The sequence below is a fragment of the Saccharopolyspora sp. NPDC050642 genome (assembly GCF_040654735.1).
Lineage (GTDB): Bacteria > Actinomycetota > Actinomycetes > Mycobacteriales > Pseudonocardiaceae > Saccharopolyspora > Saccharopolyspora elongata.
Genome location: NZ_JBFAIN010000030.1, coordinates 54,366 through 102,133, shown reverse-complemented (window position 1 = coordinate 102,133; position 47,768 = coordinate 54,366). Strand labels below are relative to the sequence as shown.

Here is a 47,768-nt window from a genome sequence, read left to right as displayed (position 1 = left end):
TCGGCGTCACCGAGGACTACCTCATGGCGCACGTCGACTGGTCGGCCCTGATCGTCGTGGGCGAACCCGCGGTGAGCTCGCCGATCAGCCGGGGCCCCCAGATGAAGCTCGAGCCACGGCGCGCCAGCCAGGGCAGTCCCAGGAAGTACACGCCGGGCTCAGGGGACACGCCGCGACGGTGCTTCGGCTTGCCATTCTCGTCGAACGCGTCGACCTGCAGCCAGCCGTAGTCGACGGCGAAGCCGGTCGCCCAGACGATCGACTGGACTCCGGCGGCGGCGAGATCGAGCTCGAGGATCGGGTCGGTCACGCAGGCGGGATCCGGCCCCAGCGTGCGGGCGTCCGGTTCCTCCGGGAGGTCGAGACCGTTGCGCGCGACATACGCGTCGGCTTCGTCGAGCAGCGCGAGGTAGTTCGCGTCCCCCTTGGCGATGTTGGCCGCGAGGTCCGGCGCGAAGCGGAGGATCCCGTCGTCGAACGAGCTGGTCATGCCGACGAGGTCGATCCCGAGTCCGGCGAGGGCGCGGAAGTCCACCGTGTGCCCGCCGCGGGCTCCGCTGACCGCGATGGTGACGTGTTCGGCCCCCGACGGCGGAGTCTCGGCGTCCCACTTGCCGAGCACGCCGAGCCACCAGCAGAAGTCGCGTCCGCGGTACTGGCGCGGAGGGCGGTCGTGGGGACCGACCGACAGGTACACGGGCCGCCCCGACCGGCGGAGCTCTTCGGCGATCTGCACTCCCGACGAACCGGCTCCGACCACCAGCACGGCGCCGGCGGGCAACTGCTCCGGATTCCGGTAGGAACTGGAGTGGATCTGCAGGGGGCCGGCTTCTCGGGGCACGATCGGTGGGATCACGGGCCGCTGGAACGGTCCGGTCGCCGCGACGACGAAGCGGGCGTCGATGGTTCCGTCCGAGGTCTCCACGCGAAAACCGGGCCGTCCCTCGAGCCTCCGGACGGACGTGACCTCGACCCCGGTCCGGATCGGCGCGGCGATCTTCTCCGCGTACGCCTCGAAGTAGGCCGCGACCTGGTCCTTGGAAGCGAAAGCGCCGGGCGCCAGGTCGACGAACTCCAGGCCGGGGAAGCGGTCGTGCCACGCGGGCCCGTTCGCGACCAGCGAGTCCCACCGCTCCGAACGCCAGCGCTCGGCGATGCGGTCGCGTTCCAGCACGAGGTGCTGCACACCGCAGTCACTCAGGTGTTCGCTCATCGCCAGGCCGGCCTGGCCCCCGCCCACGACGAGGGCCTCCACCTCTTGGATCGACATCCAGACCTCCACTCCGGACCGGCGGGCGGACCGCGCCGGTCCGCCTCCATGCCTCTGTGCGTCTCAACCGGATCCTCGCCGCCGGACACTTCCCGTGTCCAACAGATGTTTTTGGTACACGAGATCTGATTTTCCGATCCTTGGCAGCCCGTCCCGTGGATCGATATTTTCGATTCACTGGTACTGAAACATCTACTGGACAGAAAGTGGGAGGCGAGGTCAGGCTGTGGCAACGGCGCCGCCGATCCGTCCGACAACCGCCGCCGGGAAAGGCCACGAAGTGACTGTTCATCGCCGCATCCGCCCGTTCAACACGCGCGACACCTACCCCGAGCAGAACCTCGACAACGACCTCTGCCAGGCCGTCGTCGCCAACGGCACCGTCTACGTCCGCGGCCAGATCGGGCAGGACCTCGACACCAGCGAGTCCGTCGGGATCGGCGACGCCGCCGCGCAGGCCGAGCAGGCGATGGCGAACATCAAGATGCTGCTCGAAGAAGCAGGCAGCCGGATGGAGCACCTGGTCAAGCTCACCATCTACCTGATCGACCCGCGCTACCGCGAGGCCGTCTACCGCACCGTCGGGCGCTGGACCAAGGGTGTGCACCCGATCTCGACCGGCCTCGTGGTGTCCGCGCTCGCCCGGCCCGAGTGGCTGTGCGAGATCGACGCCATCGCCGTGATCCCGGAGGAGGAGAAGTGACCCTTTCGATCGTCGCCCGCGACACTTCCGGCGGCACCGTGCGATTCGGTGTCGCGGCCACCTCATCCAGCCCTGCCGTCGTCGCCCGCGTCGCGCACCTGCGCCCGGGCCTCGGCGCCGCGGCCTCGCAGAACATCACCGACCCGCGGCTCGGCGGCCACCTGCTCGACGGGCTCGCCGAGCACGGCGACGCCGAGCGGGCGCTCGCCGGGGTCACCGCCGCCGCGGACAACATCGAGTACCGGCAGCTCACCGTGCTCGGCCCGACCGGCCCTGGCTTCGCCTACAGCGGGTCCCGGACGCTGGGCAAGCACGGTGCCGTCGCCGCCGACGGTGTCGTGGCGGCGGGCAACATGCTGGCCGGCAATCACATCCCGCAGGCCATCGTGGACGCGTTCACCTCCGCCACCGGCGAGCTGGAGCAGCGGCTCGTCACCGCGTTGCAGGCCGGTCTCGCCGCCGGCGGCGAGGAGGGCCCGGTCCACTCCGCCGGCGTCGTCGTGGTGTCCGATGTGGACTGGCCGGTCACCGACCTCCGCGTGGACTGGGCGGACGACCCCGTCGACCGGCTCGCCGAGTTGCTCGACGTGTGGCTCCCGCAGCGCGACGACTACGTCACCCGCGGGCTCAACCCCGCCTCGGCCCCGTCCTACGGCGTGCCGGGAGACGAGTGATGACGGCACTGAAGAACGCGGCCCGCACCGAGGTCGACCGGCACGCTGATGAGCTGATCCGCCTGTCGGAACGACTGCACGCCGACCCCGAGACGGCGTGGGAGGAGCACCGCGCCGCCGCGGCGGTGCCGGAGCTGCTCGACCGCGCCGGGTTCGCCGTCACGTCGAGCTACCTCGGCCTGGACACGGCGTTCCACGCGAGCTTCGGCACCGGCCCAACGCGGATCGCGCTGTGCGCCGAGTACGACGCGCTGCCCGGCCTCGGCCACGCGTGCGGCCACAACCTCATCGCGGCCAGTTCCATCGGCGCCGCACTGGGGCTGGCCGCGGTCGCCGACGACGCCGGGGTGACGGTCGAGGTCTACGGCACCCCGGCCGAGGAGGGCGGCGGCGGGAAGATCGAGCTGCTCGACCGCGGCGCTTTCGCGGGCGTGGACCTCGCGATGATGGTGCACCCGGCACCCGTCGACGTCGCCGAGGCCCGGCCGTTCGCCGTCAGCCACTCGAAGATCTCCTACACCGGCAAGTCCGCGCACGCCGCCGCCTACCCCGAGGCCGGGATCAACGCCGCCGACGCGTTCACCGTCGCCCAAGTCGCCATCGGCCTGCTCCGCCAGCAAATCCCCGCCTCGGCGCGGGTGCACGGCATCGTGACGAACGCCGGCGACGCACCGAATGCGATCCCGGAGCACGCCACCGGCCGTTGGTACGTGCGTGCCGAGACGCTCGCGGAACTGGCCGAGCTGGAGCCGCGTGTGTTCCGCGCGTTCGAAGCCGGCGCGCTGGCCACCGGCTGCGAGCTGACCGTGGAACCGGAAAGCAAGCCGTACGCCGAGTTCCGCGCCGACGAGGCCGCACTGGCGGCCTATCGTGCCAACGCGCTCGAGCTCGGCCGCGAGTTCGCTCCGGACGGCACGGCGTCCCGCATGAACCGCGCCTCCACCGACATGGGCAACGTCTCGCAGGTCGTGCCCGCCATCCACCCCTACATCGGCATCGGGTCCCTGCCGGCGATCAACCACCAGCGCGAGTTCGCCGCGCACTGCGTCGGCGGCACCGCGCAACGAGCCCTGCTCGACGGCGCGATCGCACTGGCGTGGACCGGAGTGGACCGAGCCGTGGCGACGTGACCGCCCGCTCCTCGGCCCGCATCCGCAGCACGCTCACGTTCTGAATCCGCACCTTTCCGGGAAGGACGACGATGTCCCACGCCCCGACGCGCACCGAGCACGACATGCTGGGCGAGATCAGCGTGCCCGCGGACGCCTACTACGGCGCCCACACCGCACGCGCCCTCGTCAACTTCCCCATCACGCGGGAGACCCTCGCCGACCGCCCGCACCTGATCGTGGCGCTGGCTGCGGTCAAGCAGGCCGCGGCCACCGCCAACGCGGAGGCAGGAGCCCTCGACCGCACCAGGGCCGACGCCATCGCGAAGGCCTGCGCCGAGATCCGGAACGGCGGGCTGCACGACCAGTTCGTCGTCGACCTGATTCAAGGCGGCGCCGGGACCTCGACGAACATGAACGCCAACGAGGTCATCGCCAACCGGGCCCTGGAACTGCTCGGCCACGACCGCGGAGATCACTCCGCGCTCCACCCGCTCGATCACGTCAACCTGGGCCAGAGCACCAACGACGTCTATCCGACGGCTGTCAAGCTCGCGCTCGACAGCCACCTCGCCGAGCTGCTCGCGGCGCTCGCTGGGCTGCGGGAAGCGTTCTCCGCCAAGGCGGTCGAGTTCGCCGACATCCTCAAGATGGGCCGCACCCAGCTGCAGGACGCGGTCCCGATGACGCTCGGCCAGGAATTCGGCGCGTTCGCCGCCACGCTCGGCGAGGACGAGCAGCGCCTCGCCGAGGCCCGGCTGTTGCTGCACGAGCTCAACCTCGGCGGCACGGCGATCGGCACCGGGCTCAACGCCCGCCCCGGCTACCGCGAGCTCGCCGTGGCGCACCTGCGCGAGCTGACCGGTATCCCGACGCTCGTCTCCGCCCCCGACCTCATCGAGGCCACCCAGGACGTCGGCGTGTTCGTCCAGCTGTCCGGCGTCCTGAAACGGGTCGCGGTCAAGCTCTCGAAGATCTGCAACGACCTGCGACTGCTCTCGTCCGGACCACAGGCCGGGCTCGGCGAGATCACCCTGCCCGCCCGGCAGGCCGGTTCCTCGATCATGCCCGGCAAGGTCAACCCGGTCATCCCCGAGGTCGTCAACCAGGTCGCATTCGAGATCGTCGGCAACGACGTCACGATCACCCTTGCCGCGGAAGGCGGACAACTGCAGCTCAACGCCTTCGAGCCGATCATCGCGCGGGCCCTGACCGCCGGCCTCGACCACTTCACCGCCGCGATCGGCGTGCTCACCGAGCACTGCGTACGCGGCATCACCGCCCGCCGTGAGCACCTGGCGGGCATCGTCGCCACCTCCGCAGGCCTGGTGACCGCGCTGAGCCCCGCGCTCGGCTACGAAACCGCGTGCACCATCGCGCTGGAGGCGCACCGCACCGGCCGGCCCGCGCTGGAACTGGTGCGGGAGCGGCATCTGCTGACCGACGAGCAACTCGGCGCGCTGACCACACCACAGGCCCTCACCGGCGGACCCGTCGGCTGACCGTCCCCCCGGGCTGCGGTGAAGTCGCCGTTTCAGCCTCGTCAGGCTCGCGTTTCGGGCCAGCTCAGCGCCTCTGCATAGATCCTCTCGATGCATTGCTTTGGTTATTACCTCTTGTTAGATGCCACGGACCGCTCCTAGCGTCATCACGAAATCCGGTCCAAGGAGGCCGCCCATGACCACACGTGAATCCGCTCCGGCCAGGGAGCTCACCGAGACGATCGCCGATCCCGCGACGCTGCGCCGGAGCGTCGCCGCGGGCGCGGTCGGCGTCTTCGTGCACTGGTTCGACTGGGCCGCGTACGCCTATCTCGCGAGCACCATCGCCTCGGTCTTCTTCCCCGACGGCAACGCCACCGCCGGCCTCCTCGCCGTGTTCGGGGTCTTCGCGGTGTCCTTCGGCATCCGCCCCGTCGGAGCGCTGGTGTTCGGGCCGCTCGGAGACCGGATCGGCCGCAAGCGCACGCTGTCGATCGTCATCTTCATGATGTCCGGCGCCACGCTCGCCATCGGCCTGCTGCCGGACTACTCGAAGATCGGGATCGCGGCCCCGCTGCTGCTGGTCTTCCTGCGGCTGCTGCAGGGCTTCGCCGCGGGCGGCGAGTTCGGCAGCGCCGCGAGCTTCCTCGCCGAGTTCGCGCCTCGCCGCCGCCGCGGATTCGGCGTCAGCTGGCTCGAAGTCGGCTCGCTGCTGGGCTTCCTCGCCGGATCGTTCGTGTTCCTCCTGCTGTCGGTCGGCCTCTCGGACGCGCAGCTCACCTCGTGGGGCTGGCGCATCCCGTTCCTCATCGCCGCGCCGCTGGGCATCGTCGGATTCGTCGTCCGCAACAAGATCGAGGACACCCCCGAGTACCGCACCCTCGAAGCGACCGACAACGTGCCCCGCAGCCCCGTGCGGGAACTCTTCCGCAACAACAAGAAGCAGCTGTTCCAGGCCGCCGGCCTGATGACGATGATGCACGTGCCGTTCTACGCCGTGCTCACCTACCTGGTCACCTACGAGACCGACTACCTGGGCCACTCCGCCGGCAACGCCGCGCTCCTGTCCACGGTCATCTCCCTCGTCGGGCTGGTCCTCGTCCCGGCGTTCGGCCGCCTGTCCGACCACGTCGGCAGGCGACCGATCCTGATCGGCGCGGGCATCGCGCTGTTCGTCCTCGCGACCCCGGCCTACCTGCTGATGCGCACGGGCCTCGCCGGAACGTGGATCGGCGGGCTCGCGCTCGGCGTCGTGCTCTCCGCGATCCTGGGCACGTACGCGGTGTGGTCCGCCGAGATCTTCCCGACCCGCACCCGCCAGGGCGGCCTGTCCATCGCGTACAACCTCACCGCCGCCCTGTTCGCCGGCACCGTGCCCTACCTGATGACGGTCCTGATCTCGGCCACCGGCAGCACGCTGGTGCCCGGCCCGTACCTCATGGTCGCCGCCGTGATCGGGCTGATCGCGGCCTTCTCCATGCGCGAAACCGCGGGGAATCCGCTGCTGCAGGAAGAGGACCTCGCCGGGGAGCACACCGAAGCCTGAACCAGAGTCCCGAGGAGGCGGAACCCGACCGTCCGACGTCCGGCCGACACATCACGGAGAACCGGCTGCACCTGCTCAGGTGCAGCCGGTTCTTCATGATCAGCCCAGCAGGCGCTGCCAGGTCCGCTGGTCCAGCACACCCGTGGCCGCCAGGCCGCTGGACGCCTGGAACTCCCGCACCACCGCGACCATCCGGTCGCCGAAACGCGCATCCGCCGCCACGTACCGGCCGCGAGACGTCAGCAAGACCTGCGCCGCCCGCACCGCATCACCACCGGCGCCCTGGCCCAGCACCGGCGTCAGACCGGCCCAGGCCGAACCGCCGAACAAACCCGGCTCCGGCAGCCGCGTCGCGTAGCAGGACACGCCCGCCGCGCCGCCGGCCGCGACGATCCCACCTGCTGCGGCCTGCGTCTGCGGGCCGAACACGCCGTCCACCGGCACCGAAACCCCTTGCGCCCGCAGCAGGAGCTGCAACGCCGTCACCGACGGGCCCGCCGCCTCCGGACGCAGCAGCGGCCACACCGCTGGCTGCACCACGGCCCGGCCCGCGGCCGCGCCGACGGCCTCGCGCAGCTCCGGCAACCGTCCGTACAGGACATCGCCCGGGCATTCGGTGGCCATGAAGTCGCGGTGCCCGTAGATCTCGCCGGGCTCGATGCCGTACTGCGACACCATGTACGTGCACAACAGCACCAGCGAATCCCACAGGTCTTCCGGCACGTCGGTGTCGATGTAGGTGCCCTCGTTCTCGATGCCCAGCGACACCGGGTTCTCCGCGCCCGCGTGCGCACCCTGCACGTGCTGATCGCCGGCGGTCAGCACCTCCAGGCTCCGGTGGCGGCCCTCCATCAGCCAGCCGCCGCGGGAGTTGGTGAAGTTCTGCCCGGTGTCCTTCCACCCGTTGGAATCCATGTGGAAGTCCTGGATCTGCCGGGCCAGCGCGAACGCCGCCTCCTGCGAGGTGTCGTCGACGTTGGGGGAGGCGGTGTGGTGCACGACGATCTTGACCGGCCTGCTGTCGAGCACGTCCACCGGCGAACTGGGCTCCCGCGCCTGCCAATCCGCCGTCGACGCGATCTCCGGTGCGGCCGACCGCCGCGACCCGCCGGCGGCCACCGCCGGCAACCCGCACACACCGACCGCCGTCGCCGCCAGCCCACCGGCTAACAGCACCCGACGGGCCATCCGAACATCGCGCAACGCCATAGCCACTCCCCAAACCGGACGAACATCATGATCAGGGCCGAGCCCGGAGCCCCGAACGGTACGCAGCGGTAACCGGAGCGGGGAATTCTTGGCGACAACCCGCCAACAACCGGTCAAGAAGCCACCACGCCGCCGACGGATGACAAGATCACCCGCGTCGAACGCGTCACAACCGAACCGCCGCCGCGTCCCTGTCTGTGACCCACGAACACCGCGGACAAACGGGAGTGCGCAAGATGGACCGGTTCGTCACGTTCCTGCGCCGCCAGCTCGAAATCGACCTCGAGCTGCTGCGCGTGGCCAGGCAAGACGCCGAAACCGGCGCCGTCCACGCCTGCCTGATCACCCCCATCCGGGGATTCCGGGAATGCGAGCTGAAGTCCCGCCTGCTTTCCGCCCACCACCACTGCGGCACCGGCGGCGGCCCCTGCGACGAACTGGGGGAGAGCTACCCGCCCGAGGACGAACGCGGCTGCCCCACCCGGGCGCTCCTCGGCCTGCCCTACGCCGACCGCCCCGGCTACATCGCCCGCTGGCGCCCCTGAACCCGCCGGTCCAGGGGCGCCGGGAGGCGCGGCGTCAGGGAATCGGGGGTCTGGACCCGGAAACAGGGCGGGCACGGTCGTCTTACCGAGGGGGACCGCCGGGATACGGGAGAAACCTGCCAAGTGGTCGGGTAGTGCCTGGTCAGGCGTCGTTATCCGCGAGGGCGCGGTAGAGCGAGGCGACTGAGGGATGTTGGCCGGTGTTCTTGCCGGTCTTGATGGTCAGCTTCTTCACGATGTCGGGCATCGGGGTGCCCTTGTCGCGGAGCGCGCGGGCGAACAGCACGTCGTCCTCGTCGATCACCTTCGGCCGTCCGCCGTGGTTTCCACGCGCGGCGGCGGCCTGCTGGCCTTCGAGGGTCTTTTCGCCCGGCCTTGCGCTCCCCGCTGGTGGGCACGATCGTGCCGTCGACGTCGAGGTAGGCGATCGGACCCAGTAGGTCTCGTCCCCGACCCGTCCACAACTGCGGGCGCACCGCGTTGATCGCCTCCATCAACGCCACCACGTCATCCTCGGCGAACCGACGGCAGAAGTCCCCCGCCGTGGTCGGATCCGGGATCAGGTCCGCGCCCAGCGCGTTCATGTAGGCGGTGTCATGCCGCAGCTGCTGGATGTCCTCCAGCCGGGTGCCACCGCAGGCCACGATGTAGGCGAGGTTCAACACGTGATCGGACTCATGGTAGGGCAGGTGCACCTTCAACAACGCCAGACTGTCGTTGATCCGCTCGGCCAAACCGAGCTTGGTCACCAGCCGGTGCACCGCCGCGATCCCGCCGAAGCACGTGGCGTCGACGTTCCCGCCGATCTCGTAGCTCACCGTGCCCGAGTGCAGCATCGGCTTGGGCTGCGCGCGACAGTGTCCCGCACGTGCATGCCGGGCCGCCACCTTGCGCCGTCGGCGTGCCGCGTTCCGCCGACTCTGCTCGTGCGGTATCTTCTTCACCACGAAGGCCTTTCCTCTTGGGCTGCGTTGGAGTCGCAAACCCAAGCAGGATAAGGCCTTTGCCTTATCTCAGGCCGGATCTACCCACCCGACACGCTTGATGAAGGGCCAGGCTACAGCAGCAGAGGCGATCCTCTCGCCAGCAACGAGAGATTCAGGCAATCCGCGAAGGCACTTTCGGGTAGACCGAGAGATCCCCCCTTCTTCTCCTTGAGTCCGCCGCATAGCTTTTCACCGCAACCGCCCCGAGCGTGCGGGAAATCATCTAGATCGACGGCGGAATCCACAGTGGAGATCGTTTCTGCCGGTCTCGGACACCGCGCCGCGGGCGGGAACGTGCAGATACGCGCCGGAGAAGAGGAGAACGACCGTGGCTGACGTAGTGGAATCAACCGACTCGTTGGAAGACTTACGCCCGCTACCGCACCCTCGAATCAAGCGCCAGGGTCAGGTCGAACAACCTCCCGAGTTGACTCCGGCATCGTTGATGCAGTTAACTACGGGTTTCTGGAGTTTCAAGAGCTTCGCCGCCGCCGTCGAGCTGGAGCTGTTCACCAAGCTCTCCAACCTCGGCTCGGCCACAGTCGAAGCAGCGTCCGAGGCCCTCGGAATGCCCGATCGGCCCACTGATCTGCTGCTGGCCGCGTGTGCGTCCCTGGGGCTGTTGGAGAAGACCGGGAACGAATACCGCAACGCGCCGGTCGCGGAGGAGTTCCTCGTGGTGGGCCGTCCTTACTACTTCGGCGGCTTCGTCCGGTTCTGCGATCAGCGCGAGTACCCCGCCTGGCACCGGGTAGTTCAAGCGCTGCGCACGAACCGACCCACCACTTGGGACCCGGAGACCCAGGATTCGCCGTTCGCGGCCGAAGATCCGGTGATGATGGCCCTGTTCTGGGAGGCCATGTATTCCATCTCCACGTTCACCGCCCGAGCACTGGGCGACTCCTACGACTTCGCTGCGCACAACAGGCTGCTGGACGTCGGGGGCGGGCAGGGAGCGTTTCCGATCGAGCTGTGCCGTCGCTACCCGCACCTGTCGGCCACCGTATTCGATCTTCCACACGTGTGCGACCTCGCCGAGGACAAGATCGCGGAAGCGGGCCTGGGCAACGTGCTCGATGCGACCGCCGGCGACTTCCTCGACGACCAGCCGCTGCCCAGTGGCTACGACGTCATCCTGCTGAGCATGATCCTCCACGACTGGGACGAGGCGAGCAATCGTCAGCTCCTGGCCAAGTGCTACGCGGCGCTTCCGCCGGGCGGCGCAGTTGTCGTGTGCGAACTGGTGCTGAATCCTGAGCGCACCGGCCCTCCAGCCGCCGCCCTGATGGGGATGAACATGCTCATCGAGACTGAGGGGGGCAAGAACTACTCGGAGACCGAGTACACAACGTGGCTCCTCGAAGCCGGGTTCGAGCAGCCCCGCATCGTCCCGCTGGCCGCGGCCGGCGCGAACGCCGCCATCGTGGCCGTGCGAGGGTAACAGTGCCCATCGTCTCCCGCCCCGTCGTGGGGCTACCGCCCCACGTGCTGGACCAAAGTGAAGTCCTGGCCCATTTGACACGCCGCCTGCGGGGCAACCCGAAGATCGCCGCCATCCGACGAGTGCTGGAAAACACCACCGTGCGGTCCCGGCGCGCCGTCATCCCGCTGGACCAGATCGTCGCGCACACGGGCCTGAGCAAACGGAATCGTCTTCACCTCGAACACGCCGTCGGACTGGCCACCAACACCGCCCTCGACGCCCTGGACGCAGCCAACTGCACCGCGAACGACATTGATGCGCTGGTGGTTGCCAACTGCACCGGTCACGCCCTACCTGGCGTGGACGCACATCTGGTCAACACACTCGGACTGCGCCCCACCGTACGCCGCATGCCCATCGCCCAGATGGGCTGTGCTGGCGGTGCCTACGCGCTCGCCCGGGCCGCTCAGGACCTCGCGGCTCACCCCGACGCAACCCACGTCCTGGTTGTTGCGGTGGAACTCCCTTCCTTGTCCTACCAAGCGGACGACCTCACCATTTCCAGCCTCGTCTCCGGCGCTTTGTTCGGGGATGCGTGCGCGGCCACTGTGGTCTCGGCCGACGACACCCGCAGCGGCCTACGCCTAGGTGCCGCCTGGGAGTACCTTCTACCGGCTTCCCTCGACGACATGGTCTACCGCGTCGACGAGGCGGGCTTTCACTTCGACACCCTGCCATCCGTCACTGACTGCATAATCAAAACCGTGCCGCATCTGGCGGCGTGGCTCCGAACGAACAGCCCCGACCCGCAATGGGCCCCGCAGTTCCTCATCTCCCACACCGGCGGCCCCAAGATCATGGACGCGCTCAGGGACGGACTCGGCTGTTCCGAAGAACTGTTCGCCTTTTCCCGTGCCAGTCTTCGCGAACTCGGCAATACCGCCAGTGTCGCCGTCCTGGACGTCCTCGCCCGAACTTGGCACCAAGCGAGCGCGCACCCAGCGGCAACTGGGCTGCTTGTCGGCTTCGGACCGGGCGTCACCACCGTCGCCATCCGCGCTTCGTGGAATTGAGAAGCCCCGCCACCACTCGGTACCGCCTGGTAGCGATCGAGGGGACGCGCGCAACCAGCAGCTCGCGGATGCTCTCGGAATCGTCGTCGTGAGCGTGGACTACCGACTCGCTCCTGTACATCCCTGGCCGGCCGCGCCCGACGACTGCGAAACAGCGGCACTGTGGCTCCTGGAGCACGCCGAGGCTCGCTTCGGCACGACACGGCTGGCGATCGGCGGCTTTTCGGCGGGAGCCACGCGTGCCATGACGACACTGCTGCGCCTTCGCGATCGCGGTGTCGTCGACTCGTTCGCCGGTGCCGCGCTGCAGTTCGGCACGTACGACATGAGTGGTCTGACCCCGGCAGGTCGGTTGATCGCTGAAGAGTACTTCATCCAGGCCTATGCCGGTCATGTGACCGACCGCACCGCTCCGGACATCTCCCCGGTCTATGGCGACCTGCGCGGCCTGCCTCCGCTTGTGATGGTCGCCGGCAGTGTGGACGTCCTGCTGGAGGACAACATGGCCATGGCGGCCCGAGTGTCAGCAGCCGGCGGCGAAGTCGACCTCCGGATCTACCCGGAAGCACGGCACGGCTTCGCCTCCCGTTCGACAGGCATGGCCAAAGCCGCGCTGTGCGACATCGAGTGTTGGCTTGCGGACCGCTTTTCTGCGGCGTCTAGCTGACGTTGGTCGTCAACAGCTCAACGTGCGTCACCGACTGGCTTCGAGCTTGGCTGCGGCCGATCCAGCCCGCTGGATCGGCCGATGGCCACGCGAGACCCGCCGCGCGGGGCTGGCGAGCGGCTCCGCCGTAGGCGTGATGTCGCCGGGGAACAGTGCGCCCGGCACCAGGTCCAGCGTGGTGACCGGCAGGGTGTCCGGCGGGGACAGGTCCAGCACCCAGTCGCCGAACCGGCGGATGGTGTGGGTGATGTACGGGGAGATCGTGGCCAGATCGTCGGCGTCGATCGGATGCCCGTCACGGGCCAGCGCGTTCGCGACGGCGGTGATGTCGCAGGCGTTGGAGTAGATCACGCAGTTGGCGAGCAGCTCTTTGAACTTGATGATCTTCTCCTGGTAGTCCGGGTCGTTGCGCCCGATCGCCTCCCCGCCGAAGCGCAGCCAGGCGGAGAACCCGTGGAACGCCTCGGCCTTGTTGGTGATCGCGGTGATCTGCTCGCGCAACTGCGCGTCGGCGAGGAACCGCAGCAGCATGATCGTGCGGATCACTCGCCCCAGCTCCCGGAATGCCCGGTAGAGCCGGTTCTTGCGGGAGTTGTTGCCCAGTCGGCGCAGCAGCGTCACCGACGACAGGCGGCCCTTGCTGATCGAGATCGCGGTGCGCAGCAGGTCCGTCCAGTGCGTCTCGATCAGGCCCCAGTCGATCACGTTGTCGCCGAACAGCGAGTCGATGTGCTCGAAGCCTGTGTCCGCGCTGGGTCGGTAGAAGTTCAGGTCGGCCCAGTTGCGGATGCGCGGGAGCAGGTCAAAGCCGAGTAGCGCCGCGAACACCGGGAGCGACTGGCCCTGGGTGTCTGCGTGGATGGTGTCGGGCTGGACGTCGGAATCGTTGCGCAGCAACCCTTCGATGATGTACACGGCCTCCCACACCCCGCAGGGAATGAAGTGGCTGAAGAGCGCGATGTAGGTGTCGGAGATGTGCCGATAGGCGATCCCGCCGTACCCGCCGTAACGGATGTGGGACTCGGCGAGGATGTTGTTCTCCCACATCCTGATCAAGGCCGTCAACGAGCAGGTCAGGAACCCCAGGGCTTAGCGCCGGTTTTCGTCCCGATGTTCCTCAACCCCCGAATCGGCGGTCAGGACCTCGACGGTTCCCGCGGCGCCGTCCACCCGCACTCGATCACCGCTGCGCAGCCGCGTCGTGGCGTTGCCGCAGCCCACCACGGCCGGAATCCCCAGCTCCCGGGCCACGATCGCGGCATGCGACAGCGGCGCACCCACGTCCGTCACCACCGCCGCGGCCCGCGGGAACAACGGTGTCCACCCCACGTTCGTCACCGTCGTCACCAGGACCTCGCCCGGCCGCAACGAATCGCCCTCGTCGACCGAGGTCAGCACGCGCGCCGCGCCCTCGACGACACCGGCCGCGCCGGCGAAACCGCGCACCGAGTGCGACACCGGCGCCAACGCCACCGACTCGTCGAACACGTCCATCCGCCGATCCGGCAGGGTCGACCACCGCACCGGGTCGAAATGCCCCCGGACCAACGTCGGGTACGGCCCCAACGCCGCATACGCCCGGTAGGTCTGCCGCCGGTCCGCAACCGCCCCCAACGGCTCCCGCGAACCACCCAGCACCGCCAGGACCTCCTCGATCCGCAAGAAGAACAGGTCCTCGCCGCACCCGGTCAGCTCGCCGGCGCGCAACACGAAGGCCCGCAGCACCCAGAACGCCCGGATCAACTCCGAACGCGCCGCCTCCCGGCCCCGAGCGGCCCGCGCGGCCCCGGCGATCCGGCGCCGCAACCGCCTCTCCTTGCCCGGGTGGCGCGACCGCAGCCGCGCCCACGCCGCATCCCGCGCGCGTTGCTGCCGCGCCAGCAACTCCGCCGGATCCGCCGCCGACCGCAACCCCGCCAGCTGCCGGTCGATCCACTCCGGATCCTCGGCGGGCCGGGGCGCGGACACCTCGAACTCGTCCGGGCACCGGTGCCCCCACGACCGCGCGAACGTGTCCCGGTCGATCTCCCCGCGCGCCAGCTCGCCCAGCCCCATCACCGGCCCCAGGCTCGCCAGCGCATCGCCGCCGGCGCTGAGCCCGGTCAGCAACGCGTTCGCGTCCTCCTCGCCGACCAGCTTCAGCAGCCGCGGCCGAATCCGCACCAGACCCGCGCCGTCCAACCGCGCCCCGGCCGCCAGCATCCGGCTGGAATCCCGCAGCAACGGCTCCACGTCCGAACGCCACAACGCCCGCAACTCCCCGGCGTCACCGGCCGCGGCGATCCGTTCGTGCAACCGTGCGCACCGATCCGGCGAGGACGCCAGCAGTTCCGGCAGCCGCCGCTGGTACGCCGCGACGCGGCGCAGGAACGGCAACGCGCTCGCCAGCGCCGACCGCACCACCCGCCACCGCGACATCGGCAGCGCCGGAACCGCCACATCCGCGGGGATGCGCCCGAATGCCTGCTCGCTGGCGGAGCGCACCAGCGAACCCAGCCCGAGCGCGTTGCCCACGGCGAACGTCAAGCTCAGGTTCAGGTAGAAGCGGCCGCCGATGTTGCCCGACAGCCGGTGCGGCCCGACCCGCGACAGCGCCATCGTCTCCGACATGAAGATCTCCACCAGCGACCACGTGCACGGCGTCATCACGCTCGGGATCGCCTCACCGAGATTCGCGCACGTCCACAGGTAATCCCCGCCGAGGCTGTCGTTCCACGTCTCCACCGGGCGGTCTCGCAGCCCCGTGATCGGCCGCGCCTGCACCACCCAGAACCGGCCGTCCCGGGCGGCCCACTCCACGTCCATCGGCCGCCCGTACAGCTCCTCGATCCGCACCGCCAGCGCCGCCAGCTCACCGGCCTCGGCGGGGGAGAGGACCGGGACGTCCCGGCGCCCCTCCGGCACCGGTTCTTCCCTGGTGCCCTCGGCGGTGCGCACCGTCATCACCGCCTTGTCGCCGACGACCTGCTCGCGCACCCGGCCGTCGCGCGCCACCACGTAGGTGTCCGGCGTGACCTGGCCGCCCACGATCGACTCGCCCAGCCCCCATGCGGCGTTCACCAGGACGTCCTCGCCGGCGCCGGTCACCGGGTCCCGGGTGAACAACACCCCGGCGGCCTCCGCGGGCACCAGCTCCTGCACCACGACCGCCAGCGCCACCTCGTCGGCGGCCACCCCGTTGCGCAGCCGGTAGTCGATGGCCCGCGCGGTCCACAACGACGCCCAGCAGCGCCGCACGGCATCCAGCACCGCAGCCTCGCCGCGGATGTTGAGGTACGTGTCCTGCTGACCCGCGAACGACATCTCCGGCAGGTCCTCGGCGGTCGCCGACGACCGCACCGCCACCGGAACGTCCTCGCCCATCCCGGCATACGCCGCCCCGACCGCCTCCGCGATCTCCGCGGGCACCGGCGACTCGGCGAACCACTGCTGGATCTTCTCCGACGCCGCCTGCGCGGTTTCGGGCCGGTCCGGATCGACCTCCGCCACCGCCGCCAGGATCCGCTCCTGCAAACCCGCGGTGGCCGCGAAATCCCGGTACGCCACCGTCGTGACGTCGAACCCCGGCGGCACCGGCAACCCCGCGCCCGCCAGCCGCGCCAGCGACGCACCCTTGCCACCGACCAGCGCCAAATCCGCGTCGGCGGCATCCAACGGCACTACAACAGACACCGGAACACCCCTCATTCCCCAGCACCCAACAGGGCCCGGTACTTCGCTTCCGCATTGCTCAAGGACTCGTCCAGGTACGACACCGTGGCCGCCGCGAGATCCCGGGCGTCCTCCGAAGTGGACTCCCGCCCGGCCGCCAGCGCCCGGCACGCCGTCTCGGCGAGCAACTGCGCACGCGTCTCGTCGGAGACCGCGAACTCGGCCGGAACCAGCGGCGGTGCCAGGAAGAACCCGAGGAACACCGAGCTGACCAGCTGCACCAGCTCGGCCAGCCCCAGGTCTGTGCGGATCAGGCCCCGCTCGTGCAGCACCTCCAGGTACCGCACGAAATCGCTGCGCAACGCGTCCCCGGCCTGGGCCGCCTTCTCGGTGCGGGCCAGCTTGCCGATCACGTCCATGTCCCGCGTCAGCACGGCCATGAGCAGGGGATGCCGCTGGTAGACCAGCGCCGTGTGCAGCAGCAGGTCGTGCAGCGACGGCTGCTGCGAGGACTCGACCACCCGCCGCCGGACCTCGGTCAGCAGCCCGACCCGTTCCCGCCGCAGCAGGACCAGGAACAGCCGCTCCCGGTTCTTCCAGTGCAGGTGGATCGTCCCCTTCGAGACCCCCGCCACCCGGGCGACATCGTCCAAAGTGGTCTTGTCGTAACCCCAGCGCAGGATCAACTCGGCAGCGGCATCCAGAATCCGCTGCCCGCGCTGCCGGCGTTCGAGGGAACGATCCCGAGCACCATCCGCCACCCAAGCCTCCACGATGTTCTACACATATTTGACCGGATTTACTCATCCGGTCATGAGTGCACAAGCTACGCCTGCCGCACGGAGGTGACAAGCAGGAGGGGGCGGCTATTTACGCGCTCTTGATGCCCGGCGAGCCGGGAGCGGGGGGCAGGCGGGAGGAGTGGAACGAGGCGACGATCAGCCGGTGAGTTCGTCGAGGAACCGCCGCACCACCGCCGCGAACCTGTCGGGATGGGTGAGGTGCAGGTCGTGGCCCGCGCCCTCGATGGTGACCAGCTCGGTGTTGGCCCGCCGCCGGAGCATGTCCGCGCCGTGCGCGGGCGGGATCAGCGGACTGTCCTCGCCTCGGATCAGCAACAGGGGCTGCTCGCCGCCGGCCCAGTCGTCCCACCACGCGCCGCACACGCCGCGCTTGACCTCCGCCATGTCCGCCGCGTCCCACAGGAAGCGCCAGCCCTGCTCGTCCTCGACGGCGCTTTCGTCGAAGTGCTCGACCGCGCCGAACGGCGCGACGGCACGCCGAATTCCCTCGCGCAGCGCCTGCAGGCTGGCGAAGTGCCTCGGCAGGCGGGCGATCGCGGTGTCCTCGGGAACGGAGACCTCGGCCCCGACATCCACCACGACCGCCGTCGCCACCAGTTCAGGCCTGCGTGCTGACGTTGTGCATCCTCGGTTTCCTCTACGAGGAACCCCTGCACGCCTACGACCTGCGACAGCGCATCTCCGGGCTCAGCGGGCACATCCGGCCGCTCAGCGACGGCGCGCTGTACCCGGCGCTCAACCGCCTGCAGGCCGCCGGGCACCTCACCAAGCACGCCGAGCGCGGCACCGGCGCCACCCCGCGCAACGTCCTCACCCTCACCGACAGCGGCCGCGCGGAACTGCTGCGCCGACTGCGCGAACCGGCCGAGGTCGAAATCACCGACCGCAACTCGTTCCTGATCCTGCTGGCGTTCCTGCGCTTCCTGCCGGACCCGGCCGACCAGGCCCAGGTGCTGCGCCGCCGGCTGGCCTTCATGGACCAGCCGGCCAGCTACTTCTACGACCAGGGCCGGCCGCTGCGCGCCGCCGACATGCCCGACCGCTTCCGCCGGGGAATGCTCACCCTCGCCGGCGCGACCAGCCGGGCGGACCGCGACTGGCTCGACCGGACCATCGCCGAGCTGGACCCGCGGTAGCGCGGCCCGGCTGCGCGGCTCAGGGCCTGGTTCGGGGGGTTCCGGTCAGGTCGGCGTGGATCAGGTCCGCCGTGTTCGTCACCTGCGGGATCACGTCGTGCTGCATGGCCGCCGCGGTCTGGCGGCCGCTGTGCAGCGAGACGCTCACCGCCGCCGTGACGCGGCCGTCCTGATCGGCGACCGGGGCCGCCGCGCCGCGGAGTTCGTCGTCGAGCTCGCTGTCGGCCAGCGCCCAGCCCTGGCCGCGGATCTCGGCCAGGCGATCGCGGAACACCCGCTCGGACGTGGTGCCCGCGGCCCGGTCCAGCGTCGTTTCGGCGAGGGCCTTGTCCAGCGCGGCGGGCGGCAGGTTGGCGAGCAGGACCCGGCCGGCGGCGGTCGCGGGCGCGGGGAATCGGGTGCCGAGGTTGATCCGGACCGCGGTCAGCCGCGGGCACATCGCTATCGCGACGTAGAGGATCTCCGCGCCGTCGAGCACCGCGAGCCCGGCGGTCTCGCCGAGCCGGCCGGACAGCGTTTCCAGGTGCGGCCGGGCGATGTCGCGCAGCGGCATGCTGGAGAGGTAGCTGTAGCCGAGTTGCAGCACCTTGGGGGCCAGCCGGAACGTGCGGGCGTCCTCGGAGGTGAGGAAGCCGAGGTCGCGCAGGGTCAGCATCAGCCGCCGGGTCGTGGCGCGGCTCAGCCCCGTCAGCTCGCCGGCCTCGGTGAAGTTCAGCTCGGGACGAGCGGCGGTGAAGGCCTGCAGGACGGCCATTCCCCGTTCCACGGCGGTGACGAAGTACGGTGCCGCCTGGTCCTGCTCGTCCACCACAACCTCCGGCGCGGGCGCATCGTGTGCAATCTGCACGCTCAGCGTACCGCTTCGAGGATTCGGCCGAGCCGCAGCTCGACGATCTTGCGCAGCTCCGCGCGAGCCGTCCGCAGTTCGGCCGCCTCGTCCTGGCGCAGCCGGCGGACGAGGTCGTCCCGGATCCCGGCGGCGGACAGCCCGGCCGCGCAGACCAGGTAGACATAGCCAAACCGCTCCCGGTACCGCCGGTTCAGCTCGGCGAACTCCGCGCGGACCGCGGCGTCCCCACCGAGCACCCCCGACTGCTCCCGGCGCGACCAGCGGCCGGTCACCCGGTCCTCGCCGGGGTCGACGCCGATCGGATCGTGCCGGGAGATCACCTCCACCAGCTCGGCATCGGGCATGCCGTCGAGCAGGCTCGTGCCCGCCGCGATCAGCGCCGATGCGGACGGAAAAGGGCGCCGGACGGCCAAGTCCCGCGACCAGCGCGCCGACGGGCAGCACGCACGCAGTGCATCACGGGCCGCATCTGCGGGCAACGCGTTGAGGATCGCGATGCCGCTCACCGCTCGTTCGCCGATCGCACGCCGGAGAGCGTCTCCCGGCACAGCCGGGTGGCTTCGTCCGAGGTGAGCCAGCGCGGGTAGCTGGTGATCCGCTCCACCGCCGAGTCCAACGCGGCGCGCACCGCCCGGACTTCCTCGCCGGTGAGCTCCTCGCCCAGCGACCTGCCCAGCTCGCGGGCCATCGCGTCGTTGCTGAGGCTGTCCCAGACCCAGCGCATCCGGGAACCGATGACCGACGGGTCGACGCAGGCGGAGACCGGGGGGAACGCATCGGTTCCCTGACGCAGGCAGGACAGCACGTCACCGGGCATGTGCCGGAGGAACGCGTACTCGCCGACCAGCGGCTTCAGCGGCGGGATCGGCAGCCCCATCTCGGCGGCCACGAGGTCGGCCAGCGGCGTGAGCCGGTCCAGCCGGATGCCGGTGTCGACGCCGTAGAGGAATTCGAGGCTGGTGACCACCTCTTCCAGCGGCGCGAACCCGGCGCGGTAGGAGACCCCGGCGACCGAGACGTCCGGGGACGCCCCGGCGGTGGCGGCGGCGATCGCCCCGGCCGTGGCCAGCCCGAAGTCGTCGTGCACGTGCATCGTCACCGGGACGTCGCGCACCAGGGCGGCGCGGTAGCGAGTGATGAACACCTTCATGGCCTCCGGCGCGAGACTGCTGGTGGAGTCCATCAGGTCGATCCGCCGCGCGCCGAGCGCGATCGCGACGTTGGACACCTCGACGAGGCTGTCCCAGTCGCGCCTGCCCACGTGCGCGAGCGTGATCGTGACGTCCATCCCCAGCTCGCGGGCCAGCTCGAAGAAGTCGGCGAGCTCCTCCAACTGGTGCTTCTGCGCTTCCTTCGACGGCGCCTGCACGATGCCCGGCGCCAGCACGCGAACGCCGAGATCGGCCAGCAGCCGGGCCGTCTCGCGGGCCGTCACCGGCTGCCGGTTCACCCCGTCCGACAGCAGCGTGTCCGCGTAGACGTTGAGCCGGAACCCGAAGTCGCGGCCCGCGATGGCCCGGCAGAGTTCGAGTTCGCGGGGGATCGGGGCGCTGCCGCCGCCCCAGTTGATGTTGAGGCTCTCCTCCTTGACGCCGGCGTCCGCGAGCGCTTCGGCGATGCGCAGGAAACCGTCGATCGTGGTGGTCGCCCCGGCGGTGAACAACGCCTTGCGCAACGTGCTGTCGATCAGCTCGAACGGATCGGGCCAGCGGAAACCGCCCTGCACCTCGGGGTCGAAGTTCACCGGGCTGACCCAGTGGCTGCCCTCGCGGCGGTGCGTCTTGTCGGGATTGGGCATGCGACCCTCCTCGGGGTCTGTCATCGGGGCAGCGCGTCGAGCGCCGCCGTGAGGCGAACGCCGAGGTCGGAGACCGGCGCGCGGTCCGCCGCGGCGTTGGCCGCCAGCGCCGCGAGCTCGACGCAGGTCGCGTCGGGCTGCGCGGCGAGCCAGGCCTGGTCGAAGTACGGCAGCTCCAGCTCGGCGCGGTGGAAGTCCAGGACCAGCCGGGCGTCCTCCGGCAGCAGGCGCGGCCAGTCGAGAATTCCCCGCCCCAGCGGGCACACCCGGCGCGCCAGGCCGCGCGAGGTCCGGCACAGCCAGGCATCGTCGAGGTGGATCGCGCGGACGTGCGGCGCGACGCGGCGGGCGGCGGCCACCGGATCTTCCAGCCGGACCACCACGTTCACCGGGTCGAAGGCGACGCCCAGCACGTCCGGGCCGACGGACTCCACGAGCCGGACGATCTCGAAGGTGGTGATCTCCTCGTGCGTCTTGATCAGCAGCCTGCTGCCCGCGTAGCGCAACGCGGGCGCCAGCCGCGCCAGCAGATCACCGGTGGCGCGCAGCTGCTCCGGCCACGGGATCGCGGGGTCGAAGCGGTCCGCCTCGACGCCCACGACCGCGGTCAGCTCGTGCACGCCGAGCGCGGCGGCCGACGCCACCGTCCGGCCGAATCCGCGCAGCAGATCGCCCGACCCCGCCGCGAGCAGCTCGGCGGCCCGGTCCAGGCGGTAGGCGTTGATCATGCCCACCCCGAGCGACACGGAGACCTGCCGATCGGCGGCGAACGCCGCGAACTCCGCCAGCTCCCGCGTCTCGTGCCGCGCGGAAATGGCCGTCACCGAAGGGAAGTGGACACCGCCGAAGCCCAGTTCGCGGGCCTTCCCGACCGCCTCGGCCGGATCGGCCGGGGCGCCCGGGAGGTCGCGCGCGCAGATCTCCACGCGCCCCCGCGCGGCGATCATCACGCCGTCACCGGCAGGTCCGCGGCCGCGCACACCGACCGCAGGTGCTCGGCGCTGCGCCGGATGTAGGCCACGGTTTCGGCGTAGCCGTAGGGCTGTTCGGCGTAGTCCTGCCTGGTGGGCAGCTCGCCGCCGCGGATCCGCTGCTCGTAGCCGTGCACCATCTCCAGGTACGCGGCCATCTCCTCGACCGTCAGGTCCGGGTGCCCGGCGAGGAACTCCGGGGAGTAGATCTCGATGAGGATGGGCTTGCGCGGCCGCGGCCGGTCGTCCAGCGACTCGTCGTTCTCGATCGTCAGGTGCAGAGCCGGGTTGGCCGCCGCGAGGATCGGCAGCAACGCCGCGAAGTCCACCACGCCGGAGCCGCACGGGCGCATCTGGTACGCGAGCTCACCGGACTCGTGCGCGATCAGGGCGTCCTTGATGTGCGTCTGGCGGACGTAGGGCGCGACCCGCCGCGCTGCCCACACCGGGTGTTCCACGCGTTGCAGGACGTTCGCCGTGTCGAACACGATTCCCGCGACGTCGGCGCCGACCGATTCCACCAGGCGCACCAGCTCGAACGTGGTGATCTCCTCGTGCGTCTCCAGGTTCAGGTGGATGCCGAGATCCCGCGCGATCGGCGCGAGCCGGTGCAGGAGCCGGTCGGTGGCGGCGAGCTGCTCGTCCCAGGTCACGTCCGTGCGGAAGCGGTCGTAGGCCCACCGGCCGCGGAACGCCGGCTTGTAGTTGGCCGTCGCCACCCACAGCTCCCGGCAGTCGATCGCCGCGCAGGCCTCCATCATGCGCCGGAACCCCAGCAGCACGTCGCCGTCGCCGACCGCGCGCAGCTCCGGGGCTTCGGCGAGCGCATAGGGGTTGACCTTGCCGAGCCCGGTCTCCAGGTACATGCCGAGCTCGTCGGCGCGCTGCCGGATCGCCCCGAGTTCGCCGGGGTCGAGGGTCGGGCTCATGTCCAGCACGGTCCGGAAGAACAGCCCCGCCATGCCGAGCTCGTGGCCGTGGTCGAGGCTGGCGACCGGCCCGCGCTTGGCGCTCTCGGGGATCTTCCGGCCGTCTACTCCGATTCGCATCCGGCGTCCTCTCATCGTGCGATCGTGGGATCGGGAATGGGCACCGCGTCCAGCAGCGCGCGGGTGTACTCGTGGCGCGGCGCGCCGAAAACCTGCTCGCGCGGACCGGACTCGACGATCTCGCCGCGCGAGATGACCGCGATCCGGGTGCAGAGGTGGCCGACCACGGCGAGGTCGTGCGCGATGAACAGCACCGCCAGCCCCAGCTCCGCCTGCATGTCCGCGAGCAGGTTGATCACCTGCGCCTGCACCGAAACGTCCAATGCGGACACCGGTTCGTCGCAGACCAGCAGGCGCGGTCGCACCGCCAGCGCCCGTGCGATGGCGATGCGCTGCCGCTGCCCGCCGGAGAACGAGCCGGGGCGGCGGCCCATGTCCGAGGGGTCCAGCCCGACCATCGACAGCAGCTCGGCCACGCGGTCCCGGCGGCCGGCCCGGGACCGCTCCAGCCCGTGCACGAGCATGCCCTCGGAGACCAGCTGCTCGACCGTCATCCGCGGATTGAGGCTGGCGTGCGGATCCTGGAACACCATCTGCACTTCCCGGCGGAACCGCTTGCGCTGCGCCCGGTCCGCGCGGATCACGTCGATGCCGTCGTAGCGGATCTCGCCGCTGTCCGGGCGTTCCAGCCGCAGCACGCACTTCAGCAGCGTGGACTTCCCGGACCCGGATTCGCCGACCAGACCGACGGTTTCGCCCTCGCCCACGGCGAGGTCGACGGCGCGCAGGGCGCGCGTGCCGCGGAAGTCCTTGGTCACCGCGCGTACGTCGAGCAAGGTCATGGGCGGGCCTCCGCATCATCGCCGAGCAGGTGGCAGGCGGCGACGCCGTGCTCCAGCGCACGCGGCCGCGGGATCTCGGTGCTGCACCGGTCCACGCGCACCTCGCACCGGGGGTGGAACGCGCAGCCCGCGGGGCGGGCGGACGGCGTCGGCGGAACACCCGGGATCGACGCCAACCGCTGCGTCTCCCGATCGATCCGCGGCACCGCGCGCAGCAGACCCGAGGTGTAGGGGTGGGCGGGTTGCGCGTAGAGCGGCCGCACCGGCCGTTCCTCGGCCTTGCGGCCCGCGTACATCACGACGACCCGCTCGGCGAAACCCGCGACCAGCCCCAGGTCGTGAGTGATGAGCAGGACCGCCAGCCCGCGGCGGCGGCACACGTCGTCCAGCAGCGCCAGCACCTGCTGCTGCACCCGCACATCCAGCGCCGTGGTCGGCTCGTCGGCGATCAGCAGCTCGGGCTCGCCGATCAGGGCCATCGCGAGCACCACGCGCTGACGCATCCCACCGGAGAACTCGTGCGGGTAGGCCCGCAACCGCTGCGCGGCCCGGTCGACGCCGAGCTCGTCCAGCAGCTCCCGGGCCCGGTTCAGCGCGGTCCGCCGCGGAACTCCCTTCAGCAGCAGCGGTTCGGCGATCTGCCTGCCGATCGTCTGCAGCGGATTCAGCGCTCCCATCGGATCCTGGAACACCATGCCGACCCGACCGCCCCGCACCCGGGTCAGCTCGGCCTCCCCGCTGGACAGCAGTTCGCTGCCGCCCAGGCGGATCGAGCCGGACAACGCGACGTCGGGATCCAGCTGGAGCACCGACCGGGCCAGCACGGACTTGCCGGAACCGGACTCGCCGACCAGCGCGACCCGGTCACCGGCGGCGAGGGCGAGATCGAAGGAATCCACCAGCGTCACCGGCCCCGCGGGCCCGTCGACCTGGACCGTCAGCCCGCGGATGTCCAGCAGCGGGGTCGCGACCATCGCGGACCTCATTTCTTCCTCAACGCGGGATTGCGGCGGACTTGCAGCAGATCGCCGAGCAGCCCGAAGGACGCCGCGGTGACGGCGATGGCCAGGCCCGGCGCCAGGGCCACCCACCAGGCGGTGGCGATGTAGCCCTTCGCGCCCGAGATCATGGCGCCCCACTCGGCGCTGGGCGGCTGGGCGCCGACGCCGATGAACGACAGCCCCGCCAGCAGCAGCACCGTGAACCCGATGTCGCCCGCCCACTTGACCAGCAGCGCGTCCAGCGAGTTCGGCAGGACGTGGCGCAGCATCAGCCGGGTCCGGGACACCCCGAGCACGCGGGCCCCTGCGACGAACGGCATCGCCATGGTCTCGTGCATCACCCCGCGCAACAGCCGCGCGGTCATCGGCCAGCCGGCCAGGACCATCGCGATGATCGCGCTCTTGAGGCTCGGCCCCATCGCGGCGGCGAAGCCGAGGGCCACGACCATCCCTGGCAGCGCCAGCGCGATGTCGGTGACCCGCATCAGCACCTCGTCCAGCCACCGGCCGCCGACGGTGGCCAGCACCGCGACCAGGCAACCGATGGCCGAATAGCTGACCACCACCAGCATCGCGGCCAGCAGCGTTTCGCGCGCCCCGGCCACCAGCCGCCAGAGCACGTCCCGGCCCTGGTCGTCGGTGCCGAACCAGTGCGCCGCGCTGGGCGGTTGCAGGGCTTCCAGCACGTTGGAGCGGAACACCGACTCGGGCGCCAGCGGCGGCCCCAGCAGCGCGGTGGCCACGACCAGGCACACCAGCGCGATCACGATCGCGTCGAGCGTGTTCCACTTCGTCGACCGCGTCGACCTGATGAGTTGCGGCACGATCCTCACCCGCCCATCCGGGTCGAGCGCAGCCGCGGATCCCGCACGAGCTGCACCACATCGGTCACGAGGTTGGCGAGCACGACCAGCACACCGATCGCCGTCACCGTGCCCAGCACCGCGAAGATGTCCCGCTGTTCCACCGCGTTCTGCAGGTAGGCGCCGACACCCGACAGCCCGAAGATCGACTCGACCAGCACCGCGGAGCCGACCAGGATGCCGACCTCGATGCCGGTGAGCGTCAGCACCGGACCCATCGCGTTCGGCACCGCGTGCCCGCGCACCAACCGCCGCATCGGCACCCCTTTGGCCCTGGCGACGGTGATGTGCTCGCGGGCGAGCACGGTCAGCAATTCCGCGCGCAGCAACCGGAACAGCTGCGCGGCGACCGGGACGGCCAGCACCGAGGCGGGCAGCACGAAGTGCTGGAGCGCGTCGTAGAACGCGTAGAGGTCACCGGCCAGCAACGCGTCGAGCATCGCCATGCCCGTGCGCGTCGGGACCTCGACGCCTGCGGAGAACCGGCCGGAGATCGGCAGCATCTCCAGCTTGGTGCCGAGCAGCCACTGCAGCAGCAACCCCAGCCAGAAGGTCGGCAGCCCGGCGGTGATGACGACCAGGATCCGGCTGACCGCGTCGGTGGCCGCGCCGTGCCGCAGCGCCGCGAACGTCGCGGCGGGCAACGCCACCAACAGAGCCAGCAGCAGCGCGAGCACCACCAACTCGGCCGTCGCGGGCAGCACCGCGAGCACATCGCTGAGCACCGGGTGCCGAGTCGCCGTGGATGTGCCGAGATCGCCGTGCACGAGCCGGCCCAGGTAGCGGAAGTACTGCACGATCGCCGGGGCGTCGAGACCGAGCTGCGCGCGGGTGCGCTCGACCTGCGCCGGGGTGGCACCGTCGCCGGCCGCCACCTGCGCCTCGTCGCCCGGGATCAGCTTGATCATCGCGAACACCAGCGTGACCAGCCCGAGCACCGTCAGCAGCGCGGTGCCCAGCCGGCGCGCCAGGAACCAGATCGCCTGTCGTGATCCGCTCATCGGGCGCCTCCCGCGGACAGCCGCAGGTCCGGCACCGACACCCCGGACCCGACCGTGGCCGGGCGCACCCCCGACACCCGGTTCGCGAAGCCGATCGACTTCTCCAGCGTGTACATGGGCAGGGTGATCGCCTGGCGGTCGATCAGCTCCTGCGCCCGCAGGTAGCTCGGGCAGGCCTGCTCGGCGGTGGGACTGGCCAGGGCCTGCTGCAGCAGCGCGTCCAGCTCGGGATCGGCGTAGCCGGAGCGGTTCGTGCCCACCGACTCGGAGTGGTAGCCCCGCACCAGCAGCGCGCCCGGATCGGGGAACTGGGCGAACTCCTCCAGCAGCATCATCTGCGGGATCTTCGACCGGTCCGACAGCCGGCTCAGGTAGTCGGCGAAGGCGATCGGTTCGAGGTTGAGCGTCACCCCGATCTCGGCCAGGTTCGACTGCAGCAGCGTCGCCTCCTGCTTCCACACCGTCGACGACGGCTGGAAGCTCATGGTCAGCGTCAGCTCGCCGATGCCCGCCCGGTCCAGGATCCGCCGCGCCTCCGCGAGGTCGCGATGCGCCGGCGGCAGGTCCGGGCGGCACGACATCGTGTTGGGCAGCGGCCCCGCGGCGACGGATCCCGCACCGCCGCGGAAGGCCCGCAGCGCGCCCTGGTAGTCGTAGGCCAGCTGAATCGCCCTGCGCACCGCGGGATTCGTGGTCGGCCCGTCGACCATGTTGAACACCACCACCGATTCCAGGCTGGTCGGGGAGGTGCGGACGGTGATCCCGTCGGTGCCGTTGAGTGTGGCCGCGTCGGTCGCGGTCAGGGTGGTGGCCACGTCGAGGTTGCCCGCGCGCAGTTCGTCGCGTTGCGTGGCGCTCTCGGTGATCAGCCGGAACGAGAGCTCGTCGGGCCGGGCCGGGTCGAACTCCCAGTAGCCGGGGTGGCGGTGGATGCCGAAGGTGTCGCCCTGCCGCGCCGCGGTGAGCCGGTACGGGCCGCTGCCCGCGTCGTTGGCGGACAGCCAGCTCTGCGCGTCGTCGGTTCCCTCGTTGCGCCGCACCAGGGCGGAGTTGAGGATGTAGATCTTGCTGAGCCCGCCGAGGATCAGCGAATTCGGCTTGGTCAGCCGGATCGTCAGGTGCCCGGCGTCGCGGACCTCGGTGCCCGCGTACCCGGTCAGGTAGGTCGCCGCGCCCCGGGCCAGCCGGGCCGTCCGGTCCAATGTGTACGCGACGTCGGCCGCGGTCAGCGGGGTCCCGTCGTGGAACGTGACGCCCTCGCGCAGCGTGATGTCGACGGAGGTGGCGTCGGGGGAGAGCGCGAAGCCCGACGCGAGCCGGCCCACCAGGCGCTGGTCGGCGTCGTAGGTGACCAGCGTGTCGTAGAGGCCCTGCAGCACCACGTTGGCCTGCTGGTACTCGACGTTGATCGGATCCAGCGAATTGATCTTGTTGTTGTAGGCGACGACGATGTTCCGCCCGTTTCCCGCCGTGGCGCCCGCCCGGCCACCGGCCGTGCACGCCCCGGCCGTGGTGGCGGCCAACGCGAGGGTCACCACCACCGCGGCGAGGCGCCGCGGCCTCGATCTCGCTCCGCTACCGGCCACCTGGGCTCCTTTCGCGAAGACTCCGCATGTACGCTCTACGTACATTCGCTCGCATCGCGTACAAGCTAGCCCGTGTGTAGTTGCCGATGCAATGGGGCGACGAGGTGGTTACCGACCCGAAACGCGCCGAGAACCGCGCGCCCCGCCTTCGACCAGCACCGGGACATCGAATCGCGTCACCGCCACCGCCCGCCGATACTGGCCGGGCAATGCCGCTGGTTTCCGCCGGCGAGGCGCCGGCGGCGAGCTCACCGCACTCCGAGGCCGACGCACGGCGGCCGGTGAGGAGCCACCGATGACCACGACACCCGCGGTCTCCGTGACCCTGCACGTCAACGGTGAAGCACATCCGCTGCCCGAACTGGACAGCCGGACGACCCTGCTCGACGCCCTGCGCGAGCACCTGAAGCTGACCGGCACGAAGAAGGGCTGCGGCCTGGGCATGTGCGGGGCGTGCACGGTGCTGGCCGACGGGCGGCGGATCAAGTCGTGCCTGGCGCTGGCGGCGCTGTACGACGGCAAGGAGATCACGACCATCGAAGGGCTCGGGCAGGGCAGCGAGACGGGCCTGCACCCGCTGCAGCAGGCGTTCGTCGACCACGACGGATTCCAATGTGGATATTGCACGCCCGGCCAGCTCATGTCCGCCGCAGGGCTGCTGCGGGAAGGGCATGCGGGCTCCGCCGAAGAGATCCGCGAGTTCATGAGCGGCAACCTGTGCCGCTGCGGCGCGTACGCCAACATCGTCGCCGCCATCGCCGAGGTCGCGGCGACGACCGGACCGGACGAGACGTAGCCGGGGGGCACGATGTTTCCCTTCACCCTCGAACGCCCGGGCGACGCCGACTCGGCCGCGCGCCTCGGTTCCACCCCGCCCGCCGAATACATCGCCGGTGGCACCGACATGATGCAACTGCTGACCGACGAGATCCGGCAGCCGGAACGCCTGGTCGCGCTCGACGGCGTGCTCGACGACCGCATCGAAACCGCGCCCGACGGGACGCTGCGCCTAGGTGCCGCGGCCAAGATGAGCGACATCGCGGCGGATCCCGACGTGTCCCGCGCCTTCCCAGCGATCGCCGAAGCCCTGCTGCTGTCGGCGTCGGGGCAGGTGCGGAACATGGCCACCATCGGCGGCAACCTCCTGCAGCGAACCCGCTGCCCGTACTTCCGGGACCCCGGAGTTTCCGCCTGCAACAAGCGGTATCCCGGTTCTGGGTGCGCCGCGATGGACGGCGCCAATCGGACGCACGCGGTGCTGGGCGGCTCGGCCCACTGCATCGCCACGCACGCCTCCGACGTCGCGGTGGCGCTCGTGGCGCTGGACGCCGAAGTCCACGTGCTGGGCTCCAACGGCGGCCGGGTCGTGCCCCTCGACGAGCTGCACCGGCTGCCCGGCGAAACCCCGCACCTCGAAACGGTCCTGGAACCCGGCGAGCTGATCACCGCGGTCGTGGTGCCGCCGTCCCCGGCCGCCCGGCACTCCCACTACCTCAAGGTGCGGGACCGGGTGTCCTTCGAGTTCGCGCTGACCTCCGCGGCCGTGGCCCTGGACGTCGACGACGGCACGATCCGCGAAGCACGGGTGGCCGTGGGCGGAGTCGGCACCAAACCGTGGCGCCTGCGCACCGTCGAGAACGCGCTCACCGGCCGCATCGACGACGTCGACTCCTACCGGGCCGCCGCCGAGCACGCGACCGAAGGCGCCGTCACCAGGGCGGGAAACCGGTTCAAGCCCGAACTCATGAAGCGCACGATCGTCCGCGCCCTGCGCGAAGCGGGAGGCCGGTCATGACGACGACAGCCGCACCCACGTCCTACATCGGCCAGGCGGTCAGCAGGGTCGACGGCCGGGCGAAGGTCACCGGAGAGGCCACCTACGCCGCCGAATTCGACCCCGGGCCGCGCACGGCCCACGGCGTCATCGTCGGCTCGGCCATCGCGAAGGGACGCATCACCGAGATCGACACCGCCGCGGCCGGGTCCGCGCCCGGCGTCATCGCCGTGCTCACCCACCTCAACGCCCCCGAACTCCCTTACCAGCAGCACAAATCCCTCGTCGACGCGCAGGACGGCGAACGGATCCACGTGCTGCAGGACGACCGCGTCGTCCACCTCGGCCAAGCCATCGCCCTCGTCGTCGCGGACACCTTCGAAAACGCGACGCACGCGGCGGCACTCGTGCACGCCTCGTACGCCGAGGAACCGGCCGCGACATCGTTCGAGGACGCCGCCACCAGTGCCGTACCACCGGGACCGGGCAACGCGAAGTTCGGCCAGCCCGGCGACACGCGACGCGGCGACCCGGACGGCGCACTGCAGACCGCCGCGGTGACGATCGACGCCGAGTACGTGGTCGCGCGCGAGGACCACAACCCCATCGAGCTGCACGCCACGACGGCCGCCTGGGACGCCGGAACGCTCACCGTGTGGGACAAGACCCAGTGGGTCAGCAACACCCGCGCCGAGCTCGCCGCGACCTTCGGGATCCCGCCCGAGAACGTCTGCGTGATATCACCGTTCGTCGGCGGCGCCTTCGGCTCCGCGCTGCGCGTCTGGCCGCACACCACGCTCGCGGCGATGGCGGCACTCCACACCGACCGCCCCGTGAAGGTGGTGCTGACGCGGCGGCAGACGTTCCCGCTCACCGGATACCGGCCGCACACCGAGCAGCGCGTCGTGCTCGGCGCCGACCGCGGCGGCCACCTCGTCGCCATCCGCCACGAAGGCACGGCGGAAACCTCGACGTACGAGCAATACGCGGAGAACCTCCTGGGCCCCACCAGGTTCCTCTACGGCTGCCCGAACGTCGCCACCCGCTACCGGCTCGCCGAGCTCAACGTCAACACGCCCTGCGCGATGCGGGCCCCGGGCGAGATCAGCGGGATCTTCGCCCTGGAGTCCGCAATGGACGAACTCGCCGAAGCCCTCGGCATCGACCCGGTCGAGCTCCGGCTGCGCAACGACGCCGACCGCGACCTCGACCGGGACCTGCCCTTCTCCAGCCGATCCCTGCGGGAATGCCTCACCGTCGCCGGGCAGCGCTTCGGCTGGGACGACCGCGACCCCCGCATCGGCTCGATGCGCGACGAGCGGGGACGCCTGATCGGCTTCGGATGTTCTTCGGCGACCTACCCGGTCTACAACTTCCCGGCCAGCGCCCGCGCGATCGTGCATCCCGACGGGACCGCCGTCGTGTCCTCCGCGACCAGCGACATGGGGCCGGGCACCTACACGTCGATGACGCAGGTCGCGGCCGAGACCCTGGGATTGCCCATCGAACAGGTGCGTTTCGAGCTGGGCGACGCCAACCTGCCCGAAGCACCACCGCACGGCGGATCGGCGACCATGGGCGGCGTCGGGTCCGCCGTGCACGCCGCCTGCGCCGCGGCGCGCGGCCAAGCCCTCGAACAGGCCGGTGAGACCAGCAGCCACGCCGATCTCACCGAGGTCATGAGCAGGCTGGGGCACTCGGTCGAAGCCGGCGGCGACTACCGTCCCAGCGCGGACACCGCCCGGTACTCGATGCACGAGTACGGCGCCGTGTTCGCCGAGGTGGCCGTCGACCCGGATCTCGGCCTGGTCCGGGTGCCGCGGGTCGTCGCCGCGTTCGGCGGAGGCCGGATCGTCAACCCGAAGACCGCGCACAGCCAGGCCATCGGCGGCATGGTGCTGGGCATCGGGATGGCGCTGCTGGAGCACACCGCCGTCGACCCCCGCGACGGTCACGTGATCAACGCGACCCTCGCCGACTACCTCGTGCCCGTCAACGCCGACATCGGGGAGCTGGACCCGGTGTTCGTCGACGAGGACGATCCGCACGTCAACCCCCTCGGTGTGAAGGGAATCGCCGAGATCGCCGCGATCGGCGTCGCCCCGGCGATCACCAACGCCATCCACCACGCCACCGGCCTGCGGATGCGCACCCTGCCCATCGCGCCGGAGATGCTGCTGCGTCCCTGACCTTCGACCTCCTGCTCGCCGGGCCTGCGCTGTACCTGCTGGCGCAGGCCTTCTACTTCCGGGGCCACCACCGGCATCGTGTGGATCCCGAGGGGAGTGGCGGCGGTCGTGCTCGCCGCCGGGTTGCCGCCGACCAGCGCGGCGGCGGGAACCCGGACACCGGAGAAGTTCACGTCGGCAGTCCAGGCGCCTTCCTGCCCCACCTTCTTGTCCTTGACCCCGACTGTCAGGCCAGGGGTGTCGACGGGGACGAGGAACACGGCGATGCCGGGGATGGCGTTGGTGTCCAGCCCGGAGCGAGAGCAAGCACTCCGGCTGATCGTCGATCCTGTCAGTCGTCGACGGAACCGTCGAGCGGCCGGCCCTCGGTGAAGTACGGCGCGATCTTGTTGTTGAACATCGACAGCGCCGACCCGATCGCCATGTGCATGTCGAGGTACTTGTAGGTGCCGAGCCGGCCGCCGAACAGCACGTTGCGGGCCCCTGCCTCGGCCTTGGCCAGCTCGCGGTAGCTTTCCAGCTTCGCCCTGTCCTCGGGGGTGTTGATCGGGTAGTAGGGCTCGTCGTCCTTGTCCGCCGCCCGCGAGAACTCCCTGACGACGACCGTCTTGTCGCTCGGGTAGCTCGTGCGCTCCGGGTGGAAGTGCCGGAACTCGTGGATGCGCGTGTACGGCACGTCCTCGTCGGCGTAGTTCATCACCGAGGTGCCCTGGAAGTCGCCGGTGGTGTGCAGGACCTCCTGTTCGAAGTCCAGCGTGCGCCAGCCGAGCCAGCCCTGCGAGTAGTCGAAGTAGCGGTCCAGCGGGCCGGTGTACACCGTTGGCGTGGCGGCCGGGATCTCGTCGCGAACGTCGAAGTAGTCGGTGTTCAGCCGGACCTCGATGTTCGGGTGGTCGGCCATCTTCTCCAGCCACGCGGTGTACCCGTCGACGGGCAGGCCCTCGTAGGTGTCGTTGAAGTACCGGTTGTTGAAGGTGTACCGAACCGGAAGCCGGCTGAACGTGGCCGCCGGCAGTTCCTTCGGGTCGGTCTGCCACTGCTTGGCGGTGTAACCGCGGAAGAACGCCTCGTACAGCGGGCGCCCGATCAGCGAGATGCCCTTCTCCTCGAAGTTCTTCGCATCCTTGGAGTCGATCTCGCTGGCCTGCTCGGCCACCCAGGTCCGCGCCTCGTCCGGCGTCATGTACCTGCCGGCGTACTCGCAGATCGTCGCCATGTTGATCGGCATCGGGTAGACGCGGCCCCGATGGATCGTGAACACGCGGTGCTGGTAGCCGGTGAAGTCGGTGAATCGGTTGACGTAGTCCCACACCCGCTTGTTCGACGTGTGGAACAGGTGGGCGCCGTAGCGGTGCACCTCGATGCCGGTTTCCGGCTCCGCCTCGGAGTAGGCGTTACCACCGATGTGGCCGCGCCGGTCCAGGACCAGCACCCGCTTGTCCAGCTGGGTGGCGGCGCGCTCGGCCACGGTCAGGCCGAAGAAACCGGAGCCGACGATCACCAGGTCATAGTCAGTGAAGCTCACGATCGGTGAGGGTACGACCACACCGAGCACGGTCCGGATCCGGCACCCGCGACCACCACTCGACCAAGCAGACCCGGGCGGCCTCATCATCAGCGACGGGCTCGGACAAATCGCCGGGGCCCTGGTCGAGACCCGGACAGCACGACTGGCTACCGCCCGCTGGCATGGCCATTTTCCGCCATGCCAGCGGGCGGTGGATGTCCGACGAGAACGCCGACCACTCCCTGCTCCTGACCGACAGCGCCGCAGATCTGCTCGCCATCTCGCCACGCATATGCGGGATGACCACTGCTCAGGCGAAATCAGGTGGCGGGCTTGCCGAACCAGCGGGAGAGGCGGTCGTCCAGGTCCTGCTGATCGTCGCCGATCCAGGCGACGTGGCCGTCGGGGCGTAGCAGGACGCACGGAACATCCAGTGCCGCAGTGGGATCCGCGATGAGGTCGACCCGGTCCGACCAGCCCTCGACGGTCAGGCGTTCGGTGCGGTCGAGTACCAGGCCGCGGCCCCGATGTAGTTGGTCGTAGAGGCGGCCCTGTTTCACGTCGATGTCGCGCAGGCGGCGGCCGAGCAGGTCGGGGCCTGCGCCGAAGTCGTAGCGGATGCCGATCGCGGTGATCTTCTCGATCAGATAGCGGTTCACCTCGTCGAAGTCCATCAGTTCGGTGAGCAGCCTGCGCACGGCCCGCGGGCCCGGTTCGGTGGACAGCAGTTCCATCTGGGCGCGGGTGTTGTCCAGCACGTCCTCGGCGACCGGATGACGTTCGGCCTGGTAGGTGTCCAGCAGCGTTTCCGGCGCCCAGCCGCGGATCTGCGCGGCCAGTTTCCAACCGAGGTTGACTGAGTCCTGAACGCCCAGGTTGAGGCCCTGTCCGCCGGTGGGTGGATGGATGTGCGCCGCATCTCCGGCCAGCAGCACCCGCCCGACCCGATAACGTTCGGCCAGCCGGGTGGCATCCCCGAAACGGGACAACCAGCGCGGGGAGTGCACGCCGAAATCGGTTCCGGCGATGGCGCGCAGCTGTTGTTTGAAATCCTCGATGGTGGGCGGTTCCGCGCGATCGCTGACTCCCGCGGCGGGGACCACGACACGATAGACCCCTTCGCCGAACGGTCTGAGACTGAAAGTCTTGTTGGTCTCGTGGATTTCGGTCGCCTTGGCGGCGATCTCCTCCTGCGGCACACCCACTTCCATCTCGCCCATCAGCGTCTCGGTCCGCGAGGGCTCGCCGGGGAAGCCGACGCCGAGCAGTTTGCGCACCGTACTGCGCCCGCCGTCACAGCCGACGAGATAACGCGAACGCAGCTGTTCGCCGTCGGCCAGCTCGACGGTCACACCCTCGTCGTCCTGCTCGAAATCGGCCACCGCACAACCGCGGCGGACCTGCGCACCCAGTTCGATCGCATGTTCTTCGAGCAGGTGAACGATGACCGGCTGCGGGATGCCCAGCAGATAGGCGTGCGCGGAATCCAGGCCCTCGGGCGCGGGTTTGGCGATGGCGGCGAAGAATCCGCCGGCCGGACGCCGTCTTCCGTGTTCGAGAATGCGCTCGAGCAGTCCGCGCATTGCCATCAGCTCGATACTGCGAACGTGCAGACCGACTATGCGGACGAACGACACGGGCTCGGTTTCCTTCTCCAGAACGAGTACCCGCACATCGTGCAGGCGCAGTTCGGCGGCCAGCATCGCGCCAGTCGGCCCGCACCCGGCAATGATCACGTCGAACATGAGGGGCGCGCGATCGGCGCCGGAGGCCGATGACCGGACTCCGGGGACGTCGCCCACGGTGAAGTCGCGCTCGACCGTATCGTTCGACGACGGCTCGGCGGTGAACTGCGGAGAGTGCATAGGTGTTGCCTTTCGGGAGTGCCTTGTTGGCGAGGCACTCCCGGCGACACCTACGTCAATCGCCCGACCGTGACGGGAAGGGGGAGCACCCACATCGATACAGCGTTCATGGGTCTCACCTCCTCGGGCGGTGTCGCGGTCCACCGCACGCTACAAGCCCGAGAATCACCCCGTCCAATCCTTTTCCAGCCACGTGATCACGACTCCGAACGGGCCCGTGCGGTTGCAGGGCGAATCCGGCGTGGCGGCCCGGCTGGTCCCGGTCACGGTCGCCACGGTCGTGGACGTGTTCGAGTCCGCCGTGCGGGCGCAGCCCGGTGGCGAAGCCGTGGTGTGCGGGACGCAGCGGCTGAGCTACGAAGAGCTCGATGCCGAGGTGTCCAGGCTGGCCGAGGGGTTGCGCCGGCTCGGTGTCGGCCCTGGTCCGGCGCGCGGACGTGCTCATCGAGGGCTTCCGGCCAGGCGTCGCCGAGCGCCTCGGGGTCGGGCCGCTGGCCCGGCGCGGCGGCCACGACATCAACTACATCGGGCTGACCGGTGCGCTGCACGCCATCGGCACGCGGTTCGATGTTCGCCGTGGCCGGGGTGCTGGCGGCGCTGCTGCAACGGCACCGCACCGGCAAGGGCGACGTCGTCGAGGTCTCCACGCGGTCCGCACAGCGTCGCGTCGGCGCCGTAGGTCATCCGCCCGATGGTCAGCCGCGGCGACGGGACGATGTCCAGGCGGAAGTCGAGGTCGCGGCCGCCGCCGAGGCTCAGCTCGTGGCTGGCGAACGCCCTGGTGACCTGTTCCCGCGCGGTGCGATGCGCTTGACGGTCGGTGGTCTGGACGAAGATCTGTGGCCATGAACTACCAGGACCGCGTCCGCGCGCACGTTGAGGAACTCCGCTCCATCCCGGATGTCGTCGTGCGCACCTGCGAGATCGGATCGGGCCCGCACCGGGAGCTCTCGGCCGGCGATACCGCGCTGATCGACTCCGCCTGGGGCGACGACGCCGCCGAGGGAGTCCGGGACTACCTGCTCAGCACCGATCACATCCACCTCACATGGCACACCGACGACCACTACCTCTACGGGGAGTTCGCCCTCAAAGACCTCCGGAGCTGCCTGTCCGACTACGGCCTGCCCCACGTGGACGAGCGGCTGCCCCCGGAGAAGTGGGAGCTGATGGGCACGGAGCTGAAGACGCTGGAGGAGGCGCCCGGATCAGGCCGCCTCACCGCGTTGCGGGCGCCGTTCGGCGCCCAGAGCCGGGAGCTGTGGTTCTACGACATGAACCGCGTGAGGCTGGAGCTGCTGGAACTCGACTACCAGTCCTACCTGGAGAACCTGCTCCTCATGAAGGGAGCCCCGTTCTGGCAGTACCTCTTCATGGAGGTCGACCTCCGCGACAGGGAGTTCCAGACCATGGTCAGCCAGCTGGACAGGACGCTGGAGGCGCTCCCCGTGCTCTTCCCCGACCACGACTACAGCCGCCTGCAGGAACGTTACGAAGAGCGCTGTTCCGGGTCGCCGGTGTTCCGCCGGCACAAAGGCCCGTGGACGATCCAGCCGTAGTCCCGCATCGTGCTTTCCGAGCAGATCGGGTGAACAACCCGGCGCCGGGGTAGTGGTGGTGTCCGTGAACCCGTTCGTCACCGGGGTGCGGTGAGCGCAGGGGAGCGGTACCGGGCCGCCGTTCGCGGTGGTGCGAGCAAGGTTCCCATGGCGACGGACGGTGTTCGTCACGCTCCTGTTCAGCCAGACGGGAGTCGAACGAGCGGGGGACAACGCCGAACTCTTCATCATCGAAGGCGCCACCCACGTCGACCTCTACGACGTCGACAAGTACGTCACCCCGGCCGTGGCCAAGCTGACCCAGTTCTTCAACCAGAACCTGACCACGGCATAACCACATCGCGATCGTGGTGGTCGCGACATCGCGACCACCACGATCGCAGCGGATTGCAAGTCGCCTGCGACTGCTCGGGCTGCCTGGGAACGTCTCAAATGGACATCTCGCCCAGACGAAGGGCGCTCAGCTTTCGAACGCTTCGGAGACGTCGTCGACGAGCATGTCGCTCACGTCGCGACGAGGCGAGGGCACCGACGGTGCACCGTGCCCGATCCGCAGCAGCGCACGCGGGACCACGTTCCCACCGAGCATCCGCTGGAGCTCTTCACACGTCTCCGGCACCTCGACGACCTCGGAGATCATCGAGGCGACCAGGCCCTGCGCGGTCGTGGTCAGCCACAACCGCTGCAAAGCCTGCCCGGCCTGCAGGTCCGCCTCCCGGCCGCTGTGCCGGGTGCACAACACGACCAGCAGCGGATGGGACTCGAACTCCGTTCCCGGCGACCGCTCGGTGCGCCCCGCGGTGAAATCGCGGTGCACCCACTGGTCCTTCGGCTCCGGTTTGGGGCCTGCGGCCGACACCGGCACGCCCTCGGTGGTGTCATCCGTGCGCCCCGTCCAAGCCGCCATCTCGGTCCGGAAGCGGGCATCGGCCATCTGCGCTCGATGCGCGCGGTGCACCAGGCCCTCAAGCGCGCCGTGCTCGCCCGGCTGGACGAGATGCAGCCACGCTTGCTCCTCTTGGGCAGCACGCATCAGCAGGTGCCGGTCCGCTGCAGACACCGGGATGTTCCGGAACGGCTGCCGATGGCTGTGCCGCTCGGTGATCGCCTCGTAGCACCGGAGGTTGGCCGGGCGCTGATCCGCTTGGCCACCGCTGCGCACCTCGGCCAACGTGGTGGCGGCCGCCATGCGCGGAAGCAGGGTCACCACTGGCCGGATGCCCGCCTGTTCCAGAGCGAGCCGCAGGTTGAACAGCGCCGCCCCGCACGCCAACCGCAATTCCCGGTCCTCCGGATCGGCGACCGGCAGGTGCCGCTTCGGATCCGCGTGCAGTTCGATCAGGTGGGGCAGGACCCGGAAGCGCCACGGCTGGCTGTTGTGCAGCGACGGAGCCATCCCGGCCAGCCGGATGACCTGCTCCGTCTGGCTGGATGTCAGCCCGAAGGCAGCGGGGAACGTTCGCATGCACGACTCCTCACCCTCTTGCTGTCACTGTGACCGCCCGGAGTCCGCCGGGCGAGGGTCCAAGTGCCTTCGAACAGCACCGGAGCCACGAAGTGCCCTGGCTCCTGTCGCCCGTGGTACCCGGCGCTTCCGACCTGCGCCGGCTGGGCGCGAAGTCCTCCAGGAACGCCCGACTTGTGTGGTTCTGGCGCGGCCTTACGGTCGGTCGGGGGGAAGGAGACGAGCATGCGCAAGGCCAACATCGTGGGCGTCGACGGGTCCGAGTCGGCGCTGAACGCCGTGCGGTGGGCTGCGGCCGACGCCGCGCTGCACCGCGTGCCGCTGCGGTTGATCTCGGTCGGAGCGGAGTCACTTCCGGACAAGGCGCGCGTGGCCGAGGAGGTCGCACGACGCCGTTGGCTGGCCGTGGCCGCACGGCAGGTCGACGAGGTCGCGCCAGGGGTCGAGACGACGTCGGAACTGCGCCGGGGCGCCCCGCACGCCGTTCTGGTCGAGGAATCCGCGCAGAGCCGCCGGGTGATCGTGGGTATCCGGGGCCTCGGTGAAGGCGGGGGCATGATGGTCGGGTCCACGGCCGAGACGGTCGCCATGCACGCCGAGTGCCCGGTGGTCGTAGTGCGTGCTCGCGACGTCGAACCGGCCGATCCGGGGCCGATCCTCGTCGGCGTCGACGGGTCCCGCGTCGGCGAGGCAGCCGTCGCTGCGGCCTTCGAGGAGGCTTCGGTGCGCCACGCACCGCTGGTGGCCGTGCACGTCTGGATGGACGTCGAAGTCGAGCCCTGGCTCGCCCGCGACGACGACCGGGAATGGGAATCGATCGACGAGGCTGAGCGAGCGGTGCTCGCCGAGCGCCTGGCCGGGTGGCGGGAGAAATACCCGGACGTCGAGGTGCATCGAGTGGTGGAACGGGACCGGCCGGTCCGCTACCTGGTCGGACACGGCAGGGAGGCCCAGCTGATCGTCGTGGGCAGCAGGGGGAGAGGCGGCATGACGGGCATGCTGCTGGGCTCGACCAGCCGTGCCCTGCTGCACATGGCCCCATGCCCGGTCCTGATCGCCCGCTCCGCGACGTGACCTCTGTGGACGATCGAGGGGCGCGATGCGGCAGGGAAGGGCAGCCTACGCACCGACCGCGCTCTGATGTACGGGGAGGGGACTGGGGCTGACCTCGTAGGGCGAGGGGATGAGTCTTTCCAGCAGATGCAGGGGAAGCGAACTGCCAGGAGTGACCGAGGGCAGCGGCTTCCAGGAGCGAACGCACGTGGAGTACCAACAAGTCCGGGGCGCCGCGAGCAAGAATCTTCGGCATGCCGTCTCTTTCTCCATTTGATGGATAATGAACGTTATCCATCAAATGGAGACGTGGCGCGAGGAGAGAGCCAGAGCCCTTCCGGGGGATAGATGGTCGCTCGCCCAGGCCGATCGGCTCTCTCGCGGCCCGCACGCTCAACGGCTCCGCATCGGCACGCCACACGCCTTGCCGGCGGGCCGAATCATCAGGCCAGGTCGTTCCACATGGCGCGCCCGGCGGATCGGGCTCGGCCCGCCGAGAATAATGTGGATCATGATCCGGCGGATTGCTTCGATGATGCTCCGCAGATGAACGTCCCGTTCCGCCTACCCAATTTTGTCACTGTGACGCTAATGAGTAGAGGAACGAGACCCGGCAGATCGAGCCGGATGGGCGACCGGAGGGACTTCGTCAGCATCCGACACCATCAGCCGGTCAAACTCGGCACTCCACAAGGCGGCTGCGACCCCCAAGCCTCACGGCATGGGGCGACCAACTGTCAACTCGGCTCACAATGCAATCTCATGGTCGATATCGCACTCAGCGCCTGACGCGACGACGGCTGGCGCCGACGAGTCAGCCGGCTGTCAGGCGCCGGTCGCCAAGCGCGTTATCCGGCTCGTCAGCACCTGGCGTCGAAGCTGGATGCGACAAGGCCCGAAAACCCGACAAACAGGCGCTTCTGGCCGCCATCGCCACAGGTCGATAAAACGCCGATAATGTACATTATGTTAAGTAATGCATTTGCGGGGTTCCCCCGACCACCGCCCTGGCCTCCGACCATGTCCCGGTTGCGTTATCGCCCGACCTGACCACACGCCAAGTTCGCCGCGCTCATCAACGTCCCCGGCACCCCGAGCGACGGAAAGACGGCTCCTGGCTCGGAGCGCACGTTGTGGTCGCACACCCGCGAGTCTGACTCGCCAGTTGTGCGTCAGCGCGAAATCTGCCGGACCATCGGTCGCCTCTCCCCTCTGCGTCCCGCCCGAGATCAACATCGCGCGGAGATAGCCGCATCGCAATGGGTTGATGGCTTGTGCGGCGGAGTCGCCCCACTCCCCTTGTCCTCGAAGTCGAATCGTGTCGCCGCATCCGGAAATCCGTTGGGCGCGAACAACTTTCACGTGACTTGGTCACTCAACACCGCTGCGTCCTCCCATCAGTGGCTATGCCGAGGGAAACGGCCCGGCACGGACGACCATTCCTCCCGCCGCACCGGATGATGAGTGCCGAACCAATTCGCTTCGCAGCAGGTCTGCTCGTACGTCTGGAGGTATCGGTGGCAGTTCTGTGCAGACCGGCGGTTGCGGTTCCTGAGCACGTCATCACCGTGGAGGAAACGCTTGAGCACGCCCGTCGAGTCCACGCCGATCACCCGCAACTCCCCCTCGCCCTGCGGTTGATCAGCAACACCGGAGTCCGCAAGCGCCACCTCATCCGGCCGATCTCCGAGACGTTGCAGCACCCGGGGTTCGAGGTGCGCAACAGGATCTACGAGGAGCAGGCCAAGCTGCGCGTGCCGGCCGTCGTGTCCCGGGCGTTGGCCAATTCCGGGTTGCGCGCCGAGGACATCGACCTGCTGGTGTACGTGTCGTGCACCGGGTTCATGATGCCGTCGATGACGTCGTGGCTGATCAACTCGATGGGGTTCCGCCACGACACGCGACAGCTGCCGATCGCGCAGCTCGGGTGTGCCGCGGGTGGTGCGGCGATCAATCGCGCGCACGACTTCTGCACCGCCTACCCCGACTTGAACGCGCTGATCGTCGCCTGCGAGTTCTGCTCGCTGTGCTACCAGCCCGACGACCACGACATCGGTTCGTTGCTGTCGAACGGGTTGTTCGGCGATGCCGTCGCGGCTGCCGTGGTGCGGGGTTCCGGTGGTAGCGGGGTTCTGCTGGAGCGCAATGCCGCGGCGATGATCCCGGACACCGAGGACTGGATTTCCTACCAGGTGAAGGCCACCGGCTTCCACTTCCGGTTGGACAAGCGGGTGCCGACGACGATGGAGCCGCTGGCGCCGGCGCTGCGTGCGTTGGCGGATCGGCATCGGTGGGATGTCGCGGGGCTGGACTTCTACATCATCCATGCCGGTGGGCCGCGGATCCTCGACGATCTGACGAAGTTCTTGGGGGTACCGCCGGTGGCGTTCCGGTACAGCCGGGCGACGCTCACCGAGTACGGGAACATCGCCAGCGCCGTGGTGCTCGATGCGTTGTTGCGGATGTTCGACGAGGGTTCGGTGCCCGATCGGGCGCGTGGTGTGATCGCTGGTTTCGGTCCGGGCATCAGTGCGGAGATGGCCGTCGGCAGTTGGGTTTCGGGACCGGAGCCGACGATCGTGCGTCCCAGGGGTGAGCAGGTGGCGGTTGCGCGTCCGTTGGGAGGTCGCTGATGTCGGATCGGTGTCCGGTGCGGTGCTACGTGCCGCCGAACATCGCCGGGGTGGGGTTCGATCCGGATCTCGCCGCGTTCTTGCGGGACGAGCCGGTGGCGCGGATCCGGATGCAGTTCGGGTCGGGTGAGGCGTGGCTGGTGACGCGGTACGAGGACGTCAAGTTCGTGACCTCGGATCCGAGGTTCAGCCGCGCGGCGATCGCGGGCCAGCCGTTCCCGCGGATGACGAAGCACATCATCCCGTTGGACCGGGCGGTGAGCTATGCGGATCCGCCGGGGCATGCGCGGATCCGGCGGGTGGCGGCGAAGGTCTTCGCGCAGCGCAATGTCGAGCGGTTGCGGGTGCGCGCCGAGCAGGTGGTGGCCGAGCGGATTGCGGCGTTGGTCAGCGCGGGGCCGCCGGCCGATCTGGTGGAGCACGTGGTGGCGCCCTTTCCGATGGCGATGATCGGTGAGGTCGTGGGTGTTCCGGAGGACGATCGGCCGTGGTTGATGTGGTGCGCGGAGACGTTGTTCAGCATGGCGCGCGACGAGTCGGAGGTGGCTCGCAACGGTCGGATCAAGGACGAGTTGTACGCGTACTTCCACAAGTTGGTGGCGCAGCGCCGTCGGGAGTCGGGTGATGATCTGCTGACGGTGCTGGGTGATGCGCGCGATCGTGGCGAGATCGATGACGAGGAGCTGGGCGCGCTGGTGGTGCTGGTGTCGCTGAACGGGTGGCACGCGGTTCGCTACAACAGTTCGAACATGGTGTACGTGCTGTTGACGGAGCCGGGTTTGCGGGATCGGTTGGTGGCCGAGCCGGGGCTGGTTCCGCATGCGGTGGAGGAGCTGCTGCGTTTCATCCCGCACAAGCGCGGTGTCGGGCAGCCGCGGGTGGCCACCGAGGACGTGGTGATCCGGGGTGTTCGGATTCGGGCCGGGGACGTCGTGCACGTTTCGTACGTGACGGCGAACTGGGATCCGGAGGTCTTCCCGGAGCCGGAGCGGTTCGATCTGGGGCGTGCGGAGATTCCGCACGTGGCGTTCGGGCATGGGCCGCATTACTGCGTGGGGCCGTTGTTGGCGCGGATGGAGTCGCAGGTGCTGCTGGGTGGTTTGGTGGAGCGCCTCCCCCGGCTTCGGTTGGCGGTGCCGCCGGAGGAGGTCCGGTGGCGGCAGGACGTGATGATCCGCGGTCCGGTCGGTCTGCCTGTGACCTGGTGATTCGGGGGAAGGTTCAGCGCTGATGCAGGGTTTGGTCGTTCCGCCCGGTGATGGGAAGCGGATCGTGACGGGTGCGCAGGACGTGACGTTCAAGGTCACGGGGGCGCATTCGTCGGCGGCGTCGAGTTTCGAGGTGGTGGTGCCGCCGGGTTTCGACGTCGGTGCGCATGTGCACGCCCGCAGCGAGGAGTTGTTCTACGTGCTGGAGGGTGAGCTGGAGTTGTTGGCGTTCGAGCCGGTCGTGCGTGGTGGGGACAACTGGTCGGAGTGGGAGGGCGAGTCGGGGCAGCGGGTTTGTCGTGCTGATCCGGGCAGTGTCATGTTCGTGCCGCCGGGTTGTCCGCATGCTTTCGCCAATCGTGGTGAGGTTGCGGCGCGGATGTTCTTCCAGTCGTCGCCGCCGTCGCATCACGAGCGGTATTTCGAGGAGTTGCTGGAGATCCTGGAGGCTCCGGGTGGCGTGGATGATGTGGCGGTGGCGGAGTTGCGGCGGCGTCATGACATCGAGCAGTTGACGCCGTTGCGGTTCGATGCGTGAGGTGCTGTTAGGCGTCGGGTAGTGCTTCGCCGGTTTCCAGCAGGGTTTTGAGGCTGGAGAGCAGGGCGGGCCAGCCTTGGGTGATCATGGTGAGCACGGTGCTGTCCGGTTCGAAGCCGTCGTGGATCACGGTGAGTTTGACGATGTCGCCGAGGGGTTCGATCTCGAAGGTGACCTTCGAGCGGGGTTCGGCGGCGATCGTGGTGAGCGTGTCGTCGTCGATGCCGCTGCCTTCGGCCCATTGCGGGGTGAAGGTGTGCCAGGTGTAGGCGAGCTTGCGGTGGGGTTCGGCTTCGAGGACGACCTGGGCGGGGTCGGTGATCGTGGTGCCGGGGACGTGCCAGGTCATGGTGGAGCCGGGTTGCCAGTCGGTGTCGATGGTCAGGCCCCAGTAGCGGCGGGTGAAGGCGGGGTCGGTGAGGGCTTGCCAGAGCCGTTGCGGCGTGGTGTTGATGTAGGTCGTGTAGACGAATTCCGGGTTGTTCACGGGTTGCTCCAGTGCGGTTTTGAGGTCTGCGAGTGCGCGGATGCGTTGTCGGTCGTACTGGTTGATCCAGCGTTCGGTGATGGCGTTGATCGGTTCGGCGTTGAGGTAGTGGAGTTTTTCGCGGCCGCGTCGCACGGTGGTGACGAGGTTGGCGGTTTCGAGCACTGCGAGGTGCTTGCTCACGGATTGCCGGGCCATGTCGAGGCCGCTGCACAGTTCGCGCAGGGTTTGGCCGTTGTGGGCGTTCAGGTTGTCGAGCAGTTGGCGTCGGTTGGGGTCGGCCAGTGCTTTGAACACGTCGTCCATCTCACCTACCAAAGTGCAGCCGGTCGGCTGCGTGAATATAGGCAGCCAACCGGCTGCATGTCAAAAGATGGCCGGTTAGGCTCCCGGTATGGCTGTGGTGCTGGTGCACGGCAGTTTCCTGGGGCCCTGGTCGTGGCGCGATGTCGTCGCGGACCTGGAGGGCGTGGGGATCGCGTGCTCGGTCGCGGATCTGCCCAGCGGGCTCGGCGGCATCCGCGATGCCGCCGGCGATCTGCACGACGATGCCGCTCGGGTTCGGGAGCTCCTGGACGCGGCGACCGAACCGGTGGTGCTGTGCGGGCACTCCTACGGCGGTGCGGTGATCACCGAGGCGGCGGCCGGCCATCCGGCAGTGCGGCGGTTGGTGTACCTCGCCGGCGCGATGCCCGATGCCGGGCAGAGCCTGACCGATCTCGCTCCCCCGCCTGTTGTTGGGCACGGGGCGCGGGAGGCGGTGCGGTGGCGGGTGGACGGCTTGCTGGAACTGACGGCGGATTCCGCGCGGGAGGCGTTGTTCCACGACTGCTCCGCGGCGCGGGCCGAGGAGGCGATTTCGTTGCTGCGGCCCAGCAATCCGGTGATCAGTGCGCAGGGTGTGCGGGCGGCGGCGTGGCGGGAGGTGCCGACGACCTTCGTGCGGGGTGCGGCCGACCGGATGCCGGAGCTGGTGTCGGGTTCGGTCGAGTGGGACGCGGTCGAGGTCGTGGAGTTGCCGACCGGGCACTGCCCCAACTGGTCCCGTCCGGATCTGGTCGCCGCCCTGCTGGCCGATCTGGCGGGATCGCTGTGACGACGGCTGTGGTGTCGTGCGTGCTCGGACGCACGACACCACAGCGGGTCAGTCCTGCACGGCCATCTCGCCGAGCAGCGACCAGTCCTGCTGGTCCACGGTCGCGTTGACGATCCGCGGGGTCTCGGCGAGGTGCGGGGGCAGGGTTTGCTGGGCCTTCTTGAAGTGCTCGGACTGGACGTGCGCGGCGCCGGCCTGGTCGTCGCGGAAGGCTTCGACCAGGACGTACTCGTTCGGGTCGTCGAGGCTGCGGGACCAGTCGAACCACAGGCAGCCGGGTTCGGCGCGGGTCGCCCTGGTGAATTCGGCTGCGATCTCCGGCCACCGGTCGGCGTGTTCGGGCCGGATGCGGAACTTGGCGGTGATGAAGATCATCGCGGGTACTCCTTCGGACGTCGTGGGGCTCGGCTTCCATCTGGCCCGATGATCCTAAGGAACCGCGCGCGGGGCGATTCGGGCTGGTCGGCTTCGATTCAGTCTAGGCCGAGGCGTTGCGCGTAGCGCTCGCGCAGCTGCTCGGTGCGGTCGGCGGGCCAGGGGCAGCGGATGTCGCCGTGCAGGGCCGCGAACACGATCTCGAAGTAGACCTGCCATGCCGCCAGGAGGGTGGCCCGATCGGCGGCCTGCGCGGCGGGCACGGTGTGCGTGAGTGTGAGGCGGGTGCCGATCGGGTGCTGGTCGCGGAGCTGGAACCGGACGGTGCCGCTTGGTCGCCAGGCGTATTCCAGGGTGTTCGGGGCTTCGACGGTGGTGAGTGCGCCGGCCTCGCCGTAGCCGTGGGTGCCCTCTAGCGGAGGCTGGGCGCCTGCGGTGGGGTTGCTGTCGCCGGTGATGAGCGTCCAGACCTCGTGGGGTGGTTGGATGAAGTCGCGTTCGAAGCGGATCTCGTGGCCGTTGTCGGTCTCGTGCAGTTCGCCTTCGCCGAGGCCGAACTGCTCGATGTAGGCCTCGGCGCGTTCGAACCACGTCTGCATGGAGAACTCGGTGGTCGTGCCGGTGAGCCGGGCGGCGAGGCCGTCGAGGCAGGCGTCCCAGCCGGCGGCGTGGCGGGCGATCGACGGGCGGTCGCTGTCGGGGCCGTGCAGCGCGTGGCTGAACACCAGCAGGCAGCCTTCGGGGCGCGGGAGCAGTTCGCAGCGGATGACGTCGGTGTCCCAGCGGAAGGCGAAGACCTTCGGTGGGTCGGCTTCGAGGATCTCCCCTTCGTCGGCGGTGTCGGAGCCTTCGAAGGTGAAGCGCATCTTGGTGCCCGGGACGGGCTGGTCGAAGTCGATGCGGGCCGGGAACCAGTGGGTCAGCTCGGCGGGGTCGGTGATGGCGCGCCACACCTTCTCCGGCGGGTGGTGCAGCAGGCGTTGCAGGCGCAGGACGGGACGGTCGCCGATCATCGTGACGGACGTGTCGGTGTTCATGGCTGGGTGTCCTCCGGGTCGGGCATGGCGTCGAGGTGGCGTTGCAGGGCGTCGAGGCGTTCGTGCCACATCTGCCGGTAGGGCGCCAGCCAGGCGTCGATCTCGGCCAGTGGCTCGGGACGCAGCCGGTACCAGCGGCGTTGGGCGTCCTGGCGGACTTCGACCAGGCCTGCTTCGCGCAGCACCTTGAGGTGCTTGGACACCGTGGGCTGGCTCAGCGGGAGGTGGTCGACGAGGTCGCCGACGGCTCGTTCGCCGGTGCGCAGCAGGTCGAGGATGTCCCGGCGGTGCGGTTCGGCCAGAACTTCGAAGGTACTTGCCACCCCGTCAATATAGCCGACGGGAAATATGCCCGCGAGTCCGGCGGGCTCAGGCCGTGAGCACGGCCTGGGTCTGGGTGGTGTGCCCGACGCGGCGCCCGTCGACGTCCATTAGCTCCGTCTGCACCGCGATGTTCGACCGGCCCACGTGCAGCGGGCGGCTGACCGCGTGCAGTGCACCCTCGCGCAGCGCGCGGAAGAAGTTCGTCTTCGATTCGATCGTGGCGGTGTGCGCGCCCTCGGGGAGGTTGAGGAACGCGCAGATCGCGCCGATCGAATCGGCCAGCGCCATGACCGCTCCCCCGTGCAGCACTCCCCCCGACGTGCAGCGCTGCGGTGCCCAGTCCAGGTGCCCGCGGACCTCCTCAGCGCTGGCGGAGTCGATCTGCACGCCCAGCGACACCGCGAACGGCATGAGCGCGACGAGCTGCTGGTGGTCGATGGCGGTCATGAGCTTTCCTCCGCGAGGATCCGGGTCGCGGCGG

At 69.7% G+C, this 47,768-nt stretch carries 46 protein-coding genes and 4 pseudogenes (1 of these 50 only partly in view); 22 read left to right on the top strand and 28 right to left on the bottom strand.

The annotated features are described in order from the left end of the window. Window positions 1-16 precede the first annotated feature (16 nt). Window positions 17-1,270: an NAD(P)/FAD-dependent oxidoreductase gene (locus AB0H93_RS33035; RefSeq protein ID WP_358578114.1), complete on the bottom strand. Its 1,254-nt coding sequence runs from the start codon at window positions 1,268-1,270 to the stop codon at window positions 17-19. A 280-nt stretch (window positions 1,271-1,550) separates the two neighbouring features. On the opposite strand from AB0H93_RS33035, the gene AB0H93_RS33030 reads away from it, so the two are divergent. The 5 genes from AB0H93_RS33030 to AB0H93_RS33010 all read left to right on the top strand — a co-directional run bounded on the left by AB0H93_RS33030 (window position 1,551) and on the right by AB0H93_RS33010 (window position 6,783). Next, a complete protein-coding gene (locus AB0H93_RS33030; protein ID WP_132493500.1) occupies window positions 1,551-1,973 on the top strand; it encodes a RidA family protein in 423 nt (140 codons plus the stop codon). After that, window positions 1,970-2,647, top strand: coding sequence for a DUF1028 domain-containing protein (locus AB0H93_RS33025; RefSeq protein WP_358578111.1), 678 nt, complete (start codon window positions 1,970-1,972; stop codon window positions 2,645-2,647). Before AB0H93_RS33030 ends, AB0H93_RS33025 begins: the two co-directional genes overlap by 4 nt. Next, a complete protein-coding gene (locus tag AB0H93_RS33020; RefSeq protein ID WP_358578108.1) occupies window positions 2,647-3,777 on the top strand; it encodes a M20 family metallopeptidase in 1,131 nt (376 codons plus the stop codon). The genes AB0H93_RS33025 and AB0H93_RS33020 overlap by 1 nt, the downstream gene beginning before the upstream one ends. 71 nt (window positions 3,778-3,848) lie before the next feature. Next, a complete protein-coding gene (locus tag AB0H93_RS33015) occupies window positions 3,849-5,258 on the top strand; it encodes an aspartate ammonia-lyase (protein ID WP_358578105.1) in 1,410 nt (469 codons plus the stop codon). 175 nt (window positions 5,259-5,433) lie between these two features. Then, a complete protein-coding gene (locus AB0H93_RS33010; RefSeq protein ID WP_358578103.1) occupies window positions 5,434-6,783 on the top strand; it encodes an MFS transporter in 1,350 nt (449 codons plus the stop codon). A 99-nt stretch (window positions 6,784-6,882) separates the two neighbouring features. Here AB0H93_RS33010 and AB0H93_RS33005 read toward each other — a convergent pair whose 3' ends face one another. Next, window positions 6,883-7,992 (bottom strand): N-acetylmuramoyl-L-alanine amidase, encoded by a 1,110-nt coding sequence (locus AB0H93_RS33005; protein WP_358578101.1) that lies wholly within the window; start codon window positions 7,990-7,992, stop codon window positions 6,883-6,885. 236 nt (window positions 7,993-8,228) lie between these two features. Here AB0H93_RS33005 and AB0H93_RS33000 point away from each other — a divergent pair, with 236 nt between their 5' ends. After that, window positions 8,229-8,537 (top strand): DUF6221 family protein, encoded by a 309-nt coding sequence (locus AB0H93_RS33000; RefSeq protein WP_358578099.1) that lies wholly within the window; start codon window positions 8,229-8,231, stop codon window positions 8,535-8,537. Between the two features lie 142 nt (window positions 8,538-8,679). On the opposite strand, the gene AB0H93_RS32995 is transcribed toward AB0H93_RS33000, so the two are convergent. Continuing rightward, on the bottom strand, window positions 8,680-8,841 hold the full coding sequence (locus AB0H93_RS32995) for a hypothetical protein (protein ID WP_358578096.1): 162 nt from the start codon (window positions 8,839-8,841) through the stop codon (window positions 8,680-8,682). 1,010 nt (window positions 8,842-9,851) lie between these two features. Between AB0H93_RS32995 and AB0H93_RS32990 the strand changes: the two genes are divergently transcribed. From AB0H93_RS32990 to AB0H93_RS32980, 3 genes are read left to right on the top strand one after another with little or no spacing between them, the layout of a single operon-like run. After that, a complete protein-coding gene (locus AB0H93_RS32990; protein ID WP_358578094.1) occupies window positions 9,852-10,964 on the top strand; it encodes a methyltransferase in 1,113 nt (370 codons plus the stop codon). A 2-nt stretch (window positions 10,965-10,966) separates the two neighbouring features. After that, entirely contained in the window at window positions 10,967-12,019 is a 1,053-nt protein-coding gene (locus AB0H93_RS32985) for a type III polyketide synthase (RefSeq protein ID WP_358578092.1), read from the top strand. Beyond that, window positions 11,964-12,686, top strand: a complete 723-nt coding sequence (locus AB0H93_RS32980; protein ID WP_358578089.1) for an alpha/beta hydrolase fold domain-containing protein — start codon at window positions 11,964-11,966, stop codon at window positions 12,684-12,686. Before AB0H93_RS32985 ends, AB0H93_RS32980 begins: the two co-directional genes overlap by 56 nt. Before the next feature lie 27 nt (window positions 12,687-12,713). Here AB0H93_RS32980 and AB0H93_RS32975 read toward each other — a convergent pair whose 3' ends face one another. From AB0H93_RS32975 to AB0H93_RS32960, 4 genes are all read right to left on the bottom strand, one after another. Then, complete coding sequence (locus AB0H93_RS32975; protein WP_358578123.1) at window positions 12,714-13,733, bottom strand: Tn3 family transposase; 1,020 nt, start codon at window positions 13,731-13,733, stop codon at window positions 12,714-12,716. A 42-nt stretch (window positions 13,734-13,775) separates the two neighbouring features. Continuing rightward, window positions 13,776-16,358: a PEP/pyruvate-binding domain-containing protein gene (locus AB0H93_RS32970; protein ID WP_358578086.1), complete on the bottom strand. Its 2,583-nt coding sequence runs from the start codon at window positions 16,356-16,358 to the stop codon at window positions 13,776-13,778. 11 nt (window positions 16,359-16,369) lie between these two features. Then, window positions 16,370-17,098, bottom strand: coding sequence for a TetR/AcrR family transcriptional regulator (locus AB0H93_RS32965; protein WP_358578084.1), 729 nt, complete (start codon window positions 17,096-17,098; stop codon window positions 16,370-16,372). A gap of 177 nt (window positions 17,099-17,275) precedes the next feature. Continuing rightward, entirely contained in the window at window positions 17,276-17,734 is a 459-nt protein-coding gene (locus AB0H93_RS32960) for an alpha/beta hydrolase (RefSeq protein ID WP_358578082.1), read from the bottom strand. 14 nt (window positions 17,735-17,748) lie between these two features. On the opposite strand from AB0H93_RS32960, the gene AB0H93_RS32955 reads away from it, so the two are divergent. Then, the gene (locus tag AB0H93_RS32955; protein ID WP_358578080.1) at window positions 17,749-18,276 is read left to right on the top strand and encodes a PadR family transcriptional regulator; all 528 of its coding nucleotides are present in this window, start codon (window positions 17,749-17,751) and stop codon (window positions 18,274-18,276) included. Window positions 18,277-18,295: 19 nt separating this feature from the next. Here the strand turns inward: AB0H93_RS32955 and AB0H93_RS32950 are convergent, their stop codons facing one another. Genes AB0H93_RS32950 through AB0H93_RS32905 form a run of 10 tightly spaced genes read right to left on the bottom strand, consistent with a single transcriptional unit; the run spans window position 18,296 to window position 28,177 of the window. Further along, complete coding sequence (locus tag AB0H93_RS32950; protein WP_358578078.1) at window positions 18,296-19,123, bottom strand: IclR family transcriptional regulator C-terminal domain-containing protein; 828 nt, start codon at window positions 19,121-19,123, stop codon at window positions 18,296-18,298. A 2-nt stretch (window positions 19,124-19,125) separates the two neighbouring features. Continuing rightward, window positions 19,126-19,632, bottom strand: coding sequence for a 2-oxo-4-hydroxy-4-carboxy-5-ureidoimidazoline decarboxylase (gene uraD / locus AB0H93_RS32945; protein ID WP_358578075.1), 507 nt, complete (start codon window positions 19,630-19,632; stop codon window positions 19,126-19,128). Further along, window positions 19,629-20,924 carry a hypothetical protein gene (locus AB0H93_RS32940; RefSeq protein ID WP_358578072.1) on the bottom strand — a complete coding sequence of 432 codons (1,296 nt, stop codon included), beginning with the start codon at window positions 20,922-20,924 and terminating at the stop codon, window positions 19,629-19,631. The genes uraD and AB0H93_RS32940 overlap by 4 nt, the downstream gene beginning before the upstream one ends. 20 nt (window positions 20,925-20,944) lie before the next feature. Then, complete coding sequence (locus AB0H93_RS32935; protein WP_358578070.1) at window positions 20,945-21,871, bottom strand: TIM barrel protein; 927 nt, start codon at window positions 21,869-21,871, stop codon at window positions 20,945-20,947. Beyond that, on the bottom strand, window positions 21,871-22,944 hold the full coding sequence (locus AB0H93_RS32930) for a sugar phosphate isomerase/epimerase family protein (RefSeq protein WP_358578067.1): 1,074 nt from the start codon (window positions 22,942-22,944) through the stop codon (window positions 21,871-21,873). The genes AB0H93_RS32935 and AB0H93_RS32930 overlap by 1 nt, the downstream gene beginning before the upstream one ends. An 11-nt stretch (window positions 22,945-22,955) precedes the next feature. Then, window positions 22,956-23,726, bottom strand: a complete 771-nt coding sequence (locus AB0H93_RS32925) for an ATP-binding cassette domain-containing protein (RefSeq protein WP_358578065.1) — start codon at window positions 23,724-23,726, stop codon at window positions 22,956-22,958. Next, window positions 23,723-24,700: an ABC transporter ATP-binding protein gene (locus AB0H93_RS32920; protein WP_358578062.1), complete on the bottom strand. Its 978-nt coding sequence runs from the start codon at window positions 24,698-24,700 to the stop codon at window positions 23,723-23,725. Before AB0H93_RS32920 ends, AB0H93_RS32925 begins: the two co-directional genes overlap by 4 nt. Before the next feature lie 8 nt (window positions 24,701-24,708). Continuing rightward, a complete protein-coding gene (locus AB0H93_RS32915; protein WP_358578060.1) occupies window positions 24,709-25,551 on the bottom strand; it encodes an ABC transporter permease in 843 nt (280 codons plus the stop codon). A 5-nt stretch (window positions 25,552-25,556) separates the two neighbouring features. Then, window positions 25,557-26,591, bottom strand: a complete 1,035-nt coding sequence (locus AB0H93_RS32910) for an ABC transporter permease (protein ID WP_358578057.1) — start codon at window positions 26,589-26,591, stop codon at window positions 25,557-25,559. Next, the gene (locus AB0H93_RS32905; protein ID WP_358578054.1) at window positions 26,588-28,177 is read right to left on the bottom strand and encodes an ABC transporter substrate-binding protein; all 1,590 of its coding nucleotides are present in this window, start codon (window positions 28,175-28,177) and stop codon (window positions 26,588-26,590) included. The genes AB0H93_RS32910 and AB0H93_RS32905 overlap by 4 nt, the downstream gene beginning before the upstream one ends. A 295-nt stretch (window positions 28,178-28,472) precedes the next feature. On the opposite strand from AB0H93_RS32905, the gene AB0H93_RS32900 reads away from it, so the two are divergent. Genes AB0H93_RS32900 through AB0H93_RS32890 form a run of 3 tightly spaced genes read left to right on the top strand, consistent with a single transcriptional unit; the run spans window position 28,473 to window position 32,140 of the window. Next, the gene (locus AB0H93_RS32900; protein WP_358578051.1) at window positions 28,473-28,973 is read left to right on the top strand and encodes a (2Fe-2S)-binding protein; all 501 of its coding nucleotides are present in this window, start codon (window positions 28,473-28,475) and stop codon (window positions 28,971-28,973) included. A gap of 12 nt (window positions 28,974-28,985) precedes the next feature. Beyond that, window positions 28,986-29,972 (top strand): xanthine dehydrogenase family protein subunit M, encoded by a 987-nt coding sequence (locus tag AB0H93_RS32895; protein ID WP_358578048.1) that lies wholly within the window; start codon window positions 28,986-28,988, stop codon window positions 29,970-29,972. Further along, on the top strand, window positions 29,969-32,140 hold the full coding sequence (locus AB0H93_RS32890) for a xanthine dehydrogenase family protein molybdopterin-binding subunit (protein WP_358578045.1): 2,172 nt from the start codon (window positions 29,969-29,971) through the stop codon (window positions 32,138-32,140). The genes AB0H93_RS32895 and AB0H93_RS32890 overlap by 4 nt, the downstream gene beginning before the upstream one ends. Window positions 32,141-32,262: 122 nt before the next feature. Here the strand turns inward: AB0H93_RS32890 and AB0H93_RS32885 are convergent. From AB0H93_RS32885 to rox, 3 genes and pseudogenes are all read right to left on the bottom strand, one after another. Further along, window positions 32,263-32,409, bottom strand: a pseudogene (locus AB0H93_RS32885) (acyl-CoA dehydrogenase); the annotation flags it as partial. 62 nt (window positions 32,410-32,471) lie between these two features. Further along, complete coding sequence (gene glf, locus AB0H93_RS32880; protein ID WP_358578042.1) at window positions 32,472-33,665, bottom strand: UDP-galactopyranose mutase; 1,194 nt, start codon at window positions 33,663-33,665, stop codon at window positions 32,472-32,474. 302 nt (window positions 33,666-33,967) lie between these two features. Continuing rightward, the gene (rox, locus tag AB0H93_RS32875) at window positions 33,968-35,392 is read right to left on the bottom strand and encodes a rifampin monooxygenase (protein ID WP_358578120.1); all 1,425 of its coding nucleotides are present in this window, start codon (window positions 35,390-35,392) and stop codon (window positions 33,968-33,970) included. 250 nt (window positions 35,393-35,642) lie between these two features. Here rox and AB0H93_RS32870 point away from each other — a divergent pair. Both AB0H93_RS32870 and AB0H93_RS32865 read left to right on the top strand, forming a co-directional pair. Continuing rightward, window positions 35,643-35,876: pseudogene (locus tag AB0H93_RS32870) on the top strand (hypothetical protein); the annotation flags it as partial. Between the two features lie 64 nt (window positions 35,877-35,940). Further along, a pseudogene (locus AB0H93_RS32865) lies at window positions 35,941-36,157 on the top strand (CoA transferase); the annotation flags it as partial. Between the two features lie 60 nt (window positions 36,158-36,217). Here the strand turns inward: AB0H93_RS32865 and AB0H93_RS32860 are convergent. Continuing rightward, window positions 36,218-36,271: pseudogene (locus tag AB0H93_RS32860) on the bottom strand (hypothetical protein); the annotation flags it as partial. 86 nt (window positions 36,272-36,357) lie between these two features. Between AB0H93_RS32860 and AB0H93_RS32855 the strand changes: the two are divergent. Then, window positions 36,358-37,071, top strand: coding sequence for a hypothetical protein (locus AB0H93_RS32855; RefSeq protein WP_358578039.1), 714 nt, complete (start codon window positions 36,358-36,360; stop codon window positions 37,069-37,071). 160 nt (window positions 37,072-37,231) lie between these two features. Then, on the top strand, window positions 37,232-37,405 hold the full coding sequence (locus tag AB0H93_RS32850) for a hypothetical protein (RefSeq protein WP_358578036.1): 174 nt from the start codon (window positions 37,232-37,234) through the stop codon (window positions 37,403-37,405). A gap of 126 nt (window positions 37,406-37,531) precedes the next feature. Here AB0H93_RS32850 and AB0H93_RS32845 read toward each other — a convergent pair whose 3' ends face one another. Continuing rightward, window positions 37,532-38,536: a nitroreductase gene (locus tag AB0H93_RS32845; RefSeq protein WP_358578034.1), complete on the bottom strand. Its 1,005-nt coding sequence runs from the start codon at window positions 38,534-38,536 to the stop codon at window positions 37,532-37,534. Window positions 38,537-38,761: 225 nt separating this feature from the next. Here AB0H93_RS32845 and AB0H93_RS32840 point away from each other — a divergent pair, with 225 nt between their 5' ends. The 4 genes from AB0H93_RS32840 to AB0H93_RS32825 all read left to right on the top strand — a co-directional run bounded on the left by AB0H93_RS32840 (window position 38,762) and on the right by AB0H93_RS32825 (window position 43,968). Further along, window positions 38,762-39,610 carry a universal stress protein gene (locus AB0H93_RS32840; protein WP_358578031.1) on the top strand — a complete coding sequence of 283 codons (849 nt, stop codon included), beginning with the start codon at window positions 38,762-38,764 and terminating at the stop codon, window positions 39,608-39,610. A gap of 1,496 nt (window positions 39,611-41,106) precedes the next feature. Further along, the gene (locus tag AB0H93_RS32835) at window positions 41,107-42,222 is read left to right on the top strand and encodes a type III polyketide synthase (RefSeq protein WP_358578028.1); all 1,116 of its coding nucleotides are present in this window, start codon (window positions 41,107-41,109) and stop codon (window positions 42,220-42,222) included. After that, on the top strand, window positions 42,222-43,430 hold the full coding sequence (locus AB0H93_RS32830) for a cytochrome P450 (RefSeq protein ID WP_358578025.1): 1,209 nt from the start codon (window positions 42,222-42,224) through the stop codon (window positions 43,428-43,430). Before AB0H93_RS32835 ends, AB0H93_RS32830 begins: the two co-directional genes overlap by 1 nt. A 22-nt stretch (window positions 43,431-43,452) precedes the next feature. Then, entirely contained in the window at window positions 43,453-43,968 is a 516-nt protein-coding gene (locus tag AB0H93_RS32825) for a cupin domain-containing protein (RefSeq protein WP_358578022.1), read from the top strand. A gap of 7 nt (window positions 43,969-43,975) precedes the next feature. Here the strand turns inward: AB0H93_RS32825 and AB0H93_RS32820 are convergent, their stop codons facing one another. Continuing rightward, complete coding sequence (locus AB0H93_RS32820; RefSeq protein WP_358578020.1) at window positions 43,976-44,761, bottom strand: metalloregulator ArsR/SmtB family transcription factor; 786 nt, start codon at window positions 44,759-44,761, stop codon at window positions 43,976-43,978. Window positions 44,762-44,849: 88 nt separating this feature from the next. Between AB0H93_RS32820 and AB0H93_RS32815 the strand changes: the two genes are divergently transcribed. Further along, a complete protein-coding gene (locus AB0H93_RS32815; RefSeq protein ID WP_358578017.1) occupies window positions 44,850-45,551 on the top strand; it encodes an alpha/beta hydrolase in 702 nt (233 codons plus the stop codon). Between the two features lie 48 nt (window positions 45,552-45,599). On the opposite strand, the gene AB0H93_RS32810 is transcribed toward AB0H93_RS32815, so the two are convergent. From AB0H93_RS32810 to AB0H93_RS32790, 5 genes are all read right to left on the bottom strand, one after another. Then, entirely contained in the window at window positions 45,600-45,926 is a 327-nt protein-coding gene (locus AB0H93_RS32810; RefSeq protein ID WP_132490208.1) for a putative quinol monooxygenase, read from the bottom strand. Between the two features lie 98 nt (window positions 45,927-46,024). Continuing rightward, the gene (locus tag AB0H93_RS32805; protein WP_358578014.1) at window positions 46,025-46,963 is read right to left on the bottom strand and encodes an SRPBCC family protein; all 939 of its coding nucleotides are present in this window, start codon (window positions 46,961-46,963) and stop codon (window positions 46,025-46,027) included. After that, window positions 46,960-47,286: a metalloregulator ArsR/SmtB family transcription factor gene (locus tag AB0H93_RS32800; RefSeq protein ID WP_358578012.1), complete on the bottom strand. Its 327-nt coding sequence runs from the start codon at window positions 47,284-47,286 to the stop codon at window positions 46,960-46,962. The genes AB0H93_RS32805 and AB0H93_RS32800 overlap by 4 nt, the downstream gene beginning before the upstream one ends. A gap of 46 nt (window positions 47,287-47,332) precedes the next feature. Beyond that, on the bottom strand, window positions 47,333-47,734 hold the full coding sequence (locus AB0H93_RS32795) for a PaaI family thioesterase (RefSeq protein WP_358578010.1): 402 nt from the start codon (window positions 47,732-47,734) through the stop codon (window positions 47,333-47,335). Further along, on the bottom strand, window positions 47,731-47,768 hold the end of the coding sequence (locus AB0H93_RS32790) for a 3-keto-5-aminohexanoate cleavage protein (RefSeq protein WP_358578008.1). The gene runs 685 nt beyond the window's last position; the window shows 38 of its 723 coding nt (coding positions 686-723); its start codon lies off the right edge, out of view — the gene reads right to left on this strand; the stop codon is at window positions 47,731-47,733. Before AB0H93_RS32790 ends, AB0H93_RS32795 begins: the two co-directional genes overlap by 4 nt.

Excerpts from the sequence above, each read along its gene's own strand:
- AB0H93_RS32795 (WP_358578010.1), bottom strand. The coding sequence starts at position 47,734 with ATGACCGCCATCGACCACCAGCAGCTCGTCGCGCTCATGCCGTTCGCG.
- AB0H93_RS32840 (WP_358578031.1), top strand. The coding sequence starts at position 38,762 with ATGCGCAAGGCCAACATCGTGGGCGTCGACGGGTCCGAGTCGGCGCTG.
- AB0H93_RS32845 (WP_358578034.1), bottom strand. The coding sequence starts at position 38,536 with ATGCGAACGTTCCCCGCTGCCTTCGGGCTGACATCCAGCCAGACGGAG.
- AB0H93_RS32830 (WP_358578025.1), top strand. The coding sequence starts at position 42,222 with ATGTCGGATCGGTGTCCGGTGCGGTGCTACGTGCCGCCGAACATCGCC.
- AB0H93_RS32920 (WP_358578062.1), bottom strand. The coding sequence starts at position 24,700 with ATGGTCGCGACCCCGCTGCTGGACATCCGCGGGCTGACGGTCCAGGTC.
- AB0H93_RS32805 (WP_358578014.1), bottom strand. The coding sequence starts at position 46,963 with ATGAACACCGACACGTCCGTCACGATGATCGGCGACCGTCCCGTCCTG.
- AB0H93_RS33020 (WP_358578108.1), top strand. The coding sequence starts at position 2,647 with ATGACGGCACTGAAGAACGCGGCCCGCACCGAGGTCGACCGGCACGCT.
- AB0H93_RS32935 (WP_358578070.1), bottom strand. The coding sequence starts at position 21,871 with ATGATCGCCGCGCGGGGGCGCGTGGAGATCTGCGCGCGCGACCTCCCG.
- AB0H93_RS33010 (WP_358578103.1), top strand. The coding sequence starts at position 5,434 with ATGACCACACGTGAATCCGCTCCGGCCAGGGAGCTCACCGAGACGATC.
- AB0H93_RS32940 (WP_358578072.1), bottom strand. The coding sequence starts at position 20,924 with ATGCCCAATCCCGACAAGACGCACCGCCGCGAGGGCAGCCACTGGGTC.
- AB0H93_RS32930 (WP_358578067.1), bottom strand. The coding sequence starts at position 22,944 with ATGCGAATCGGAGTAGACGGCCGGAAGATCCCCGAGAGCGCCAAGCGC.
- AB0H93_RS32815 (WP_358578017.1), top strand. The coding sequence starts at position 44,850 with ATGGCTGTGGTGCTGGTGCACGGCAGTTTCCTGGGGCCCTGGTCGTGG.
- AB0H93_RS32855 (WP_358578039.1), top strand. The coding sequence starts at position 36,358 with ATGAACTACCAGGACCGCGTCCGCGCGCACGTTGAGGAACTCCGCTCC.
- AB0H93_RS33015 (WP_358578105.1), top strand. The coding sequence starts at position 3,849 with ATGTCCCACGCCCCGACGCGCACCGAGCACGACATGCTGGGCGAGATC.
- AB0H93_RS33005 (WP_358578101.1), bottom strand. The coding sequence starts at position 7,992 with ATGGCGTTGCGCGATGTTCGGATGGCCCGTCGGGTGCTGTTAGCCGGT.
- AB0H93_RS33000 (WP_358578099.1), top strand. The coding sequence starts at position 8,229 with ATGGACCGGTTCGTCACGTTCCTGCGCCGCCAGCTCGAAATCGACCTC.
- AB0H93_RS32900 (WP_358578051.1), top strand. The coding sequence starts at position 28,473 with ATGACCACGACACCCGCGGTCTCCGTGACCCTGCACGTCAACGGTGAA.
- AB0H93_RS32925 (WP_358578065.1), bottom strand. The coding sequence starts at position 23,726 with ATGACCTTGCTCGACGTACGCGCGGTGACCAAGGACTTCCGCGGCACG.
- rox (WP_358578120.1), bottom strand. The coding sequence starts at position 35,392 with ATGTTCGACGTGATCATTGCCGGGTGCGGGCCGACTGGCGCGATGCTG.
- AB0H93_RS32820 (WP_358578020.1), bottom strand. The coding sequence starts at position 44,761 with ATGGACGACGTGTTCAAAGCACTGGCCGACCCCAACCGACGCCAACTG.
- AB0H93_RS32895 (WP_358578048.1), top strand. The coding sequence starts at position 28,986 with ATGTTTCCCTTCACCCTCGAACGCCCGGGCGACGCCGACTCGGCCGCG.
- AB0H93_RS32910 (WP_358578057.1), bottom strand. The coding sequence starts at position 26,591 with ATGAGCGGATCACGACAGGCGATCTGGTTCCTGGCGCGCCGGCTGGGC.
- AB0H93_RS32825 (WP_358578022.1), top strand. The coding sequence starts at position 43,453 with ATGCAGGGTTTGGTCGTTCCGCCCGGTGATGGGAAGCGGATCGTGACG.
- AB0H93_RS32975 (WP_358578123.1), bottom strand. The coding sequence starts at position 13,733 with ATGTGGGAGAACAACATCCTCGCCGAGTCCCACATCCGTTACGGCGGG.
- AB0H93_RS32810 (WP_132490208.1), bottom strand. The coding sequence starts at position 45,926 with ATGATCTTCATCACCGCCAAGTTCCGCATCCGGCCCGAACACGCCGAC.
- AB0H93_RS33035 (WP_358578114.1), bottom strand. The coding sequence starts at position 1,270 with ATGTCGATCCAAGAGGTGGAGGCCCTCGTCGTGGGCGGGGGCCAGGCC.
- AB0H93_RS32890 (WP_358578045.1), top strand. The coding sequence starts at position 29,969 with ATGACGACGACAGCCGCACCCACGTCCTACATCGGCCAGGCGGTCAGC.